Annotated in this window: 56 protein-coding genes, 1 pseudogene and 1 riboswitch (2 of these 58 only partly in view); of the genes and pseudogenes, 30 read left to right on the plus strand and 27 right to left on the minus strand. The window is 71.9% G+C overall.

Annotation, left to right across the window (positions count from 1 at the left end):
• Positions 1-1,081, minus strand: the 5' end (the start) of a protein-coding gene (locus OGH68_RS07845) for an FHA domain-containing protein (protein WP_264242604.1). It extends 1,487 nt beyond the left edge of the window; 1,081 of the gene's 2,568 nt are visible here — the first part of the coding sequence; its start codon is at positions 1,079-1,081; its stop codon lies beyond the left edge, outside the window.
• Between the two features lie 336 nt (positions 1,082-1,417).
• Here OGH68_RS07845 and serB point away from each other — a divergent pair, with 336 nt between their 5' ends.
• The gene (serB, locus tag OGH68_RS07850) at positions 1,418-2,644 is read left to right on the plus strand and encodes a phosphoserine phosphatase SerB (protein WP_264242605.1); all 1,227 of its coding nucleotides are present in this window, start codon (positions 1,418-1,420) and stop codon (positions 2,642-2,644) included.
• A 67-nt stretch (positions 2,645-2,711) separates the two neighbouring features.
• Here serB and OGH68_RS07855 read toward each other — a convergent pair whose 3' ends face one another.
• The 4 genes from OGH68_RS07855 to OGH68_RS07870 all read right to left on the minus strand — a co-directional run bounded on the left by OGH68_RS07855 (position 2,712) and on the right by OGH68_RS07870 (position 5,362).
• On the minus strand, positions 2,712-3,263 hold the full coding sequence (locus OGH68_RS07855) for a SixA phosphatase family protein (RefSeq protein ID WP_264242606.1): 552 nt from the start codon (positions 3,261-3,263) through the stop codon (positions 2,712-2,714).
• 73 nt (positions 3,264-3,336) lie between these two features.
• Positions 3,337-3,546 (minus strand): hypothetical protein, encoded by a 210-nt coding sequence (locus OGH68_RS07860; protein WP_264242607.1) that lies wholly within the window; start codon positions 3,544-3,546, stop codon positions 3,337-3,339.
• Positions 3,547-3,957: 411 nt separating this feature from the next.
• The gene (locus tag OGH68_RS07865) at positions 3,958-4,074 is read right to left on the minus strand and encodes an SGM_5486 family transporter-associated protein (protein ID WP_264242608.1); all 117 of its coding nucleotides are present in this window, start codon (positions 4,072-4,074) and stop codon (positions 3,958-3,960) included.
• A 4-nt stretch (positions 4,075-4,078) separates the two neighbouring features.
• The gene (locus OGH68_RS07870) at positions 4,079-5,362 is read right to left on the minus strand and encodes a CynX/NimT family MFS transporter (RefSeq protein WP_264242609.1); all 1,284 of its coding nucleotides are present in this window, start codon (positions 5,360-5,362) and stop codon (positions 4,079-4,081) included.
• 99 nt (positions 5,363-5,461) lie between these two features.
• On the opposite strand from OGH68_RS07870, the gene OGH68_RS07875 reads away from it, so the two are divergent.
• On the plus strand, positions 5,462-6,148 hold the full coding sequence (locus OGH68_RS07875) for a FadR/GntR family transcriptional regulator (protein ID WP_264242610.1): 687 nt from the start codon (positions 5,462-5,464) through the stop codon (positions 6,146-6,148).
• Here OGH68_RS07875 and OGH68_RS07880 read toward each other — a convergent pair.
• The 3 genes from OGH68_RS07880 to fabG all read right to left on the minus strand — a co-directional run bounded on the left by OGH68_RS07880 (position 6,111) and on the right by fabG (position 8,468).
• Positions 6,111-6,482: a hypothetical protein gene (locus tag OGH68_RS07880; RefSeq protein ID WP_413471091.1), complete on the minus strand. Its 372-nt coding sequence runs from the start codon at positions 6,480-6,482 to the stop codon at positions 6,111-6,113. The genes OGH68_RS07875 and OGH68_RS07880 overlap by 38 nt on opposite strands.
• Positions 6,483-6,975: 493 nt before the next feature.
• Entirely contained in the window at positions 6,976-7,743 is a 768-nt protein-coding gene (gene fabI, locus OGH68_RS07885; protein ID WP_264242612.1) for an enoyl-ACP reductase FabI, read from the minus strand.
• Between the two features lie 5 nt (positions 7,744-7,748).
• Entirely contained in the window at positions 7,749-8,468 is a 720-nt protein-coding gene (gene fabG, locus OGH68_RS07890; RefSeq protein WP_264242613.1) for a 3-oxoacyl-[acyl-carrier-protein] reductase, read from the minus strand.
• Between the two features lie 344 nt (positions 8,469-8,812).
• Here fabG and OGH68_RS07895 point away from each other — a divergent pair, with 344 nt between their 5' ends.
• From OGH68_RS07895 to tyrS, 3 genes are all read left to right on the plus strand, one after another.
• Positions 8,813-10,336 (plus strand): TldD/PmbA family protein, encoded by a 1,524-nt coding sequence (locus OGH68_RS07895; RefSeq protein ID WP_264242614.1) that lies wholly within the window; start codon positions 8,813-8,815, stop codon positions 10,334-10,336.
• Positions 10,333-11,727: a metallopeptidase TldD-related protein gene (locus OGH68_RS07900; protein ID WP_264242615.1), complete on the plus strand. Its 1,395-nt coding sequence runs from the start codon at positions 10,333-10,335 to the stop codon at positions 11,725-11,727. Before OGH68_RS07895 ends, OGH68_RS07900 begins: the two co-directional genes overlap by 4 nt.
• 74 nt (positions 11,728-11,801) lie before the next feature.
• Positions 11,802-13,070: a tyrosine--tRNA ligase gene (gene tyrS / locus OGH68_RS07905; RefSeq protein ID WP_264242616.1), complete on the plus strand. Its 1,269-nt coding sequence runs from the start codon at positions 11,802-11,804 to the stop codon at positions 13,068-13,070.
• A gap of 94 nt (positions 13,071-13,164) precedes the next feature.
• Here the strand turns inward: tyrS and OGH68_RS07910 are convergent, their stop codons facing one another.
• A complete protein-coding gene (locus OGH68_RS07910) occupies positions 13,165-13,443 on the minus strand; it encodes a GlsB/YeaQ/YmgE family stress response membrane protein (protein WP_264242617.1) in 279 nt (92 codons plus the stop codon).
• A gap of 227 nt (positions 13,444-13,670) precedes the next feature.
• On the opposite strand from OGH68_RS07910, the gene OGH68_RS07915 reads away from it, so the two are divergent.
• Together OGH68_RS07915 and OGH68_RS07920 are read left to right on the plus strand one after the other, a co-directional pair.
• Complete coding sequence (locus OGH68_RS07915; protein ID WP_264242618.1) at positions 13,671-14,045, plus strand: DUF3099 domain-containing protein; 375 nt, start codon at positions 13,671-13,673, stop codon at positions 14,043-14,045.
• Between the two features lie 202 nt (positions 14,046-14,247).
• Positions 14,248-14,490, plus strand: a complete 243-nt coding sequence (locus tag OGH68_RS07920) for a hypothetical protein (protein WP_264249967.1) — start codon at positions 14,248-14,250, stop codon at positions 14,488-14,490.
• Here OGH68_RS07920 and moaA read toward each other — a convergent pair.
• The 3 genes from moaA to OGH68_RS07935 form a co-directional block, all read right to left on the minus strand.
• Positions 14,473-15,462 (minus strand): GTP 3',8-cyclase MoaA, encoded by a 990-nt coding sequence (gene moaA / locus OGH68_RS07925; RefSeq protein WP_264242619.1) that lies wholly within the window; start codon positions 15,460-15,462, stop codon positions 14,473-14,475. The genes OGH68_RS07920 and moaA overlap by 18 nt on opposite strands.
• A gap of 146 nt (positions 15,463-15,608) precedes the next feature.
• Positions 15,609-17,246, minus strand: a complete 1,638-nt coding sequence (locus OGH68_RS07930) for a cation acetate symporter (RefSeq protein ID WP_264242620.1) — start codon at positions 17,244-17,246, stop codon at positions 15,609-15,611.
• Positions 17,243-17,611 (minus strand): DUF485 domain-containing protein, encoded by a 369-nt coding sequence (locus OGH68_RS07935; RefSeq protein ID WP_264242621.1) that lies wholly within the window; start codon positions 17,609-17,611, stop codon positions 17,243-17,245. The genes OGH68_RS07930 and OGH68_RS07935 overlap by 4 nt, the downstream gene beginning before the upstream one ends.
• Before the next feature lie 255 nt (positions 17,612-17,866).
• On the opposite strand from OGH68_RS07935, the gene OGH68_RS07940 reads away from it, so the two are divergent.
• A complete protein-coding gene (locus OGH68_RS07940; RefSeq protein WP_264242622.1) occupies positions 17,867-19,396 on the plus strand; it encodes a S8 family peptidase in 1,530 nt (509 codons plus the stop codon).
• A gap of 124 nt (positions 19,397-19,520) precedes the next feature.
• Positions 19,521-20,960 carry a CoA transferase gene (locus OGH68_RS07945; RefSeq protein ID WP_264242623.1) on the plus strand — a complete coding sequence of 480 codons (1,440 nt, stop codon included), beginning with the start codon at positions 19,521-19,523 and terminating at the stop codon, positions 20,958-20,960.
• Between the two features lie 224 nt (positions 20,961-21,184).
• Here the strand turns inward: OGH68_RS07945 and OGH68_RS07950 are convergent, their stop codons facing one another.
• Positions 21,185-21,907 carry a VIT family protein gene (locus OGH68_RS07950; protein ID WP_264242624.1) on the minus strand — a complete coding sequence of 241 codons (723 nt, stop codon included), beginning with the start codon at positions 21,905-21,907 and terminating at the stop codon, positions 21,185-21,187.
• 109 nt (positions 21,908-22,016) lie between these two features.
• On the opposite strand from OGH68_RS07950, the gene OGH68_RS07955 reads away from it, so the two are divergent.
• The 5 genes from OGH68_RS07955 (at position 22,017) to OGH68_RS07975 (ending at position 26,768) form a co-directional block, all read left to right on the plus strand.
• Complete coding sequence (locus tag OGH68_RS07955; protein ID WP_413470949.1) at positions 22,017-23,018, plus strand: DEDDh family exonuclease; 1,002 nt, start codon at positions 22,017-22,019, stop codon at positions 23,016-23,018.
• 63 nt (positions 23,019-23,081) lie between these two features.
• Positions 23,082-23,315, plus strand: coding sequence for a hypothetical protein (locus OGH68_RS07960; protein ID WP_100106509.1), 234 nt, complete (start codon positions 23,082-23,084; stop codon positions 23,313-23,315).
• Between the two features lie 83 nt (positions 23,316-23,398).
• The gene (locus OGH68_RS07965; protein WP_264242626.1) at positions 23,399-24,184 is read left to right on the plus strand and encodes an SURF1 family protein; all 786 of its coding nucleotides are present in this window, start codon (positions 23,399-23,401) and stop codon (positions 24,182-24,184) included.
• Positions 24,185-24,214: 30 nt separating this feature from the next.
• Positions 24,215-26,008, plus strand: coding sequence for a glycoside hydrolase family 15 protein (locus tag OGH68_RS07970; RefSeq protein WP_264242627.1), 1,794 nt, complete (start codon positions 24,215-24,217; stop codon positions 26,006-26,008).
• Positions 26,009-26,012: 4 nt separating this feature from the next.
• Positions 26,013-26,768: an SDR family oxidoreductase gene (locus OGH68_RS07975; RefSeq protein ID WP_264242629.1), complete on the plus strand. Its 756-nt coding sequence runs from the start codon at positions 26,013-26,015 to the stop codon at positions 26,766-26,768.
• A gap of 305 nt (positions 26,769-27,073) precedes the next feature.
• Here the strand turns inward: OGH68_RS07975 and amaP are convergent, their stop codons facing one another.
• Genes amaP through OGH68_RS08000 form a run of 5 tightly spaced genes read right to left on the minus strand, consistent with a single transcriptional unit; the run spans position 27,074 to position 29,468 of the window.
• Positions 27,074-27,652, minus strand: coding sequence for an alkaline shock response membrane anchor protein AmaP (amaP, locus tag OGH68_RS07980; RefSeq protein WP_264249968.1), 579 nt, complete (start codon positions 27,650-27,652; stop codon positions 27,074-27,076).
• Positions 27,653-27,667: 15 nt separating this feature from the next.
• Positions 27,668-28,375: a DUF6286 domain-containing protein gene (locus OGH68_RS07985; protein WP_264242630.1), complete on the minus strand. Its 708-nt coding sequence runs from the start codon at positions 28,373-28,375 to the stop codon at positions 27,668-27,670.
• Positions 28,372-28,719: an Asp23/Gls24 family envelope stress response protein gene (locus tag OGH68_RS07990; protein WP_264242631.1), complete on the minus strand. Its 348-nt coding sequence runs from the start codon at positions 28,717-28,719 to the stop codon at positions 28,372-28,374. Before OGH68_RS07990 ends, OGH68_RS07985 begins: the two co-directional genes overlap by 4 nt.
• A 48-nt stretch (positions 28,720-28,767) precedes the next feature.
• On the minus strand, positions 28,768-28,959 hold the full coding sequence (locus OGH68_RS07995) for a hypothetical protein (RefSeq protein WP_264242632.1): 192 nt from the start codon (positions 28,957-28,959) through the stop codon (positions 28,768-28,770).
• An 11-nt stretch (positions 28,960-28,970) separates the two neighbouring features.
• Positions 28,971-29,468 (minus strand): Asp23/Gls24 family envelope stress response protein, encoded by a 498-nt coding sequence (locus OGH68_RS08000; protein WP_264242633.1) that lies wholly within the window; start codon positions 29,466-29,468, stop codon positions 28,971-28,973.
• A gap of 92 nt (positions 29,469-29,560) precedes the next feature.
• On the opposite strand from OGH68_RS08000, the gene OGH68_RS08005 reads away from it, so the two are divergent.
• Positions 29,561-30,241, plus strand: coding sequence for a hypothetical protein (locus OGH68_RS08005; RefSeq protein ID WP_264242634.1), 681 nt, complete (start codon positions 29,561-29,563; stop codon positions 30,239-30,241).
• 43 nt (positions 30,242-30,284) lie between these two features.
• Here OGH68_RS08005 and OGH68_RS08010 read toward each other — a convergent pair whose 3' ends face one another.
• From OGH68_RS08010 to abc-f, 3 genes are all read right to left on the minus strand, one after another.
• Positions 30,285-31,076, minus strand: a complete 792-nt coding sequence (locus OGH68_RS08010) for an enoyl-CoA hydratase/isomerase family protein (protein ID WP_264242635.1) — start codon at positions 31,074-31,076, stop codon at positions 30,285-30,287.
• A gap of 153 nt (positions 31,077-31,229) precedes the next feature.
• The gene (locus OGH68_RS08015; RefSeq protein WP_005319113.1) at positions 31,230-31,451 is read right to left on the minus strand and encodes a helix-turn-helix domain-containing protein; all 222 of its coding nucleotides are present in this window, start codon (positions 31,449-31,451) and stop codon (positions 31,230-31,232) included.
• 387 nt (positions 31,452-31,838) lie between these two features.
• Entirely contained in the window at positions 31,839-33,437 is a 1,599-nt protein-coding gene (gene abc-f / locus OGH68_RS08020; RefSeq protein WP_264242636.1) for a ribosomal protection-like ABC-F family protein, read from the minus strand.
• Between the two features lie 267 nt (positions 33,438-33,704).
• On the opposite strand from abc-f, the gene OGH68_RS08025 reads away from it, so the two are divergent.
• The gene (locus OGH68_RS08025) at positions 33,705-34,112 is read left to right on the plus strand and encodes a VOC family protein (RefSeq protein WP_264242637.1); all 408 of its coding nucleotides are present in this window, start codon (positions 33,705-33,707) and stop codon (positions 34,110-34,112) included.
• Positions 34,113-34,143: 31 nt separating this feature from the next.
• On the opposite strand, the gene OGH68_RS08030 is transcribed toward OGH68_RS08025, so the two are convergent.
• The 3 genes from OGH68_RS08030 to OGH68_RS08040 all read right to left on the minus strand — a co-directional run bounded on the left by OGH68_RS08030 (position 34,144) and on the right by OGH68_RS08040 (position 37,596).
• Positions 34,144-35,532 (minus strand): hypothetical protein, encoded by a 1,389-nt coding sequence (locus OGH68_RS08030; protein WP_413470950.1) that lies wholly within the window; start codon positions 35,530-35,532, stop codon positions 34,144-34,146.
• 89 nt (positions 35,533-35,621) lie between these two features.
• Positions 35,622-36,746: an alpha/beta hydrolase gene (locus OGH68_RS08035; RefSeq protein ID WP_264242639.1), complete on the minus strand. Its 1,125-nt coding sequence runs from the start codon at positions 36,744-36,746 to the stop codon at positions 35,622-35,624.
• A 160-nt stretch (positions 36,747-36,906) separates the two neighbouring features.
• On the minus strand, positions 36,907-37,596 hold the full coding sequence (locus OGH68_RS08040) for a class II aldolase/adducin family protein (RefSeq protein WP_264242640.1): 690 nt from the start codon (positions 37,594-37,596) through the stop codon (positions 36,907-36,909).
• Between the two features lie 208 nt (positions 37,597-37,804).
• On the opposite strand from OGH68_RS08040, the gene OGH68_RS08045 reads away from it, so the two are divergent.
• The 7 genes from OGH68_RS08045 (at position 37,805) to OGH68_RS08075 (ending at position 46,259) form a co-directional block, all read left to right on the plus strand.
• Positions 37,805-39,037 (plus strand): inorganic phosphate transporter, encoded by a 1,233-nt coding sequence (locus tag OGH68_RS08045; RefSeq protein WP_264242641.1) that lies wholly within the window; start codon positions 37,805-37,807, stop codon positions 39,035-39,037.
• Between the two features lie 11 nt (positions 39,038-39,048).
• Positions 39,049-39,270, plus strand: coding sequence for a hypothetical protein (locus tag OGH68_RS08050; RefSeq protein WP_264242642.1), 222 nt, complete (start codon positions 39,049-39,051; stop codon positions 39,268-39,270).
• A 133-nt stretch (positions 39,271-39,403) separates the two neighbouring features.
• Positions 39,404-39,542, plus strand: a riboswitch (cobalamin riboswitch).
• A gap of 92 nt (positions 39,543-39,634) precedes the next feature.
• Complete coding sequence (locus tag OGH68_RS08055; protein ID WP_264242643.1) at positions 39,635-40,585, plus strand: cobalamin biosynthesis protein; 951 nt, start codon at positions 39,635-39,637, stop codon at positions 40,583-40,585.
• Positions 40,582-42,087, plus strand: a complete 1,506-nt coding sequence (locus OGH68_RS08060; protein WP_264242644.1) for a cobyric acid synthase — start codon at positions 40,582-40,584, stop codon at positions 42,085-42,087. Before OGH68_RS08055 ends, OGH68_RS08060 begins: the two co-directional genes overlap by 4 nt.
• A 136-nt stretch (positions 42,088-42,223) precedes the next feature.
• Positions 42,224-44,263 (plus strand): putative cobaltochelatase, encoded by a 2,040-nt coding sequence (locus tag OGH68_RS08065; RefSeq protein WP_264242645.1) that lies wholly within the window; start codon positions 42,224-42,226, stop codon positions 44,261-44,263.
• Positions 44,263-44,871: a cob(I)yrinic acid a,c-diamide adenosyltransferase gene (gene cobO, locus OGH68_RS08070; RefSeq protein ID WP_264242646.1), complete on the plus strand. Its 609-nt coding sequence runs from the start codon at positions 44,263-44,265 to the stop codon at positions 44,869-44,871. Before OGH68_RS08065 ends, cobO begins: the two co-directional genes overlap by 1 nt.
• On the plus strand, positions 44,865-46,259 hold the full coding sequence (locus tag OGH68_RS08075) for a cobyrinate a,c-diamide synthase (RefSeq protein ID WP_264242647.1): 1,395 nt from the start codon (positions 44,865-44,867) through the stop codon (positions 46,257-46,259). The genes cobO and OGH68_RS08075 overlap by 7 nt, the downstream gene beginning before the upstream one ends.
• 11 nt (positions 46,260-46,270) lie before the next feature.
• On the opposite strand, the gene OGH68_RS08080 is transcribed toward OGH68_RS08075, so the two are convergent.
• Entirely contained in the window at positions 46,271-46,990 is a 720-nt protein-coding gene (locus OGH68_RS08080; RefSeq protein WP_264242648.1) for a ZIP family metal transporter, read from the minus strand.
• A gap of 100 nt (positions 46,991-47,090) precedes the next feature.
• Here OGH68_RS08080 and OGH68_RS08085 point away from each other — a divergent pair.
• Positions 47,091-47,480: pseudogene (locus OGH68_RS08085) on the plus strand (cobalamin biosynthesis protein); the annotation flags it as partial.
• Positions 47,481-47,752: 272 nt separating this feature from the next.
• Complete coding sequence (cobC, locus tag OGH68_RS08090; RefSeq protein ID WP_264242649.1) at positions 47,753-48,853, plus strand: Rv2231c family pyridoxal phosphate-dependent protein CobC; 1,101 nt, start codon at positions 47,753-47,755, stop codon at positions 48,851-48,853.
• Positions 48,854-48,920: 67 nt separating this feature from the next.
• On the opposite strand, the gene OGH68_RS08095 is transcribed toward cobC, so the two are convergent.
• Positions 48,921-49,883, minus strand: a complete 963-nt coding sequence (locus tag OGH68_RS08095; protein ID WP_264242650.1) for an SCO1860 family LAETG-anchored protein — start codon at positions 49,881-49,883, stop codon at positions 48,921-48,923.
• Between the two features lie 352 nt (positions 49,884-50,235).
• Entirely contained in the window at positions 50,236-51,321 is a 1,086-nt protein-coding gene (locus OGH68_RS08100) for an amidohydrolase family protein (protein ID WP_264242651.1), read from the minus strand.
• 93 nt (positions 51,322-51,414) lie between these two features.
• Between OGH68_RS08100 and OGH68_RS08105 the strand changes: the two genes are divergently transcribed.
• The 5 genes from OGH68_RS08105 to thpD all read left to right on the plus strand — a co-directional run.
• Positions 51,415-52,515, plus strand: coding sequence for a pyridoxal-phosphate-dependent aminotransferase family protein (locus OGH68_RS08105; protein ID WP_264242652.1), 1,101 nt, complete (start codon positions 51,415-51,417; stop codon positions 52,513-52,515).
• A 354-nt stretch (positions 52,516-52,869) separates the two neighbouring features.
• Positions 52,870-53,400, plus strand: coding sequence for a diaminobutyrate acetyltransferase (gene ectA, locus OGH68_RS08110; RefSeq protein ID WP_264242653.1), 531 nt, complete (start codon positions 52,870-52,872; stop codon positions 53,398-53,400).
• Positions 53,401-53,491: 91 nt separating this feature from the next.
• Positions 53,492-54,760 (plus strand): diaminobutyrate--2-oxoglutarate transaminase, encoded by a 1,269-nt coding sequence (ectB, locus tag OGH68_RS08115; protein WP_264242654.1) that lies wholly within the window; start codon positions 53,492-53,494, stop codon positions 54,758-54,760.
• Positions 54,761-54,790: 30 nt separating this feature from the next.
• Positions 54,791-55,189, plus strand: coding sequence for an ectoine synthase (locus OGH68_RS08120; RefSeq protein ID WP_005319062.1), 399 nt, complete (start codon positions 54,791-54,793; stop codon positions 55,187-55,189).
• A gap of 3 nt (positions 55,190-55,192) precedes the next feature.
• Positions 55,193-55,574: the 5' end (the start) of an ectoine hydroxylase gene (gene thpD, locus OGH68_RS08125; protein ID WP_264242655.1), read on the plus strand. Its footprint extends 515 nt past the window's final position; only the first 382 of its 897 coding nucleotides appear in the window; its start codon is at positions 55,193-55,195; its stop codon lies beyond the right edge, outside the window.

Raw genomic sequence — 55,574 nt, forward strand, 5'->3', positions numbered from 1 at the left:
GCTGACGCAGTTCGGCGAACTGCTTGTACAGGCTGCGGTTGTCGTAGAGCACGTCGCCCTGGTTGGCGGGCCGGTAGCCGGTGAGCGCCTTCAGCAGGGTGGACTTTCCGGAGCCGGACGGGCCGATGACACCGATCAGCGACTTCTCCGGGACTCCGAAGGAGACGTCCCGCAGGATCTGCTTGCCGCCGTCGACGGTGACCGTGAGGTGACGGGCGGAGAAGGAGACCTCACCGGTGTCGACGAACTCCTCGAGCTGCCCGCCGACGATACGGAAGGTGGAGTGACCGACGCCGACGATGTCGCTCGGGCCGATGAGGACCGTGCCGGACTTGGCGATCGGCTGGCCGTTGACATAGGTGCCGTTGTGGGAGCCCAGGTCACGGATCTCGAAGCGGCCGTCGGGGTGCGCGGTGAACTCGGCGTGGTGGCGCGAGACCTGCAGGTCGGAGACGACCAGCTCGTTCTCCAGCGCACGGCCGATGCGCATGACGCGGCCGAGGGCCACCTGGTGGAAGGTCGTCGGGCTGCGGTCGCCGTGGACCGGCCCGGCCCCCTGGGCCGGCTGCATGCCCTGCTGGTGCGGGATCTGCGGCTGCGGCGGCTGCTGCGGCTGCTGCCAGCCCTGCTGGGCGGCGGCCTGCGGCGGCTGCTGGGCGGGCGTCTGCGGCCAGCCCTGCTGCTGCGGCTGCTGGACCGGAGCCTGCGCGGCCTGCGCGGCGGCCTGCTGCGGGGCGCCCTGGGCGTAGGCGCCGGCCGCGGCGCCCGCGGGGGCGCCGGCGCCGGTCAGACCGAGGCGGGGACCGTCGGTGGCGTTCCCCAGGTGCACCGCCGTACCGGCACCGATCTCCATCTGATGGATCCGCTGGCCCTGCACATACGTGCCGTTGGTGCTGCCGTGATCCTCGATGACCCAACTGCGCCCGCCCCAGCTGATCGTGGCGTGCCGCCACGAGACCCTGGCGTCGTCGATCACCACATCTCCCTGGGGATCACGCCCCAGGGTGTACGACCTGGACGGATCGAGCGTCCAGGTCCTTCCGTTCAATTCCAGTACGAGTTCCGGCACTCCATGCCCCACTAGTTGTCCCCCGAGCTTCCCCCGTCGCCGGGAGTCTAGGGAAGGCGAACATCGTGGGGAACTATTTCAGGCCCGGCCTCGTATCCGAAAGTCGGGCCGTGTGAAGACCTCGTTCGGTACCGAGTTGGGACGTTCGCCGACGGACGCGGACATGGCGCGGCGCCGACGGGCATCCACGAACGGCGGACGGATCATGCGTGACCCGAATGACCACGCCATTCCGGTCGCAGCCGCCCCGGGCGCGGGTGCCGCCGGGCCAGACCGGTGCCGCGCCGGTGTCCGCCAGGCGGGACAGGACCTCTCGTCCCGCCCGTCGCCCGATACGGTGGTAACACCATGAGCGCATCGCAGCCCCCTCCCAACGCCGACGTCCCCACCCTTCTCGTCAAGATCTTCGGGAAGGACCGCCCGGGCATCACCGCCGGTCTCTTCGACACCCTCGCCGCGTACGCCGTCGACGTCGTCGACATCGAGCAGGTCGTCTCCCGGGGCCGGCTCGTGCTGTGCGCGCTCGTCACCGCGCCGACCGCCGGCGGGGCCACCGAGGGTGAACTGCGCGCCACCGTGCACAGCTGGGCCGAGTCCCTCAAACTGCAGGCCGAGATCATCTCCGGCACGGGTGACAACCGGCCGCGCGGCAGCGGACGTTCCCACGTCACGGTGCTCGGGCACCCACTCACCGCGGAGTCCACGGCGGCCATAGCGGCCACCATCGCCGGCACCGGGGGCAACATCGACCGCATCTTCCGGCTCGCGAAGTACCCCGTCACCGCCGTGGAGTTCGCCGTGTCGGGCGTCGAGACCGAGCCGCTGCGGACCGCACTGGCCCTGGAGGCCTCCGAGATCGGCGTCGATGTCGCCGTCGTCTCCGCCGGACTGCACCGGCGGGCGCAGCGCCTCGTCGTCATGGACGTGGACTCCACCCTCATCCAGGACGAGGTCATCGAGCTCTTCGCGGCACACGCCGGCTGCGAGGACCGGGTCGCGGAGGTCACCGCCGCGGCCATGCGCGGCGAGCTGGACTTCGAGCAGTCGCTGCACGCACGCGTGGCGCTGCTCGAGGGCCTCGACGCCTCCGTCGTGGACAAGGTCCGCACGGAAGTACGGCTCACTCCGGGCGCCCGCACCCTGATCCGCACGCTGAAGCGGCTCGGCTACCAAGTGGGCGTCGTGTCCGGCGGCTTCACCCAGGTCACCGACGACCTGAAGGACCGGCTCGGGCTCGATTTCGCGTCGGCGAACACCCTCGAGATCAAGGACGGGAAGCTCACCGGCCGGGTCGTCGGCGAAATCGTGGACCGCGCGGGCAAGGCCCGGCTGCTGCGCCGGTTCGCCGACGAGGCGGGGGTTCCGCTCGCCCAGACGGTCGCGATCGGCGACGGGGCGAACGACCTCGACATGCTGAACGCCGCGGGCCTCGGCGTCGCGTTCAACGCCAAGCCCGTCGTACGCAAGGCGGCGCACACCGCGGTGAACGTGCCCTTCCTCGACACGGTGCTGTACCTGCTGGGCATCACCCGCGAAGAGGTCGAGGCGGCCGACGACGGCACCGGCGAGCACTGACACCGCCTCGCACGTGAGCGGCCCCCGGCCCCCGGCTGTGCCGGGGGCCGCTCACGTGTCGTGACCGTCACTCGTGAGGGGTCCAGTAGTCCAGCAGCCTCCCCACTCCGTGCTCCACGGACTTCCACGGCCCGCTGAAGGACACCACGGCGAACGCCGAGGTCGGGAAGCCGTCGCGGGTCATACGGGCCAGCGCGTCACCCTCGGTGCTGCCCGCGAGGGCGTCCGCCAGTGCGTGCACACCGGGGTTGTGGCCGATGACCAGCAGATCGTTCACGTCGTCGGGGGTCTCCGCCAGCAGGGCGAGCAGATCACCGAGAGTGGCCTCGTACAGCCGGTCCTCGTAGACCGTCTTCGGGCGGTGCGGCAGCTCGTGCACCGCGAGCTTCCATGTCTCGCGGGTCCTGGCCGCGGTCGAGCACAGGGCCAGGTCGAAGTCGATACCGGTCTCGGCCAGACGGCGTCCGGCCACCGGAGCGTCCTTGCGGCCGCGCTCCGCGAGCGGGCGCTCGTGGTCGGACACCTGGGGCCAGTCGGCCTTCGCGTGCCGGAGGAGAACAATCCTGCGGGTTTCGGGAGATCCGGGGGGTGTCCCCCCGGAAGACACAGCGGCGCTCATGCAACCCAGCTTCGCATGAAATGAGCCAGCGGGCGCAGGGTGTTGACGTGCTCCGCCATGACGAGTGACCCCGTCAACGGACCAGCGCCCGATGGACGAGCCGGAAGAACTCGGCGACGCCCGGATCGTCACCGGCCGCCGCGTGCGCCTGGCCGGGACCGGCGATCAGCATGAGCAGCGCGCAGAAGGCGATCACCGGGAGCGCCAGCGCCCACCAGGGCAGCCGGACCACGCCGACGCCCGGGACGGGGGCCGAGGAGCGGGGGTGCGTGTGGGCCGGCATGGCCGTCTCCGTAGGTCTGAGGTCGAGTACCTCAAACGTACGGATCATGAACGGGGCGGCCCATCCGGCGAGCCACCCACTTCACCCTGACCCTGACCCCCTAGGGGTGGTGGTGCTGGCACCACCTTTTTGGGGGCTCGGTTCACCTCCGGGGCGCTTTGTGCGGGTGTCGACGGTCGATCATGCTCGGTCCCTCGTTCCTCGGGACCTCCGCGTGTTCTCCCTTTCGGCACCCGCGCGCCCCTTCGGCTCACTCGCCGCACGGTGACGGCCCGACCGTGTGCACAACCCGTGGGGCGAAGCCCGGTCGCCCATGCGAAACCACGGGCAGGCCGGTCCTGGGGCGCCGCCGGGCAGGTCCGGTCCGGGTCGGCGGGGCGGCGTCACAGTGCCGCCCGGTCGCGGTCGTTGTTACGGCGCGGCGATGGTGGCGATGACGGAGATGACCACGCCGATGAGGAGAATCAGGCCGAAGATCCCGAGGAGCTTCTTCTGACCGTTCTGGGGGTTCGGGTCGAGCACAGGCATGGGTTCAGTCTCGCATCCCGGTCTCGTCCTCGATCGTCCGGTCCCTGCCCGCGAGGAGGCCCACGCCGATCTGCGGCAGGAGCAGGGCCGCCATCAGCGCGAGCGGCAGGTCCCAGCCGCCGCTGTGCTGGTACAGCACGCCCACCAGCAGCGGCCCGGGGATGGAGATCAGGTAGCCGGTCGACTGGGCGAACGCGGAGAGCCTCACGACGCCTGCTCCCGTCCTCGACCGCATGCCGATCATGGTGAGGGCCAGCGGGAACGAGCAGTTGGAGACGCCCAGCAGCAATGCCCACGCCCAGGCCCCGGCCGCCGGTGCCAGCTGGAGGCCCAGGTAGCCGGTGAGTCCGCACAGTCCGAGTGCGACGACGATCGGCCCCTGCTGCTTCATACGGGTCGCGAGCCTGGGGATCACGAAGGCCAGCGGCACGCCCATCACCATGGTGACGGCCAGCAGCACGCCCGCCGTCCCGGCGGAGACGCCCGCGTCGCGGAAGATCTGCGGCATCCAGCCCATGGTGATGTACGCGCCGGTCGCCTGGAGTCCGAAGAAGCAGGCCAGGGCCCAGGCGGTCGGGCTACGGGTGATGCGCGGCGCGGCGGTCGGCTCCCCCGCACCGGCCGCCTTGTCCGGCGTCGGCGCCGCGTCCTTGCGGTCGCGTACCAGCCCGAGCCAGGGCAGTACGGCGACGGCGGCGAGCACGGCCCACACCGCGAGGCCGGCCCGCCAGCTGCCGCCCAGCGCGCTGGTGAGCGGGACGGTCGCCGCGGCGGCCAGCGACGTGCCGAGGGCCAGGGCCATGGAGTAGAGGCCGGTCATGGAGCCGACCCGGTCGGGGAAGTACCGCTTGACGATCACGGGGATCAGCACGTTGCTGACGGCGATGCCCATGAGGGCGAGGGCACTCGCGGCAAGGAAGCCGGCCGTGCCGCCGGCGAAGGGCCGTACGGCCAGGCCGGTCGCGATGGCCGCCATTCCGGCGCAGACGACGGCGCCGGGCCCGAAACGGCGGGCGAGCCGGGGCGCGGCGATGCCGAAGACGGCGAAGCACAGCGGCGGCACGGAGGTGAGCAGCCCGGCCACGCTGCCGCTCATGTGCAGCCCGGTGCGGGCCTCTTCTAGCAGCGCTCCGAGGCTGGTGATGGCGGGGCGCAGGTTGAGCGCGGCCAGCACGAGGCCCACGACGACGAACCGGGTGGCCCAGACCGAGGTCCGGCGGGCGGCAGAATCCTGGGCGGCAGGGGCCGTTTCTGCGGGGCTCAGCGGGGTGCGGGTCTCGTCGGGCATTGGCCCATCATAGAATCATGGGATGATTGGTTGTCCAATCCCGTACGACTCCGGCGGCCTGCCGGGCGTCGGGGCGGACGCCCCACGACAAGGAGCACCATGGCGCTGTCCTCTCCCCGGCGTTCCGCGCTCTCCGACCAGGTGATCGCGCAGCTGCGGAATCAGATCACCTCGGGCGAGTGGCCGGTCGGATCACGGATCCCGACGGAACCGGAGCTGGTCGAGCAGCTCGGTGTCGCCCGCAACACCGTCCGCGAGGCGGTGCGCGCCCTCGCCCACAACGGGCTCCTCGACATCCGGCAGGGCTCGGGCACATATGTCCTGGCCACCAGCGAGCTGGCGGGTGTCATGCACCGCCGGTTCGCCGACGCGGATCCCCGGCACATCGCCGAACTGCGCTCCACACTCGAGTCGTCGGCGGCCCGGCTGGCCGCGGAGCGGCGCACGGAGCGCGACCTCAGGCAGCTGGACACGCTGCTGGCCAGGCGCGAGAAGGCATGGGAGTCGGGCGTCACGGAGGAGTTCGTCGCGGCCGACGCGACGTTTCACCTCGCCGTGGTCGCCGCCTCGCACAACGAGGTGCTGACCGGGCTGTACGCCGACCTGGGCGATCTGCTGCGGGACTGGCTGCGCGAGGACATCGGCGAGGAGCTGCGCCCGGAGAACCACATGGACCACGGGCGGATGGTGGAGGCGATCCGCGCGGGCGACGGCGACGCCGCGGCCTCGGAGGCGGCCGGCTATCCGTTCATGTGCCTGCGTCGGCCCGCTGCGGCTGGTGACTGACCCAGGCCGAACGGATCTCCTTCCAGCAACGGCCGGTCAACTCCCCGTACTCGGCGGGGCGGAGAAGGACGGGCGCGGTGTCCGCGTCCACGTCCCACCAGCGGTCGCATTCGACGTGCAGACGGACCCGGTCGGCGGCGGGATACGGGTTGTGGCAGTAGGCGGTGACACGGGAGCCCTCGACGACGGTGCTGCACTGCGCCCGGTAGTCCGGCGCCGGTGCCGGCCGGGGATCCTGCGTCTCCTGACGAAGCTGGAGGGTGGCGAGGGGGATGGCCCCCAGGAGGACCGTCGCGGCGGCCAGTACGGAGGCGTTGCGCCATGTCGTACGCACGAGCAGGACCTCCTCGGCCGGGCTGCGGCGCGCGCGCCGCAACAGCACCACAAGGAAGATTTGCTCCTCCAGCATCGCCGTCCCGGGGTCCGGCCGCCCACGCACTGGGCCGAACGGGGGACGCCCCGCCCACCGCCGGCGGCGGTCGACGGGGCGTCCCCGGCGTGCATTCGTGCTGGTCAGGCACCCATGATGTGGACGCCGCCGTGGGACGGGCGGCCCACCCGGGACTGCGCAGACGACAGGGCTCGCCCAGTGGGCGAGTGAGCCCAAGGGGCGCGCGGGTGCCGAAAGGGAGAACACGCCAAGATCCCGAGGAACGAGGGACCGAACGGACATCCGGGCTCGCCCAGTGGGCGAGTGAGCCGAAGGGGCGCGCGGGTGCCGAAAGGGAGAACACGCGGAGGTCCTGAGGAACGAGGGACCGAGCATGATCGACCGTCGACACCCGCACAAAGCGCCCCGGAGGCGAACCGAGCCCCAAAAGGACGGATCAGGCACCCATGATGTGGACGCCGCCGTCGACGTGGACGATCTCGCCGGTGGTCTTCGGGAAGAAGTCCGAGAGCAGCGCGACGACACCGCGGCCGGCCGGCTCCGGGTCGGTCATGTCCCACTGGAGCGGGGAGCGCTCGTCCCACACCTTCGCCAGGTCGGTGAAGCCGGGGATGGACTTGGCGGCCATCGAGCTGAGGGGACCGGCCGAGATCAGGTTGCAGCGCACGTTCTGCTTGCCCAGGTCACGGGCCAGGTAGCGGCTCGTGGCCTCGAGCGCGGCCTTGGCGGGGCCCATCCAGTCGTACTGCGGCCAGGCGAACTGCGCGTCGAAGGTCAGACCCACGACCGAGCCGCCGTTCTGCATCAGCGGCAGGCACGCCATGGTCAGCGACTTCAGCGAGAACGCCGAGACGTGCATCGCGGTCGCCACCGACTCGAAGGGCGTGTGGAGGAAGTTGCCGCCGAGGGCGTCCTGCGGGGCGAAGCCGATGGAGTGGACGACGCCGTCGAGACCGCCGAGCTCCTCGCGTACGACGTCCTCGACGCGTGCCAGGTGCTCGTCGTTGGTGACGTCGAGTTCGATGACCTTCGCGGGCCTGGGCAGCTTCTTGGCGATGCGCTCGGTCAGGGTGGGCCGCGGGAAGGCGGTCAGGATGACCTCCGCGCCCTGCTCCTGGGCCACCTTCGCGGTGTGGAAGGCGATGGAGGACTCCATCAGCACACCGGTGATCAGGACGCGCTTGCCTTCGAGGATTCCGCTCATGTCGTTCAGTGACCCATGCCCAATCCGCCGTCAACGGGGATGACGGCTCCAGTGATGTACGAGGCGTCGTCGGAGGCGAGGAAGCGCACGGCGGCGGCGATCTCCTCCGGCTTCGCGTACCGGCCGAGCGGCACCTGCGAGACGATGCCCGCGCGCTGCTCGTCGGTGAGCACCTGGGTCATGTCGGTGTCGACAAAACCGGGTGCGACGACGTTGAAGGTGATGTTCCGCGAGCCCAGCTCACGTGCCAGGGAGCGGGCGAAGCCCACGAGGCCGGCCTTGGAGGCGGCGTAGTTGGCCTGCCCGGCCGAGCCCAGCAGCCCGACGACGGAGGAGATCAGCACGACGCGGCCCTTCTTGGCGCGCAGCATGCCGCGGTTGGCTCGCTTGACGACCCGGAAGGTGCCGGTGAGGTTGGTGTCGAGGACGGAGGTGAAGTCGTCCTCCGACATGCGCATCAGGAGCTGGTCCTTGGTGATGCCGGCGTTGGCGACCAGCACCTCCACGTTGCCGTGCTTCTCCTCGATCTCCTTGTAGGCCTGCTCCACCTGCTCGGCGTCGGTGATGTCGCACCGGACGGGCAGGCAGCCGGCCTCGAGGAGCTCGGCGGGCGGCTCGCCGGAGCGGTAGGTGATGGCGACCTTGTCACCGTTGGCGGCGAAAACCCGGGCGATGGCGAGGCCGATGCCCCGGTTTCCTCCGGTGACGAGAACCGAGCGGCTCAACGGATCACCCTTTCACTAGCTGTCCGAAGCGCCTGAAGGCCAGGCGACCACACCGAAAACCTATCGGTCCGCCCGGCCCCACGAGGAATCGGTCCCTGACAGCGCCGCGAACCCGACCCTGTCGGGTCCCTACAGAAACCCCCGGTCCAGCCGGCCGGAACGCTCGCGGTCGACGGGCGGTCGGCACGGACGTCGCGGCGGTCTTCGGCCGGATGCTCCCCTGCGGCGGTTGACGGTTCGGATATCGGGAGATCCCGGCCGGTGCGACATGATTCACTGCCGCAGAACCCCGTACAGGGCGAGTGACAGTGCGAGTGACAGTGAAGTGAAGGGAAGGGCCGTCCGTGCCCCACGACATCGATCAGACGTTCACGGCGCTGCCGCTGCGGGCGCTCGCCGACGCGGCGCTCGCGCGGGCCCGTGCGCTCGGTGCGGAGCATGCCGACTTCCGGCTGGAGCGGGTGCGCAGTGCGGCCTGGCGCCTGCGGGACGCCAAGCCCGCCGGTTCCTCCGACACCACGGACCTCGGGTACGCGGTGCGGGTGGTGCACAGCGGGGCGTGGGGTTTCGCGTCCGGGGTGGATCTGTCCATGGACGCCGCGGCCCGGGTCGCGGGTCAGGCGGTCGCCATGGCGAAGCTGTCGGCGAAGGTGATCGCGGCGGCGGGCAGCGACGAGAGGGTGGAGCTGGCGGACGAGCCGGTGCACGCGGAGCGGACGTGGGTCTCGTCGTACGAGATCGACCCGTTCCAGGTGCCCGACGGGGACAAGACCGCGCTGCTCGCCGACTTCAGCGACCGGCTGCTGCGGGCGGACGGCGTGGCGCATGTCGACGCTTCACTGCTCACCGTCCACGAGAACAAGTTCTACGCGGACACGGCGGGGACGGTCACCACGCAGCAGCGGGTACGGCTGCATCCGCAGCTCACCGCTGTCGCCGTGGACGACACCAGCGGCGAGTTCGACTCGATGCGCACGATCGCGCCGCCGGTCGGCCGCGGCTGGGAGTATCTGACCGGCACGGGCTGGGACTGGGACTCGGAGCTGGAGCAGATCCCGGCGCTGCTCGCGGAGAAGATGCGCGCGCCGAGCGTCGAGTCCGGGCGTTACGACCTGGTGGTCGACCCGTCGAACCTGTGGCTGACGATCCACGAGTCGATCGGCCACGCCACCGAGCTCGACCGGGCCCTCGGCTACGAGGCGGCGTACGCGGGGACGTCGTTCGCGACCTTCGACCAGCTGGGGAAGCTGGCGTACGGCTCGTCGGTGATGAACGTGACCGGTGACCGCACCGCCGAGCACGGGCTGGCGACGATCGGCTACGACGACGAGGGTGTCGAGGCGCAGAGCTGGGACCTGGTGAAGGACGGCACGCTGGTCGGCTACCAGCTGGACCGGCGGATCGCGAAGCTGACGGGCCTCGGCCGTTCCAACGGCTGCGCCTACGCCGACTCCCCCGCGCATGTGCCGGTGCAGCGGATGGCGAACGTGTCGCTGCGGCCGGACCCGGGCGGGCTGTCGACGGAGGACCTGATCGGCGGGGTCGAGCGCGGGATCTATGTGGTCGGTGACCGCTCCTGGTCGATCGACATGCAGCGGTACAACTTCCAGTTCACGGGCCAGCGGTTCTTCCGTATCGAGAACGGCCGGCTGGCCGGGCAGCTGCGGGACGTCGCGTACCAGGCGACGACGACCGAGTTCTGGGGCTCGATGGAGCAGGTCGGCGGCCCGCAGACATATGTCCTCGGCGGCGCCTTCAACTGCGGCAAGGCGCAGCCGGGCCAGGTCGCCTCGGTCTCGCACGGCTGCCCCTCCGCCCTCTTCAGGGGCGTCAACATTCTGAACACGACTCAGGAGGCCGGTCGATGAGCCCCCGGACCAGCAAGCCCCACGAGATCGTCGAGCGGGCGCTCGAGCTGTCCACCGCCGACGGCTGTGTCGTCATCGCCGACGAGCAGTCCTCCGCCAATCTGCGCTGGGCCGGCAACGCGCTGACCACCAACGGCGTCACCCGGGGCCGTACCCTCACCGTGATCGCGACCGTCGACGGCTCCCAGGGCACCGCGTCGGGTGTGGTGTCCCGTTCCGCGGTGACCGCCGACGACATCGAGCCGCTGGTGCGGGCCGCAGAAGCGGCGGCGCGCGGCGCCGGGCCGGCGGAGGACGCCCAGCCGCTGGTGGAGGGCACCCCGGCGTCCCCCGGCTTCGCGGACGCCCCGGCGGAGACGACCTCCGCCGTGTTCGCGGACTTCGCCCCGGCGCTCGGCGAGGCGTTCGCCCGGGCCCGGGCGGGCGGCCGCGAGCTGTACGGCTTCGCCAACCACGAGATGACCTCCACCTACATCGGCACCTCCACGGGCCTGCGGCTGCGGCACGACCAGCCGAACGGCACCCTCGAGCTGAACGCCAAGTCCCCGGACCGTACGCGCTCGGCCTGGGCGGGCATCTCGACCCGGGACTTCAACGACGTCGACCCGGCCGCGATGGACGCCGACCTGGCGCGGCGCCTGGGCTGGGCGGGGCGCCGAATCGAGCTGCCCGCCGGCCGGTACGAGACGCTGCTGCCGCCGACCGCGGTGGCCGACCTGCTGGTGTACCAGATGTGGTCGTCCGCGGCCCGGGACGCGGCGGAGGGCCGTACCGTCTTCTCCAAGCCCGGTGGCGGCACCCGCGTCGGCGAGACACTGTCCCCGCTGCCGCTGACGCTGCGCAGCGACCCGCACGAGCCGGGTCTCGAGTCGGCCCCGTTCGTGATCGCGCACTCCTCCGGCGACGACGCGTCCGTCTTCGACAACGGCCTGCCGATCACGCCGACGGACTGGGTGCGCGACGGGAAGCTGGAGCATCTGGTCACCACCCGGCACTCCGCCGGTCTGACCGGCCTGCCGGTGGCACCGGGCGCGGGGAACCTGATCCTGGACGGCGGCGGTGAGCGCTCGCTGGAGGAGATGGTGGCCGGCACCGCACGGGGTCTGCTGCTGACGTGCCTCTGGTACATCCGTGAGGTGGATCCGGCGACGCTGCTGCTGACCGGCCTGACCAGGGACGGCGTCTATCTCGTGGAGAACGGGGAGGTCGTCGGCGAGGTGAACAACTTCCGTTTCAACGAGTCGCCCGTCGACCTGCTCACGAGGGCCTCCGAGGCCGGGCGGACCGAGAGGACGCTGCCGCGCGAATGGGGCGACTGGTTCACCCGGGCCGCGATGCCCGCGCTGCGGGTGCCGCATTTCAATATGAGTTCGGTCAGCCAGGGCGTATAACCTCGTACACGTTCCATGGCACTTTCACATGAAGCTTTCGAGCACGTGAAGCATTCGAAGGAGACGCGAGACCCGTGACGGACATCGTCGACGAGCTGAAGTGGCGTGGGCTGATCGCCCAGTCCACTGACGAGGACGCATTGCGCAAGGCGCTCGCGGACGGTCCCGTCACGTTCTATTGCGGCTTCGACCCGACGGCGGCCAGCCTGCACGTCGGGCACCTGGTGCAGGTGCTGACCGTCCGCCGCCTCCAGCTGGCCGGGCACCGGCCGCTGGCGCTGGTGGGCGGGGCGACGGGCCAGATCGGTGACCCGCGGCCCACGGCGGAGCGCACGCTGAACGACCCGGAGACGGTCGCGCAGTGGGTGGCCCGGCTGCGTTCGCAGATCGAGCCTTACCTGTCCTTCGAGGGCGACAACGCCGCGGTCATGGTGAACAACCTGGACTGGACCGCCGGTATGTCCGCGATCGAGTTCCTGCGGGACATCGGCAAGCACTTCCGTGTCAACAAGATGCTCACCAAGGACTCCGTCGCCCGGCGGCTGGAGTCCGAGCAGGGCATCAGCTACACGGAGTTCAGCTACCAGTTGCTCCAGGGCATGGACTTCCTGGAGCTGTACCGGCGGTACGGCTGCACCCTGCAGCAGGGCGGCAGCGACCAGTGGGGCAACCTGACGGCGGGCCTGGACCTGATCCACCGCCTCGAGCCCGACGCCGAGGTGCACGCGGTGGCGACGCCGCTGATGACGAAGGCGGACGGCACCAAGTTCGGCAAGTCGGAGACGGGCACGCTCTGGCTGGACCCGGAGATGACCACGCCGTACGCGTTCTACCAGTTCTGGCTGAACACGGACGACAGGGACGTCTCCCGGTACCTGCGCATCCTCAGCTTCAAGAGCCGTGAGGAGCTCGAGGAGCTGGAGAAGCAGACCGCGGAGCGTCCGCAGGCGCGTGCCGCCCAGCGGGCGCTGGCCGAGGAGCTGACGACGCTGGTGCACGGCGCCGACCAGTGCGCCGCGGTGATCAACGCGTCGAAGGCGCTGTTCGGTCAGGGCGAGCTGGACGACCTGGACGAGGCGACGCTGCGCGCCGCGCTGTCAGAGCTGCCGCACGCCCGCGTCGGTGAGCTGCTGCCGGTGGTCGACCTGCTGGCCGAGGTCGGTCTGGTGCCGAGCAAGTCCGCCGCTCGTCGCACGGTGAAGGAGGGCGGCTGTTACGTGAACAACGTGAAGGTGACCGCCGAGGACGCCGTGGTGACGGGTGACGAGTTGCTGCACGGCCGCTGGCTGGTGCTGCGCCGGGGCAAGAAGAACCTGGCGGCGATCGAGGTCACGGCGGACTGATCGGTCGATCGGTCGTGGCCGATCGCCGGTCCGCCGGTCGAGAACGTGCCGAGGCCGGGTGGGGCGGGATCGCCCCACCCGGCCTCGGCACGTGTCAGGTGCGTTGGCGTTTCCCGCCGCGTACCGCGGTGTACGCCATGTCGCCCAGGAAGACGATGACGATGGCCGCCGCCAGCTGCAACGCGTGCCGGCCCCAGTCGATACCGGGTGTCGCCGCGATGCCGAATCCACGCGCCACGGCGTTGCCGATGATGGCGCCGATGATGCCGAAGATGGTGGTCAGCCAGAGGGGACTGTGCTGTTTGCCAGGAATGATCGCTTTCGCGAGCAGGCCCAGCACGAATCCCACGATGATCGCCCACAACCAGCCCATGGCTGCCTCCTTGTACGGCCTCTGCGTGAGCAGTTACGTCGCCAGTCTCGGGCCGGCGGCCGTACTGCGCATGTCGGGGAGGGCCGTACGCGTCATGGCGCATACGGGGCACGCAGACCTCGGTCCGCCCCGCTCTCGAACCCGGCGCAGGGCGGGCGTACCGTGGAAGCCGTCGGAACAGGATTGCCCGGGTACGGCCCGCGCGGGAATCGGGTGGTGGAGACGCGATGCGGAAGCACGGCGGAGCTGAGGTCTTCCGGATCACGGGGGCGCGGCAGAGTCTGGCCGACGACGTCCGCGGCAGGCAGCGCCGCTACGTGATCTCGATGTCGGTGCGGACCGTTTCCGTGGTCCTCGCGGCGGTCCTGTGGAACGTGGAGCGCCATGTGGCCGTTGTGGCGCTCGTGCTCGGCATACTGCTCCCCTACATCTCCGTCGTCATCGCCAACGCGGGGCGGGAGAACGCCCCTTCGCTGCCGTCGACGTTCGTTCCCCCGCCGGTCCGGCCCGAGATCGAGGCGGCCCCGGGGCCGGACGCGGCGGAATCCGGACCGGAGGCAGGGGCCTCTCCGGGGGGCCGTCCGGAGGCCGGACCGAGCTGACGACGGCACTGCCGGCGGGCCGCCCGAAGCTCAGGAAAACCTCAGATCAATCATGAAGTTCCGGTGCACCGCACCCTGTTACCCATGACATACTGCCTACGCGCTCCGCATCCCCCGTCGGAGCGACGGACCGACGCCGGGCAGCTCCCCCCGTGGCTGCTCGGCGTCGCCATGCTGGGACAATGATCCCGTGAATCATCCGGTGAGTGACGAGACCCCGATCTGCTCGGCCAAGGGCTGCCGTACCGACGCCGTATGGGTCCTCGCCTGGAACAACCCGAAGCTGCACACCCCGGACCGCCGCAAGACATGGCTGGCGTGCGAGGAGCATCGCGAGCACCTCTCGCAGTTCCTCGGCGTGCGCGGGTTCCTGAAGGACGTCATGACGCTGGAGCAGTGGGAGCGCGGTACGGGGACCGGGGCCGGGTCAGCCGCCGATGGCTGACATGGGCCGCTCCGGCTGAAGGAACGACGGGTCGTCGAGACCGGATCCTGCCTTCTTGCCCCACATCGCCAGCCGCCAGATGCGCGCGATCTCCTCGTCGGGCGCCTCGGAGCGCAGCGCGGCCCGCAGGTCGGTCTCCTCGGTGGCGAAGAGGCACGTGCGCACCTGGCCGTCGGCGGTGAGCCGGGTGCGGTCGCAGGCGCGGCAGAACGGGCGGGTGACGGAGGCGATCACGCCGACCCGCTGCGGCCCGCCGTCGACGAGCCACCGCTCCGCGGGCGCCGAGCCGCGCGCGGCGTCACCCTCGGGCGTGAGGCCGAAGCGGGTACGCAGCGATGCGAGGATGTCACCGGCGGTGATCATGCCGTCACGCTTCCAGCCGTGCTGGGCGTCGAGCGGCATCTGCTCGATGAAGCGCAGTTCGTAGTCGTGCTCCACGGCCCAGGCGAGGAGGTCGGGGGCCTCGTCGTCGTTCAGTCCGGGCATCAGGACCGCGTTGACCTTGACAGGGGTGAGGCCGGCGGCGCGGGCGGCTTCGAGACCGTCGAGCACGTCGTGGTGGCGGTCGCGGCGGGTGAGGGTCTTGAAGACGTCCGGCCGCAGGGTGTCCAGCGAGACATTGACCCGGTCGAGACCGGCGGCCTTCAGGGCGGCGGCGGTGCGCCTCAGGCCGATGCCGTTGGTGGTGAGGGACATCTTCGGGCGCGGCTCGAGGGCCGCGCAGCGCTCGACGATGCCGACGAGGCCGGGACGCAGCAGAGGCTCGCCGCCGGTGAAGCGGACCTCCTCGATCCCGAGGTCGGTGACGGCGATGCGGATCAGGCGGACGATTTCGTCGTCGGTGAGCAGATCGGGCTTGGCCAGCCACTGCAGGCCCTCTTCCGGCATGCAGTACGTGCACCGCAGATTGCACCGGTCGGTCAGGGAAACGCGCAGGTCAGTGGCGACTCGGCCGTAGGTGTCGATGAGCACTGCGGGCCCCTCCCTCTTCGCGGATCCGACGTGTTCGAGCCTACGCGAGAGCGCCGACAACACCAGGGCCGTTTGCCACGAGGTACGTCGCGGCCGCGGCGGAGGACCCTACGACGCGGCCGCGACGTGCGTATGTCGGTTTCCTCTCAGTGGGCGCCGATGCCGGTGAGGGACTTGACCTCGAGCTCGGCGTACTTGCCCTCGTCGGGCTTCTCCTTGGTGAGGATCGAGCCGAGCCAGCCGAGCAGGAAGCCCAGCGGGATGGAGATGAGGCCGGGGTTGGACAGCGGGAACCATGAGAAGTCGACGCCGGGGAACATCGACGACGGGCTGCCGGAGACCACCGGGGAGAACAGCACCAGGAACACCGAGGAGGCGAGGCCTCCGTAGATGGACCACAGGGCGCCCTGGGTGGTGAACCTCTTCCAGAACAGGCTGTAGAGGATCGTGGGCAGGTTGGCGGAGGCGGCGACCGCGAAGGCGAGGGCGACGAGGCCGGCCACATTGAGGTCGCGGGCGAGCGCGCCGAGGGCGATGGACACGATGCCGATGAAGACGGTCGCCCAGCGAGCGGCGCGGACCTCCTCCTTCTCCGTGGCCTGTCCCCTGCGGATGACGTTGGCGTAGATGTCGTGCGCGAACGACGACGAGGAGGCCAGTGTCAGTCCGGCGACGACGGCGAGGATCGTGGCGAAGGCGACCGCCGAGATCACGGCGAGCAGGATCGCGCCCCAGGTGGAGTCGACGCCGCCGACGTGCAGGGCGAGCAGCGGTGCGGCGGTGTTGCCGGCCGGGTTGGAGGCCTTGATCTCCGCGGGTCCGACGATGGCGGCGGCGCCGAAGCCGAGCGCGATCGTCATGAGGTAGAACGCGCCGATGATGCCGATGGCCCAGTTGACGGACTTACGGGCGGCCTGGGCCGTGGGGACGGTGTAGAAGCGGATCAGGATGTGCGGGAGTCCGGCGGTGCCCAGGACGAGGGCGATGCCGAGCGAGATGAAGTCCAGCTTGGTCATGCCGTCGACGCCGTACTTGAGGCCGGGCTCCAGGAAGGCGTCGGCGTTGCCCTTCTGAGCCGCCTCGCTCTTCGCCGCGGCCTCGCCGAGCAGGTCGGAGATGTTGAAGTTGAACTTCCACAGCACGAGGAAGGTGATCAGGAGCGTGCCCGCGATGAGCAGCACGGCCTTGACCATCTGCACCCAGGTGGTGCCCTTCATGCCGCCGATGGTCACATAGACGATCATCAGCAGACCGACGAGCGCGACGATCGCGATCTTCCCGCCGTCGCTGGTGATGCCGAGCAGCAGCGAGACGAGGATGCCCGCGCCCGCCATCTGCGCGAGCAGGTAGAAGATCGAGACGACGATGGTCGAGGCGCCTGCGGCGGTCCGGACGGGCCGCTGCCGCATCCGGTAGGCCAGGACGTCGCCCATCGTGTACCGGCCCGAGTTGCGCAGCGGCTCCGCGACGAGCAGCAGGGCGACGAGCCAGGCGACCAGGAAGCCGATCGAGTAGAGGAAGCCGTCGTAGCCGTAGAGGGCGATGGCGCCGGCGATGCCGAGGAACGAGGCGGCCGACATGTAGTCGCCGGAGATGGCGAGGCCGTTCTGGAAGCCGGTGAACTGCCGTCCGCCGGCGTAGAAGTCGGCGGCGTCCTTGGTCTGCCGGCCCGCCCAGACGGTGATGAACAGGGTCCCGATGACGAAGGCCGCGAAGAGCGAGATGATCAGCGGCCGGTGCTCGGTGGTGGCGTTCGACGCCGCGAGGTGCAGGACGGGGCTCATACGTCGGCCTCCATACGGGACTTGATCGCCTCGGCCTTGGGGTCGAGCTTCGCCGCGGCGTGCCGTGAGTAGAACCAGGCGATGAGGAAGGTGGTGGCGAACTGGGCGAGCCCGAAGACGAGGGCCACGTTGATGTTGCCGAAGAGCTTCGCGCCCATGAAGCCGCCGGCGTAGTTGGAGAGCAGTACGTAGAGCAGGTACCAGGCGCTGAACGCGATGGTCAGCGGGAAGGCGAAGGAACGGTAAGTGCGGCGCAGTTCGCCGAATTCCGTACTCTGCTGCACCCGCGTGAACGACTGCGTGGTGGGCTGGGCGGGACCGGCGGCCTTGGCGGGCTCGGGCGGCGGCGGTGCATCGGTGGTCACGGAATCTCCTCGCGACGCGGGTGCGGTGGTGATGGACTCGGGGATGTCGCTGGCAGGGGCGGTTCGACGTTGCTCCACTCCCTGACAACGTCACGGCGCGCGCCGCGAACCGGTTCACCTTCGGCCTTTTTCTTCCGCACTTCCTTCGCGAACTCATTGAAGTGGGGCCTTGATCAGCGATAGTTTCGCTCGTCATGTACCCGCCCATTCGCACAGGGGTGTCTGGGCGGTTGTCACGGATGATGTGGAGAACCCATGGCTCATCTGGGATCCAGACGGCGTCGCGCACTCGCGCTGCCCGCCGGTCTGGCGCTCACGGCCTCGCTCGGCTTCCTGCCCGCGGGGGCCGCTACGGCGGCGCCGGTCGACGACGTACCCGCGGTGGTCCAGGCGGACGGACCGAAGCTCAGTTACGTCGTGAACGTGAAGGGCGGACACGGCACCGCCAAGTCGGTCAAGAAGGCCATAGCCAAGGCCGGCGGAACGGTGGTGATCGCCTACGACCAGATAGGTGTCATCGTCGTCCACTCGCAGAACCCGGACTTCGCCACCACGATCCGTGGTGTGCGGGGTGTGCAGTCCGCCGGTGCGACCCGTACCGCGCCGCTGGCGCCCTCGGCCGACATGGCCATCGAGTCGGAGCGGCCGCTCAGCGCCGCGGAGGCCAAGGCGTCCGCAGCCGTGGCGGACACGGGCCAGGACCCGCTGGAGCCCCTGCAGTTGGACCTGCCGGCCATCAAGGCCGACCAGGCCCACAAGAAGACGCTCGGCAGCGACAAGGTCACCGTCGCCGTCATCGACACGGGTGTCGACGACACCCACCCGGACCTCGCGCCGAACTTCGACCGTGACGCGTCCGTCAGCTGCGTGGGCGGCGTGCCGAACACGGCCGACGGTGCCTGGCGTCCGGGCCCGACCGAGTCCGACCACGGCACCCACGTCGCGGGCACGATCGCCGCGGCCAAGAACGGTGTCGGCGTCACCGGTGTCGCGCCGGGTGTGAAGGTCTCCGGCATCAAGGTCTCGCAGCCGGACGGCTTCTTCTACACCGAGGCCGTCGTCTGCGGCTTCGTCTGGGCCGCCGAGCACGGTGTCGACGTGACCAACAACAGCTACTACACGGACCCGTGGCTGTTCAACTGCAAGAACGACGCGGACCAGAAGGCGCTCGTCGAGGCCGTCTCCCGCGCCACCCGCTACGCCGAGGGCAAGGGCGCGGTCAACGTCGCCGCGGCCGGCAACTCCCGTATGGACCTGGCGGCGGACGAGCTCACCGACACCTCGAGCCCCAACGACACCACCCCGGGCGAGCGGGTCATCAACCCGCGCGAGTGCCTCGACATCCCGACGCAGATCTCGGGCGTCGTCACGGTGTCCGCGCTGGGTGCGAAGGGCCTGAAGGCCTCGTACTCCAACTACGGTCACGGTGTGGTCGACATCTCCGCGCCCGGCGGAGACGCGACGCGCTACCAGATGCCGGACGCCCCGGCCGTGGACGGCCGGATCCTGTCGACGGTCCCCGGCGGCTACGGCTACAAGGCCGGTACGTCGATGGCCTCCCCGCACGTCGCCGGTGTGGCCGCGCTGATCAAGTCGACCCACCCGTACGCGTCGCCGGCTCTGGTCAAGGGCCTGCTGTACGCGCAGGCGGACGACACCGCATGCACCAATCCGTACGACATCAACGGTGACGGCACCGTCGACGCGGTCTGCGAGGGCGGCGAGAGCAAGAACGGCTTCTACGGCCAGGGTGTCACGGACGCCCTGGACGCGGTCCGCTGGTAACAGCCTCCCGCTGGTAGCTGCTTCAGGCCGCTGACGGCCTCCCGGCAGCCCTTCACGAACGGGCCCGGTGCGCGATCCGCACCGGGCCCGTCTTCGTCGTGGCAGCCAGTGCGATAGTGCCTGTATGACCCACCCGTCCTCGAAGCCCCCCGCGAACGCCCGCGCGAAAACCCCCGCGCACTCCCCCGCCGACGGCACCGCCCAGGCATGGGAGGCACTGGGCGGCGACCCCGCGCTGCTCGACCGTGTCACCTACCGGAGCGGCGGCGCACTGCCCGCCCGGCTGCCGGTCATGGAACTGTCGCGTGCCACGGTCGCCGTCTGCTCGCTCGCCGCCGCCGAGCTCGCCGCGCGCCGGGGCGACGGCGCCGTCCCCTCCGTACGGGTCGACGACGGGGCGGTGACGACGGCGTTCCGCAGCGACCGGCTGGTACGGGTGGACGGCGTGGCACCGGCCACGTTCGCACCGCTGTCCCGGTTCTGGCGCACCGCGGACGGCTGGGTGCGTACGCACGCCAACTACCCCCACCACCGGGCACGGTTGCTCACGGCGCTGTCCCTGCCGCCGGACGCCGGGGTGGAGGCCGCCGAGGAGGCGATCGCCGCGCGCCGCGCGCTGGACGTGGAGGAGAGCGTGTACGCGGCGGGCGGCCTGGCCGTCGCCGTGCGCGACCGTGCCGCATGGGCGCGGCACCCGCAGGGCACGGCCGCCGCCGGACACCCGCTGCTGCGCGTGGAGCGGCTCGGCGACGCCTGCCCGCCCCGCAGGACGGACGGTCCGGCGTCGCTGCCCTGTGCGGGACTGCGCGTACTGGACCTGACCCGGGTGCTGGCCGGTCCGGTCGCCACGCGGACGCTCGCGCTGCTGGGCGCCGACGTACTGCGGGTCGACGCACCGCACCTGCCGGAGAGCCAGGACGCCCACAACGACACCGGCTCGGGCAAGCGGTCCACCCTGCTCGACCTGGCTGGCGCCGCCGACCGGGTCACGTTCGGCGAACTGCTGGCCCTGGCGGACGTGGTGGTGACCGGCTACCGCCCGGGCGCCCTCGACCGTTTCGGGCTCTCTCCCGAGGCGCTGGCCGAGCGCCGTCCCGGCCTGGTCGTGGCCCGGCTCTCGGCCTGGGGGCGGTACGGGCCGTGGTCCGGGCGGCGCGGCTTCGACAGCTTGGTCCAGGCGGCGACGGGCATCGCCACGACCGAGGGCGAGGACGGCCGCCCGGGTGCGCTGCCCGTCCAGGCGCTCGACCACGGCACGGGGTACCTGATCGCCGCCGGGGTGCTGCGCGCCCTGACCGGACAGCACGAGTCGGGGGGAACCCGGCTGGTGGAGGCGGCCCTCACACAGACGGCGGCCTGGCTGACCGGGCGCCTGGCGCAGGAACCGGAAACGGTGGCGGCGGCGTACGACGCCGAGCGGTGGCTCACCGAGCGCGACAGCCCCGTGGGCCGGCTGCGCCACGCCCTGCCGGCGGTGGGCTACGAGGGAGGGCCGGCCGACTGGGCGCACCCGGCGGGGCTGTGGGGGACGGACGCGCCGCAGTGGGCGGACGGACCGGCCTGACGTGGATCCGGGAGTGCGAACTGCCGCACGGTGACGCCGTGCGGCAGTTCGCCCCCTCCCTGGAGCTCTCGTAGTGCTCACCGTCCGGGGCGCCGTTCGGCATCGTCCGCTCGCCGCGATGCCCGGCCTGAAGGTCGCGTTCACCGACGACGCCTCGGTCATCGGCACGGACCGCTTCCCGCCGGACCGCATCGAGGTGAAGCACGTCAGGACCTGACTCGGCCTCACACTCCCGCCGCGCCCAGCGCCGACCCGGCCGCGTACGTCACCGCCATGGCGAGCGCCCCGCCGGACACGTTGCGCAGGACGGCGGGTTTCACCGGGGCCGCGCCCAGCCGGGCGCTCCACCAGCCGGTCAGCGCGAGCGCGACGAGGACGGAGACGACGGTGACGTACAGACGGGCCGGCGCCGGCGGCAGCACGATCGCCAGCAGCGGCAGCAGCGCGCCGGCCGTGAACGCGAGGAAGCTTGCGCCCGCCGCCTGCCACGGGCGGGTCGGCTCGTCGGGATCGATGCCGAGTTCCACGCGCGCGTGCGCGCGCAGCGCGTCCCGTTCCGTGAGCTGGACGGCGGCCTCCCTGGCCACCTCCTCCGACAGACCGCGGCCCGCCAGCATCCGGGTCAGCTCGTCCAGTTCGGCCTCCGGCTGTTCGCTCAGCTCACGCTTCTCCACCGCCAGAGCGGCCTTCTCGGAGTCGCGCTGGGTGGAGACGGAGACGTACTCACCGGCCGCCATCGACATCGAACCGGCGAGCAGTCCGGCCAGCCCGGCGGTGAGCAGCGCGCCCCGGGAGTCCGTCGCACCGGCCACGCCGACGACGATGCCCGCGGTGGAGACGATTCCGTCGTTCGCTCCGAGGACGGCGGCGCGCAGCCAGTTGAGACGGGTGCCGAGACCCTCGGCGTGAGGTTCGTCGGGCATCTGGCCGCCCGTTGTTTCACTCATCCGGGGAGCCTTTCACGCAGGGAAGTTGGGCGCGGCGTGCCACGCCCCGTGCGCCGGCGGGCCGGGGGCGGGCGGGGGCTGTCGGTGCCGGGCCGTATTCTCTGTGACCATGCTCGACGACCGTACGACCGCAGCACCGACGTGGCCGGCCGCGTACCCGCAGAGGTACGCGGTCGTCGACGTGGAGACCACCGGACTCGCCCGGGACGACCGGATAGTGTCGGCTGCCGTCTACCACCTCGACATGCACGGCAACGTCGAGGACCACTGGTACACGCTCGTCAACCCGGAGCGCGACCCGGGACCCGTGCGGATCCACGGACTGACGAGCGATGTGCTGGAGGGCGCGCCGCTGTTCGGCGACATCGCCGCCAAGCTGTCCGAGCGGCTCGACGGCCGGGTACTGGTCGCGCACAACGCCGCGTTCGACTGGTCAATGATCGCCAGGGAGTACGCGCGGACGCGCGGCGCGGCACCGACCCGGCAGCGGCTGTGCACCATCGCGCTCGCCAAGGAACTGCGGCTGCCGCTGCCCAACCACAAGCTCGAGTCGCTCGCCGCGCACTACGGCGTGGTGCAGCAGCGGGCGCACCACGCGCTGGACGACGCCCGCGTGCTCGCGGAGGCGTTCCGGCCCAGCCTGCACACCGCGGCCCGCGACGGAGTGCGGCTGCCGCTGCTGGAGTGCCGGCCGCTGACGGAGTGGTCGGACGCCCCCGCCACCCCGCGCGTCGGCTACCAGCCGTCGTACGGCCACAGCAGCTGGCGCCCGTCGCGCAAGCGCCCGCCGTGCCCGTTCCCCAACCCGGGGCGGTACGAGCCGGGTGGGCAGCTCCTGCAGGGGATGCGGGTCGCCTTCTCCGGGGACACGTCGGTGGAGCGCGAGTTGCTCGAGGACCGGGCGATCGAAGCGGGGCTGCACGTCGCGACGAGCGTGTCCCGGCTGACGAGCCTGCTGGTGACCAACGACCCCGGAGCGTCGACGTCCAAGACAGTGAAGGCGGCGTCGTACGACACGCCCGTCGTCGACGAGGGCGCCTTCACCCAGCTGCTGCGGGACGTGGCCCCCGCAGCCGGCCCGTCGTCCGGAGGGGCACCCGCATCGGAGTGAACCCGGCGCGACTCGCCCGCCCTCCGCTCGCCCGGGGCGCCGAAGCGTTTCACCCTGTGGCGCATGGCACGTTGTGAGGTTTGCGGAAACGACTACGGCATGTCGTTCGAGGTGCACGCGCAGGGCGCGGTGCACGTCTTCGACTGCTTCTCCTGCGCCATCCACCGCATGGCGCCCATCTGTGAGCACTGCCGGGTGCAGATCATCGGCCAGGGCGTCGAGGTCGAGGGCCACTGGTACTGCGGCGCCCACTGCGCCCGCGCCGAAGGGAGGGCCGGGATCGTCGACCGGGTGTGACCTGCGCCCGGACCGGGCGACGGGCTGTCCCGGGCGGGGACCCACCGTCCGGGGTCCGGCGCGGAGCAGGTACCTTCGAAGCCGTGTACCGCTTCCTGTTGTCCCGGCAGTGGGTGATTCTCACCCTCATCGGCCTCGTTCTCATTCCCACGATGATCGAGCTGGGCTTCTGGCAGCTGCACCGGCACGAGCGCAGGGTCGCGCAGAACGCGGTCATCGCGCGGAACCTCGAGGCGAAGCCGGTGCCGGTGGGTGAACTCACCTCCCCGGGGCACACCGTCCCACGCTCCGACTACTGGCGGCAGATCACCGCGACCGGCACCTTCGACACCGCCCACGAAGTGGTCGTACGCCGCCGTACCAACGCCGACGACCGCGTCGGCTTCCACGTACTGACACCGCTGGTCCTGGCCGACGGCCGCGCCGTCCTCGTCAACCGCGGCTGGGTCCCCGCGGCGGCCGACCAGAAGGCGTTCCCCGAGGTGCCGCCCGCGCCCGAGGGCACCGTCACCGTCACCGGCAGGCTCAAGGCCGACGAGACGACCGGCACCAGCGGCATCAAGGACCTGAAGGGTCTGCCGCCCCGCCAGGTGATGCTGATCAACAGCGAACAGCAGGCCCGGCTGCTGGACCGGCAGGTGCTCGGCGGCTACCTCGAGCTGTCGGCGCCGGAGCCCGCGGACGGCAGCCCGGAGATGATCCCGGAACCGGACCACGACTCCATCGGCGCGCACATGGCGTACGCCGTCCAGTGGTGGCTGTTCGCCGCGGGGGTGCCCGTCGGGTGGGTGATTCTGGTACGCCGGGAGAGGCGCGACCGCGCGGCGGCACACGAGAGCACCCCCGAGCCGTCCCCGGCGGCTGCTTAGCCCTCTCTCCGGGCGGGAACACGCCAGAGCGTGACCCAACGCACGCAACGCATCGAGGACTACGCCCTCATCGGCGACCTGCAGGCCGCCGCTCTCGTCGGCAGGGACGGCTCCGTCGACTGGCTGTGCCTGCCCAGGTTCGACTCCGCGGCCTGTTTCGCCTCTCTCCTCGGCAACGAGGAGAACGGCCACTGGCGGATCGCGCCCGAGGGCGCGGGCGCCTGCACCCGCCGGCGCTACGTCGGCGCGTCGCTGGTGCTCGAATCGGTGTGGGAGACACACACCGGGACGGTCCGGGTCCTCGACTTCATGCCGCAACGGGACGAGGCGCCGGACGTCGTCCGCATCGTCGAGGGCCTCAGCGGCACCGTCGACATGCGCGGCACCCTGCGGCTGCGCTTCGACTACGGCTCCGTGGTGCCCTGGGTGCGGCGCGCCGACGGGCACCGGATCGCGATCGCGGGACCCGACTCCGTGTGGCTGCGCAGCGAACCCCCGGTCAAGACATGGGGGCAGCAATACAGCACCTGCTCGTCGTTCACCGTCGGCGAGGGCGACCAAGTGGCGTTCGTCCTCACCTGGCATCCCTCGCACAAGCCGCGGCCCGATCTCGTCGACCCGTACGAGGCGCTGAAGCACTGCCTGCAGGACTGGGAGACATGGTCGTCGAAGTGCCGGTACCAAGGCCCCTACCGCGACGCCGTCCTGCGGTCCCTGATCACCCTCAAGGCGCTGACGTACGCCCCCACCGGCGGCATCGTCGCCGCGCCCACCACCTCGCTGCCCGAAGACATCGGCGGCGTGCGGAACTGGGACTACCGCTTCTGCTGGCTGCGTGACTCCACCCTCACGCTCAGCGCCCTGGTGTCCGCCGGCTACCTCGACGAGGCCGCGGCCTGGCGGGACTGGCTGCTGCGCGCCGTCGCCGGCAACCCGGCCGACCTGCAGATCATGTACGGACTCGCGGGCGAACGGCGCCTGGCCGAAATGGAACTGAGCTGGCTCGGCGGCTACGCCGACTCGGTCCCGGTCCGCGTCGGCAACGGCGCCGCGGAGCAGCTCCAGCTCGACGTGTACGGCGAGGTCATCGACTCCCTCTTCCTCGCCCGGCAGGCGGGGCTCGCGCCCGAACGGCACGCCTGGAACATCCAGCTCAGCCTGCTGGGCTTCCTCGAGGCCAAGTGGCGCGAACCGGACGAGGGCCTGTGGGAGGTCCGCGGCCCCCGCCGCCACTTCGTGCACTCCAAGGTCATGGCCTGGGTCGCGGCGGACCGGGCCGTACGCACCCTGGAGTCCGACCCGACGCTGCGCGGCGACGTGGGACGCTGGCGGGCGATGCGGGAAGCCGTGCACCGCGACGTGTGCGAGAAGGGCTTCGATCCGGTGCGGGGCACCTTCACCCAGTCGTACGGCTCCGCGGAGCTCGACGCCGCCGTCCTGCTCATCCCCCGCGTCGGATTCCTGCCGCCCGACGACCCGCGAGTGGTCGGCACCGTCGACGCGATCCGGCGGGAACTCGGCAGCGGACCGCTCGTGCGCCGCTACACCCCGGACGCCAACCATGTCGACGGGCTGCCGGGCCGCGAGGGCACGTTCCTCGTCTGCTCCTTCTGGCTGGCCGACGCACTGCGGATGACCGGCCGGGAGACCGAGGCGCGCGATCTGTTCGAGCGGCTGCTGGCCATCCGCAACGACGTGGGCCTCCTCGCCGAGGAGTACGACCCCTCGACCGGCCGGCACCTCGGGAACTTCCCCCAGGCGTTCAGCCACATCGGCCTGGTCACCACGGCCCTCGCGCTCACCGGGCAGGAAACGGCAGGATAGCGCCATGGATCTTGGACTGAAGGACCGTGTCTACATCGTCACCGGCGCCTCGCGGGGCCTCGGCAACGCCTCGGCGCGGGCGCTCGTCGCGGACGGCGCCAAGGTGGTCATCACCGGACGGGACGAGCAGACCGTCAAGGAGGCGGCAGCCGAGCTCGGCTCCGGCGCGGTCGGCGTGGCCTGCGACAACGCCGACCCGTCGGGTGCGCAGCGCCTCGTCTCCGCCGCCCGCGCCCACTTCGGGCGCTTCGACGGCATCCTCATCAGCGTCGGCGGCCCGGCGCCCGGCTTCGTCGCGGACAACTCGGACGAGCAGTGGGCCGCCGCCTTCGAGTCGGTCTTCCTCGGCGCGGTGCGCCTCGCCCGCACGGCGGCGGCGGAACTCGGCGAGGGCGGCGTCATCGGTTTCGTCCTGTCCGGCTCGGTGCACGAGCCCATCCCCGGCCTGACCATCTCCAACGGCCTGCGCCCCGGCCTCGCCGGCTTCGCCAAGTCCCTCGCGGCCGAGCTGGGCCCGCGCGGCATCCGGGTCGTCGGCCTGCTGCCCTCCCGCATCGACACGGACCGCGTGCGCGAACTCGACGCCCTCTCGGGCGACGCGGAAGCCGCGCGCACCGCGAACGAGGCGGGTATCCCGCTGCGGCGCTACGGCACGCCGGACGAGTTCGGCCGGGCGGCGGCGTTTCTGCTGTCGCCGGCGGCGTCCTACCTGACCGGCATCATGCTGCCGGTCGACGGCGGCGCGCGGCACGGCTTCTGACCCGACGGCGGCTTGTTCCCCACCCCGCCCGTTCCCGAAACCGGGGCAAGCCCGGACCCCGTGCGGCCTTCGGCCGTGCCCTCAATCGCCGGGTGGGCCGCACAGCAGCCCCGCTGGGGGTACGCCCCCTACGGCCTGGCGACGTGGGAGGCGCCCCCACCCACGGCCGCCAGGCCGTAGGGAGAGTTTGAGGCGCGGGGGTCCGGTGGGCCCCAAGCCGCCAGGCCCAGGGGGAGGAGCCCCCCGGTTTCGGGAAGAGGCGGGGTGGGGAATCGGCCCCGCGCAGCGGCCCCGCCCCACCGGCGTCACGACACCCGCCGTGCCCGATGCCTCGCCACGCCCAACCGCACCTCCGCCGGCAGCGCCTCCAGCCCGGCCGAGTCCCGCGCATGCGCCACCGCTTCGTCGGCGAGACGCTCCAGCGTCCCGCCCGGCGCCGCGTCCGGCTCGAGCTGCAGCACCACCCTCGCCCGTGGCGCGTTGCGCCGCCCCGTCAGCGTGACGGAGGCGCGGGAAACGCCCTCCAAGGAGGCCACCTCGTCCTCCAGTACGCCTTCCAGAGCCCGTCCCCGGAGGAGCGCGCCTTCGCCGTCGCCGCTCTCCACCAGTACCTCCCCTAGCCGCGCGCGCCGGAGTTGGGCGAGGAACCACCACAGACCGAGGACGAGCAGCAGGGCGAGCACCGCGATGACGACCGGCCACCACCAGCCCTCGTCGCGCCAGCGCGCCCGGTCGGCGTCGCTCAGCAGCACGTCGTGCGGGCCGTCGTAGGGCCACCACGAGGGGACGGAGAGACCCGCGCCCGCCGCGAGGACCACACCTCCGGCGCACACCAGCACCAGCCCGGCGAGGCCGAGGAGCACACGGTTGACGGCTCGAAGCATCTCGTGCACGGGTCATCACCTCTTTCTCGCCGGCGGTCTGCCCACATGCACGGACAGGGCCGGAGGCCGGGCGAGCCCGAGTTCCTTCAGGCCCACGCCGAGCGCCGCGTCCAGGTCGGCGCGTACGTCGTCGAGGTCACGGAAGTGGGCCCGTGCCTGTACCGAAGCCCTGGAGCGCCCCATCCGCACCCGCACCGTCTGCACCCCGGAGACCTCCATGGCCCGGTCGCGCAGTACGAGGGCCGCCGCGTCACGGTGGAGACCGGCCCGCAGGTGCGCCCGGTCCCGCCGCATCGGCAGCAGCGGCCGCAGGCCCGGCGTCACCGCCAGGACGATGAGCCAGACACCGACGAGCACCCCGGCGCCGGCCGCGGCCAGGACCGCGATCTCGTCGAGGCGCCATTCGGCGAGGTGTTCTGCCGCGGCACGCCGCCAGCGCATCGCGGGCCGGTCGGCCCGCACGGCGGCGACGTCGTACAACAGCAGTCCGGCGCCGCCGAGGATCACCAGGGCCAGCAGCGCGGCGGGCACGCGGCGCACGGACCAGAAGCGCCCGGCCCGGCCGCCGTGCCCGTCCTCCTCGGCCACCGGGTCGTACGCGGACGCCGAGGCGGACTGGTCCAGTTCGAGAACGGGTCGTCCGCCGTCCGCGGGGCGTGCGGACGGTTCGGACCCGGCCGGCCGGTCGGGGCCCGGGCCGGTGGGCTCTTGCGGTTCGGTCATCGGATCCTCCCCTGCGCCGCACCGCGCGAGTGGGCGGAGTGCAGCCGCTCGACGTGCACCGCGACCTCGGGGACCTCCATCCCCGCCAACGCCTTTACCCGCTGGACGACGTGCCGACGCACCGCGCCGCACTGGGCGCCGATGTCGGAGGGGTACTCCAATTCGAGGCTGACCCGCACCCGGGCCGTGTCGTGGTGCACGACGACCATGGCGTGCGGCGGCGCGCCGCCCTCCGGTACGCCGTGCAGTGCTTCGCGCGCCGCCTGCGCGGCGATTTTCGCGATGACGCGGTCGGCGATGGTGGTCGCTCCCCTGGCGGCCGGCGCCGGCCCGCCCACGGGCATGCCTCCGGACGTGCCTGCCGCCCCCACCCGGTCCACGGCCACCGTCCGTCACCGCCGCCCGTCGCCGCGCTCGCGGCCCCGGAAGAAGTCGCCGACCTCAAGATCGCCCTCGAGGAACCGGCCGACCACGAAGCCGACCGCTCCCAGGGCGGCCACCAGCAGGAACGCACCGAATCCGCCGAAGTACCCGGCGAATCCGAGCGCCATGCCGGCCATCAGTCCGACCACCGCCATGCTCATGTTGGGCTCCTCTACTGGAGTCGCGGCTCCGGCTCTTCTTCTTCCTCATCGGGCAGTTTCACGTCGCCGACGGCGATGTTGACCTCGACGACTTCGAGGCCGGTCATCCGCTCGACGGCGGAGACGACGTTCTCGCGGACCGCGCGGGCGACATCGGCGATGGAGACGCCGTAGTCGATGACGATCTCCAGGTCGAGTGCCGTCTGCACCTCACCGACCTCGGCCTTCACTCCGCGCGTGGCACTGGACTTGCTGCTGCCGGAGCCGACCCGGTCGCGCACCGCGCCGAATGTACGGGACAGGCCTCCGCCCATCGCGTGGACGCCGACCACGTCCCTGGCGGCGAGTCCGGCGATCTTCTCCACCACGCCGTCGGCGATGGTCGTACGCCCCCGTGCCCCTGGCTCGGGAAGCCGTTTGCCGCCGACGGGCCTCCGGGGCGCATCGGTGGAACCCGACTGCTCGTTTCCGGATGACGTGGGCAGACTGCGCCCAGGTGTTTCGGTCATCGCCGTGGTCCTTTCCGGGCGGTTGGTTACCCCGTTGCCCACATTAAGTGCCCTTGCCCCCATCCGCGCCGGGGATGCGGCAGGCTGGTGGAATGACTACTCCCGATGCGGTGCGGCGGCGGGTGCGCCGGGCGATGGGGCTCGGCGGACTCCTCGCTCTGGGCGGTCCGGCGGACGGCGCCTGGCTGGCCGAATCGGCGGCCGCGGCGGTGCTGCGCGATGCGGCGGCATCCGTGCCGGGCGCCGCCCTGGACGATGTCCGGCTCCGTCTGGCGGACCCCGCCGCGGCCGAGGACCCGACGGCGCCGGCCCCGCCGGCCGCCCTGCCGCCGGGGCCGCTGCGCGTCGAGGCGGACGTGGCGGTATGGGACCTCGACCAGCCGCTGCCGGCGCTCACGGCGGCACTGCGGAGCGCCCTGTTCGATGCGGCGGCGGAGAGATTGGGGCTCGCGGTCACGGTCGTCGATCTGCGCGTGACCCGGCTGCTGGACGCGGCCCCGGAGCAGCCCCCCGCCCCTGAGACCCCCGAGACCCCGGAGGCCGTGCCCCCGTCGGACCAGGCGGGCACGGCCGCGGCGGCGACCGCGGGCGTGGCGCGGCTGACGGCGACGCTGGGAACGGCGGTGCATTCGGCGCCGGATCATGTCCGCGTCGAAGTGGCGACGGCGGAGGGGTTCCGGGCACTGGACGTGGCCCGGGCGGTGCGGGTCGCGGTGGGGGCGGCGCTGGGGGACGGGCGTGCGGTGACGGTCGTGGTCACCGCTACGACGTGACCGCTGCGCGGAGCCTGCCCCGTACCCGCCCCTTCGCGCGGCGTCAGTCCGCGAGGCCCGCCAGGTCCCGCAGGCGTCGGCCCTGCGCCGCCCGCTCCGCAGCGCGCTGGTCGTCGTACGAGCGGTCCGCCACGCCCCTCAGCAGCGCCTTCGTCTCGATCACCGCGTCACGGGGCGCGGCGAGCAGTGCCGCGGCCAGGTCCCGTACCGCGGCGTCCAGTTCCTCGCCGGGCACGACGAGGTTGGCGAGACCGGTGCGCTCGGCCTCCTCCGCGTGCACGAAGCGGCCGGTCGCGCAGATCTCGAGGGCGCGGGCGTAGCCGACGAGGGACACCAGCGGATGTGTGCCGGTGAGGTCGGGGACGAGACCGAGGGCGGTCTCGCGCATGGCGAACTGCACGTCCTGCGCGACGACCCGCAGGTCGCAGGCGAGGGCGAGCTGGAAGCCGGCTCCGATCGCATGCCCTTGGACGGCCGCGATCGTGATGATGTCGTTGCGGCGCCACCAGGTGAACGCCTCCTGGAACTCGGCGATCGACGCGTCGATCTCCGCGTCGGTGCCGCGTGCCAGGTCGATGAAGGACGGCTCGCCGTCGAAGCCTTCGGGCGTGAAAGCCTGCCGGTCGAGGCCGGCGGAGAAGGACTTGCCCTCGCCACGCAGCACCACGACCCGCACGTCGCCCGGCAGTGACCGCCCGGCCTGCGCCAACGCCCGCCACAGCGCGAAGTTCTGGGCGTTGCGCTTGTCCGGGTTCGTCAAGGTCACCGTGGCGACCGTGTCTTCGACGGTGAGCCGTACGCCGTCCTTGTCGAGTACGGGGTCGAGCGAAGTCATGAGGCGCCTCCGGTTGGGTGCAGTCTGGCTTACCCTTCGTGTCACGAAGGGTAAGCTACTGCACGGTAACCGCCTGATCGGCCCGGGGGACCGGTCAGCTGCCCACCGTGGAAACCGACGGGCCGGAGAAGCAGCCTCGTACGACGGGGGCCGTCAGGCCGAAGCAGCCTTCTTGCCTCGCGTCGCTCCGCCACGTCCTCGCAGGACGACTCCGGACTCACTGAGCATCCGGTGGACGAATCCGTAGGAGCGGCCGGTTTCCTCGGCCAGCGCCCGGATGCTCGCACCGGAGTCGTATTTCTTCTTCAGGTCTGCCGCGAGCTTGTCGCGCGCGGCGCCGGTAACCCGGCTGCCCTTCTTCAGAGTCTCGGCCACCCGTGCCTCCTCATGGGAAGTGCGCTCTGGACTTCTCATGATCACCCCTCCCGGGCGTCCTGGCCACCCATTCGACAAGGTCAGTACGGAACGCTTTGGCCTGTGACAGGAGGCCACCACGAACGGAATGTCACCTTCCGCTCGGCCGTGGGCCCTGGCCGGGACCGGCCGGCGCCGGAAAGGCCAGGTCAGAGCAGCTGAAGAAGAAGCACCTCCGCGACGGACCGGACGGTCGCGGACCACCACTCACCACGCCGCGATACGAGACGCTCTCACACAGATGATGGATCACTTGTAGGCCGAATGATCCATACGGAGATCCATACCAAGGTCGCCAAGGGGCTCCCGACGGACCCCGCGCCGGTGCGGGACCCGTCAGGAGGGCCGTCAGGCCAGCGCCACCAGGTCCGCGTAGTCCGCTCCCCACAGGTCCTCGACACCGTCGGGGAGCAGGATGATCCGCTCGGGCTCGAGCGCCTCGACCGCACCCTCGTCGTGCGTGACGAGAATGACCGCGCCCTTGTAGGTGCGCAGCGCCCCGAGGATCTCCTCGCGGCTGGCGGGGTCGAGGTTGTTGGTGGGCTCGTCGAGCAGCAGGACGTTGGCGGAGGAGACCACGAGAGTGGCCAGGGCGAGCCGGGTCTTCTCGCCGCCGGAGAGCACCCCGGCGGGCTTGTCGACGTCGTCGCCGGAGAAGAGGAACGAGCCCAGCGTCTTGCGGACCTCGACGAGGTCGAGGTCCGGCGCGGAGGAGCGCATGTTCTCCAGGACCGTACGGTCGGGGTCCAGGGTCTCGTGCTCCTGGGCGTAGTAGCCGAGCTTGAGGCCGTGCCCCGGGGTGACCCGGCCGGTGTCCGGCTGCTCCACGCCCGCGAGGAGGCGCAGCAGGGTGGTCTTGCCGGCGCCGTTGAGGCCGAGGATGACGACGCGGGAGCCCTTGTCGATCGCGAGGTCCACGTCGGTGAAGATCTCGAGCGAGCCGTACGACTTGGACAGGCTCTCCGCGCTGAGCGGCGTCTTGCCGCAGGGCGCGGGCTCCGGGAAGCGGAGCTTGGCGACCTTGTCGGCGACCCGGACCTCGTCGAGACCGGCCAGCAGGCGTTCGGCGCGGCGGGCCATGTTCTGCGCGGCCACGGTCTTGGTGGCCTTGGCGCGCATCTTGTCGGCCTGCGAGTTGAGGGCGGCGGCCTTCTTCTCGGCGTTCTGCCGTTCGCGCTTGCGGCGCTTCTCGTCCGCCTCGCGCTGCGCCTGGTAGAGCTTCCAGCCCATGTTGTAGACGTCGATCTGGGCCCGGTTGGCGTCGAGGTAGAAGACCTTGTTGACGACGGTCTCCACGAGATCGACGTCGTGGGAGATCACGATGAAGCCGCCGCGATAGGTCTTCAGATAGTCGCGCAGCCAGACGATCGAGTCGGCGTCCAGATGGTTGGTGGGCTCGTCGAGCAGCAGGGTGTCGGCGTCCGAGAAGAGGATGCGCGCGAGCTCGACGCGGCGGCGCTGACCGCCGGAGAGCGTATGGAGCGGCTGGCCGAGCACCCGGTCGGGCAGGCCGAGCGCGGCGGCGATGGTGGCGGCCTCCGCCTCAGCGGCGTACCCGCCCTTGGTGAGGAACTCGGTCTCCTGGCGCTCGTACTGGCGCAGCGCCTTCTCACGGGTGGTGCCCTGGCCGGTGGCGATGCGCTCCTCGTTCTGCCGCATCTTGCGGATCAGGGTGTCGAGGCCGCGGGCGGAGAGGATGCGGTCGCGGGCGAGAACGTCGAGGTCGCCGGTGCGCGGGTCCTGCGGAAGGTAGCCGACCTCGCCGGACCGGGTGATGGCGCCGCCGGCGGGGACACCCTCACCCGCGAGGCACTTGGTGAGCGTGGTCTTGCCCGCTCCGTTGCGGCCGACGAGGCCGATGCGGTCGCCCTTGGCGATGCGGAAGGAAGCGGATTCGATGAGAACGCGCGCGCCGGCGCGCAGCTCGATACCGGATGCGGTGATCACGGGGAAGACTCCAGGGCGGTATGGACGGCGGAAGGGACGGGCGGCAGACGCTTCTACGCCGTCTAATGCACAAGGAGAATTGCCATACGGCCCAGTCTAACGGGACGGTGCAAGTGTTTTTCCCCGCCCGAAGGCCCCCTGTGAGGCACCTCCCCGGGCGACGACGCGGGCCGTCGGCACGTGCGGCTGAGCCTCGTTGTCAGTGGCGGATGCCAGACTGAGACGCAGATCACACCCTGTCGCCGAGCAAGTTGAGGAGTGATCGGAATGACTCAGTCGCCGAGCATCTGTCCGACGCTGGTGTACGCGGACGCCAAGGCCGCGATCCGGCAGCTCACCGAAGCCTTCGGCTTCTCCGAACACGCGGTGTACGAGAACGAGGACGGCGGCGTGGTCCACGCCGAGCTGACGTACGGCAACGGCATGGTGATGCTGGGCAGCAAGGGCACCGGGAGCGAGTTCGACAAGCTCATGGAGGGTGGCGGGCCGACAGGTGTGTTCGTCCACGTCGACGACGTCGACGCGCACCACGGCAGAGCGGTGGAGCACGGCGCGGAGATCGTGATGCCCCCGACCGACCAGGAGTACGGATCGCGGGACTACATGGCCCGCGACCTCGAGGGCAACGTCTGGAGCTTCGGTACGTACGCGCCGGGGGCGGCGGGGGCCGCGTAGCCTCCGCCGCCCCCGCCGTCGTCCTACGGGATCAAACGCCGCCGGTGTGCACCTGGAATGCGGCCCTGCGCACCGCCTTGGCCAGGGCCGGGTCCGGGTGCGCGGCCGCGAGTGCGACCAGGACCTGGACCGTACGGGGATGACCGCCGGCGCGGACCTCGTCGAGCAGGGCCGGGACCGTGCCCTGCACCGCCGAGTCGAGGTGCCGCAGCAGGAGCTGCGGCTCGCCGTGGTCGGCGACGGCGGCCGCGGTGTCCACCCACAGCCAGGTCGCTTCCTCACGGGTGAGGACATCGGCCGCGTCGTCCGGGTCCGCACCCTCGTACTCGGCGAGCCACAGCAAGGCGTAGGGGCGCAGGGATGGTTCAGCAGCGGCCGCGCGGACCTCGGTCTCCGCGGGCGCGCCCACCACGCGCAGCGCCTCGAAGGCCAGACCGCGCAGCAGGGCGTCCTCACCACGGGCGACGGCCAGCAGTTCGGCGACGGCACTGGAGACGGTGCGCGCCGCCAGCCAGGCGCGGTACTCGGCGCGGGCCGGGCCGGGGGTGAGGCGTGCGCAGCCGCGGAGCATGTCCTCCGCGGACTGCTCGATGTTTCCGGCGGGGCTCTGCGCGGCGACGCAGATCTGCTCCAGCTTGACCCACACCGCCCAGTTGCCGAGCGGCGTGAGGGTGGCCTGGCCGCACTCGAGGGTCAGGGCGCCGACGGCCGACAGGCCTTCGAGCGCCCAGTCGAGGAGCGCGGCGGCGGGCGCCTCGTCGGCGCCCGGCCCGGTGCCCGGTTCGGGGCGGGTCTCGAAGGGGACCTCGCAGCGCTCCTCACGGAGTTCGGCGACGCGCTGCTCGAGCAGGTCCGCCAGGGCCGGCTTGAGCACGGGCCCGGCCGACAGCTGGAGGAGGGACAGCACCTGCGGCACGGCCTCCACCACCTCGGCGACCGCCGCGGGAGCGACGTCCCCGGGCGCCGGGTGGACCAGTGACCAGGCGTCGAAGAGGGCGACCCAGCCGCGCAGCACGGCCATGTCGTCCCGGTCCCAGGCGCGCAGCCGCCAGCCGGGGCGTGCCGTTTCGCCGTGCAGCTCGATGAGACCGGCGAGGCGGGCGCGGTCCCAGCCGGCCCGTACCTGGTCCGCGGACATGTCCAGCGCGACCGCGGCCCGCTCCCGGGCCTCCGCGATGGAACTGGCCGCGCCGGGACCGCGCTCCACGGCCGCCCAGCGGGCTACCCGCACGGCGTCGGCGAGCACCGACCGCGCCTGCCGCGCGAGCTCGGCCGGTGCGGGCGTGCCCTCCGGCGGCCGGGGCGACGGGCGCGTGCGCCGGGTCGTCACGGCCGTTCGTGCGGTGGCCAGGGACCGCGGGCGGACAAGACGGAGTCTGGAGTTGCGCGCCAATTGCTCATCAGGCTTTCGGGACGTCACGGGGTGCAGTCTTCCCGCTGACGGCCCGAAAGCCCAAACGGAACCCCATGGGCCGGGCCGCGCAGCCGCCCGACCTGCTCTTGCACGCCTTACATGAGGGGAGTGAGGAAGCGGCGGAGGACTTCCTGGTACCTCGTCGGGTCGGCGTTCCACATGGCGGCGTGCGGCGCCTGCACGACCGTGTGGAGGGTGACCAGATCGGGTCGGCGGTCGGCGAGTTGGCGTGAGCGGTGCCAGGGCGCCAGGGAGTCGTCGGGGCCGTGGAAGATCAGCGTCGGCACACCCAGCGTCTGGGGGTCGACGGCTTCGGCGAGCCGGTCGTGGTGCAGTCCGGTGCGGCCCTGCGCGGCCCGCACCGCCAGAGGCAGCAGCGGGGCGGGCGTTCTGCGGGCAGCGGCCAGACGGCGCACGGTCGCCTCCCAGTCGAGCACGGGCGAGTCCAGCACCACGCCGCTGATCCGGTCCCGCAGACCGGAGTTGGCGGCGGTGCGCAGGGCCATCGAGGCGCCGACGGACCAGCCGTGGACGATGACGCGCTCGGCGCCGTGGCGGACCGCGTGCCGGACGGCCGCGTCGAGGTCGCGCCACTCGGAGTCGCCGAGATGGCCCAGACCGTCCGGCGGCCGGGGAGCACCGGCATCGCCCCGGTAGGCGAGGGACAGAACCGGGAAGTGCTGGTCGAGCAGGAAGTCGAACACGTTCATGGTGTGTTCCCGGGTGGTGCCGAGGCCGTGCACGGCGATGACCCAGGTGGCGCGCGCCCCGGGTACGAACCAGGCGGGGAGCGCGCCGAGCTCACCGGGGACGAGGACCTCGGAGTGCTCGATGCCGAGCGCGGCGTAGGGGTCGCCCTTGTGCACCTGCGGGGTGAGCCGGACCCGGGTGCCGGGCTGCAGGACACCCTCCGTGACGCGCACGAGCCGGCGTACGACCGTGTCCGCGTCGTGCGGGACGCCGTCGAGCACCGGTCCCACGACCGCGTGGACGCCCGTCCCCTCGAGTCCGTACGTGCCGGGGCGCAGCGATGCCAGGCTGCGGGTCAGCACGATCCGGCCGGGGGCCGTGGCGTGGACGGTGAGCCGGGGGTCGCCCGGCAGGGGCCGTCGGGTACCGCGCAGCGCGGCGTGGCTCGCGTAGCGGCCTGCCGCGACTGCGGCGGCGCCGACGCCGATCAGTGTGGTGACGGCCGCTGCCGTCGCTGTAGCCGGGCGCACGGGTCCAGTGTCGGGGCGGGCGGGGGCGGGGGCCAGTGGGAGGGGCCGCGCGTGTGGCTGCGCGGGCGGGTTGCGGGCGGGGCCGTTCCCCCCTTCCCGAACCGGGGACTGCGCCCCCGGTTCGGGAAGCGGCGGGTAGGGGACAAGCCCGCCGCAGGCGTCAGGGGGTCGGTTGGCCGTACGTGGCGAGGCAGGTGGACGCGGCCGCGAGCTGGGCCGGGGTCAGCAGGCTCGGCGTGCGGCCCGGGACGGACGACGCCGTCAGCCAGACGCTGCACATCCACTCCAGTTGCGCCGTGCGGTCGTACGCCTGGGGCAGGGTGTCGCCGTAGGTCACGGTCCCGTGGTTCTGCAGCAGGCAGGCCGTACGGTCCCGCAGGGCGTGGAGCATGTTCCGGGCCAGCTCCTGTGTGCCGTAGAGGGCGTAGGGGGCGACGCGGACCGGGCCGCCGAGCGCGGCGGTCATGTAGTGGATCGGCGGGAGCTCCGGGACGAGCGTGGAGACCGCGGTGGCATGCACGGCGTGGGTGTGCACGACGGCGCGGGCGCCGGTCTCGCGGTGGACCGCCAGGTGCAGCGGGAGCTCGCTGGTGGGTTCCAGGTCACCGAGGACCTGTCTGCCGTCGAGGTCGACGGCGACGGTGTCCCGCGCCGTGAGCCGCTCGTACGGCACTCCGCTAGGGGTGACGAGGACGAGCTCGCCGACCCGTACGGAGACGTTGCCCGATGTGCCGACGACGAGTCCTTCAGCCGCCGTCCTGCGGGCGGTGTCCACGAGGTCCCGCCACGCCTGTTCGATCTCGTCCCGCCGTGCCTCACCGGTCGCTTCACCGGTCGCCTCATCAGTCATGCCGGCGATCCTGTCACCGGGTCCGCGGCCGCGGGAACACGCACAGTGTTCGAGTGGCTGCCGTGAGCGCCGGGAAGGTTCGAAATCGGACAAGCGGAATCGGTCGACCGCACTTGGGGACACCGCAGCGCCCAACCCAGTTCACCTTCCGTTCATCCAGGTTGCCTACGGTCCTCGCGTCAATGACGTCAAACGATTGCCTGGGTAAATGGAACACATCACACTGCTGCTCGCGATTGTGATCGTGACAGCGCTCGTGTTCGATTTCACGAACGGTTTCCACGACACCGCCAACGCGATGGCGACGACCATCTCGACCGGCGCACTGAAGCCCAAGACCGCGGTGGCCATGTCCGCCGTTCTGAACCTCGTCGGCGCTTTCCTCTCCGTGGAGGTCGCCAAGACCATCTCCAGCGGACTTGTCGACGAATCAGGCATCACACCTGAAGTCATCTTCGCGGCGCTCGTCGGCGCCATCCTATGGAACCTGCTCACCTGGCTGGTGGGCCTGCCGTCCAGTTCCTCGCACGCCCTCATGGGCGGTCTGATCGGCGCCACGGTCGCCTCGGTCGGCTTCGCCGGGGTCAACGGCGGCGTCGTCGTCACCAAGGTGCTCATCCCGGCCGTCGCGGCCCCGGTCGTGGCCGGCCTCGCCGCCATGCTGGCCGCCCGGCTGACGTACCGGGTCGACAGGAACACCGACGCGAAGGCCACCGCCAAGGGGTACCGCGCCGGGCAGATCGCCTCCGCCGGCCTCGTCTCCCTGGCCCACGGCACCAACGACGCCCAGAAGACGATGGGCATCATCACGCTGGCCCTTGTCGCCGGCAACGTCCTCGCCCCCGGGTCCAACCCTCCGATGTGGGTCATCGTCTCGGCCGGTGTGGCGATCGCGCTCGGCACCTACCTCGGCGGCTGGCGCATCATCCGCACCATGGGCAAGGGCCTCACGGACCTCCAGCCGCAGCAGGGCTTCGCCGCCCAGACCAGCGCGGCCAGCGTGATCCTCGCCTCCTCGAACCTCGGCTTCTCCCTGTCGACCACGCACTCCTGCTCCGGCGCCGTCATGGGCGCGGGCCTCGGCCGCAAGGGCGGCGTGGTCCGCTGGTCGACCGCCACCCGGATGTTCGTGGCCTGGGGCCTGACCCTGCCGGCCGCGGGCCTCGTCGCGGCGGGCTCCGAGTTCGTCACCAAGCAGGGTGACTGGGGTGTCGCGGCCGTCGCCGTCTTCCTCGTCGCCTCGTGCATCGCGATCTGGTTCATCTCGCGCCGCCAGGTCGTCGACCACACCAACGTCAACGACGTCGACACGGCGGCCGACGAGCCGGCGGGAGTCGTCACGACCGCCATCGCGGCCGTCACCCCGCCGCCCGCCGGCGACTTCAAGACCACGATCCCCGCCCCGGCCGAGCCCGAGTCGGCTCGTACGGCCACGGTGTAAGGAACAGCAGCATGAAGATCGACTGGGTAGCCCTCGGCTCCGTGTTCGGCGTGAGCCTCGTCGCCACCGTCGCCCTGGTGGGCCTGTTCACCGTGGGCATCGTGGGCCTGACCAAGCAGGAGGCCGCGCAGCAGGCCGGAGGCTCCGGCCTGCTGGCCCGCAGCGGCGCGTACGCCTGCTTCGCGCTCTGCGCGGCGGCCGTGTCCTACGGGATCTATCTGATCGTCGCCTGACGTCCCGACAGTCCGCCCGCAGGCCGGGCCGGAGCCACCCGCGGGTGGGTCCGGCCCGGCCTGCGCGTGTCCGCCGGTGTGGGACTCGGCACACTGTCCCGCCGCAGGTCAAGGGTGAGTTGACGGGCGTTCGCGCACGTGGTGGACTGCCGTGGCCATCAACGGCGGCAGAAGAGGAAGTCCGGTGCGAATCCGGCGCGGTCCCGCCACTGTCACCCGGGGGAGCAACCACCCGGGGAGCCAGGAACTCTCGCCGCCCGTCACGTCGAACCAGGGCGCGGACCCTGAGTGAGGACTCCTGCCATGCCCGGCCGCGGTACCGCCCTGTCCGTCGGACTCCAGCACTTCCCGGCCCACTGATCCCGTGCGTGCCGACCGGATCTTCCTGTACGGCGCCGCAGCCGGCCTCATCGGCGACCGACTCCTCGGCGATCCCCGCCGGGGACATCCGGTCGCCGCGTTCGGGCGGGTCGCGGGCGCCGTCGAGCGTGCCCTGTGGCGTGACCACCGCGGCCGGGGCGTCCTGCACGCCGCCGTGTGCGCGGGCGGCGCCGTGGCCGCGGCGGCCCTGGCTGCCCACGCCGTACGCCGCTCCCCCACGGCCTCCGTCGCCCTGACCGCCGCGGCCACCTGGGCCGTCGTCGGAGGCACGACACTCGGGCGCGAGGCCGCGGCGATCGGTGACGCGCTGGCCGCCGGGGACGTCGAGGCGGCGCGGGAGCGGCTTCCGCATCTTTGCGGTCGGGACCCGCAGGCCCTGAACGAGCAGCAGATCGCGCGCGCCGTCGTCGAGTCCGTCGCCGAGAACACCTCCGACGCGGTCGTCGGTGCCCTCGTGTGGGGCGCCGTGGCGGGCGTGCCCGGGCTGGTGGGTTTCCGCGCGGTGAACACCCTGGACGCCATGGTCGGACACAAGTCGCCCCGACACCGGCGCTACGGCTGGGCGTCGGCCCGCCTGGACGATGTGGCCGGCTGGCCGGGCGCACGGCTGACCGCCGTGCTGGCGGCCGTCTGCGGGCCGGACCCGCGGGGCGCCGTACGGGCCTGGCGGGCCGACGCCGGCAAGCATCCGAGCCCCAACGCGGGCCCCGTGGAGGCGTCCTTCGCGGGCGCGCTCGGCGTGCGGCTGGGCGGGACCCTCTCGTACGGCGGGCGGGTCGAGCACCGGCCGGTGCTGGGCGGGACGGGACGGGCCGTGCAGTTCGGCGACATCGAGCGGGCCGTGCGGCTGTCGCGCCGGGTCGGGGCGGCGGCCCTGGTTGTCTGTACGGGCGCGCGGCTCGCGGCGGGAGCACTGAAGCGGAGGCGGACATGAGCGGTGGGCTGCTGGTCGCCGGGACCACCTCGGACGCGGGCAAGAGCGTCGTCACGGCCGGGATCTGCCGGTGGCTGGTGCGGCAGGGGGTGAAGGTCGCGCCCTTCAAGGGGCAGAACATGTCCCTCAATTCGTTCGTGACGCGTGAGGGCGCGGAGATCGGGCGGGCTCAGGCGATGCAGGCGCAGGCCGCGCGTGTGGAGCCGACGGCGCTGATGAATCCGGTGCTGCTCAAGCCCGGCAGCGACCGCTCCAGCCAGGTGGTGCTGATGGGCAGGCCCGTCGGTGAGATGAGCGCCAAGGGCTACCACGGGAACCGGCAACGAGAGCTGTTCGAGCCCGTCATGGCATGCCTGGAGGAGCTGCGGGGCACGTACGACGCCGTGATCTGTGAAGGGGCGGGCAGTCCGGCCGAGATCAATCTGCGGCGCACGGACATCGTGAACATGGGCATCGCGCGGGCGGCCCGGCTGCCGGTGCTGGTGGTCGGCGACATCGACCGGGGCGGGGTGTTCGCGCAGTTCTTCGGTACGACGGCGCTGCTGGGCCCCGAGGACCAGTCGCTCGTGGCGGGCTATCTGGTCAACAAGTTCCGCGGTGACGTGTCGCTGCTCGAGCCGGGGCTCGACATGCTGCACGGCCTCACCGGGCGGCGCACCTACGGTGTTCTGCCGTACGCGCACGGGCTCGGCATCGACGAGGAGGACGGTCTGCGGGTGTCCCTGCGGGGCGCGGTACGCGAGTCGGCCGTGACGGCACCCGTCGGTGAGGACGTGCTGCGGGTCGCGGTCTGCGCGGTGCCGCTGATGTCGAACTTCACCGATGTCGACGCGCTGGCGGCCGAACCGGGCGTGGTGGTGCGGTTCGTGGACCGTGCGGAGGAGCTCGTGGACGCCGATCTGGTCGTGGTCCCGGGCACCCGGGGGACGGTGCGGGCACTGGCGTGGCTGCGGGAGCGGGGTCTCGCGGACGCCCTGGCGCGGCGGGCGGCGGAGGGGCGCCCGGTGCTGGGCATCTGCGGCGGCTTCCAGGTGCTCGGCGAACGCATCGAGGACGACGTCGAGTCCAGGGCCGGTGAGGTCGAAGGGCTCGGGCTGCTGCCGGTTCGGGTGCGGTTCGCGCGGGAGAAGACGCTTGAGCGGCCCGTCGGCGAGGCACTCGGCGAGCACGTCGAGGGCTACGAGATCCATCACGGCGTCGCCGAGGTGACGGGCGGGGAACCCTTCCTGGACGGCTGCCGCGTCGGCACCGTGTGGGGGACGCACTGGCACGGGTCGCTGGAGAGCGACGCCTTCCGGCGCGCGTTCCTCCGGGAGGTGGCCGCGCAGGCGGGCCGGCGTTTCGTGCCCGCCCCCGACACGAGTTTCGGGGCGCTGCGGGAGGAACAGCTGGACCGGCTGGGCGACCTGATCGAAGAACACGCCGACACGGAGGCGCTGTTGCGGCTCATCGAGGGCGGGGCGCCGGCAGGGCTGCCGTTCGTGCCGCCGGGGGCGCCGTGAGGGGCGGCGGCGGGCCGCTGCCCCGCCCCGCCCTTCCCGCGGGCCCGGCGGCCCGTGGGAACTTGCACCGGACGCCCGCGCCCCAGAAGCCGGCGGGGCTGCGCCCGCCCGGCTCAAACGAAGGAGTGATCAAAGGATGAGCACCCCCTATCCGTTCACCGCGGTCGTCGGGATGGACGACCTGCGGCTGGCGCTGCTGCTCAACGCGGTCAGTCCGGCGGTCGGTGGCGTGCTCGTGCGGGGTGAGAAGGGCACCGCGAAGTCGACCGCGGTGCGTGCGCTCGCCTCGCTGATGCCCGGCCTCGACGTCGTCGCGGGGTGCCGTTTCTCCTGCGCGCCCGCCGCGCCGGACCCGTCGTGCCCGGACGGTCCGCACGAGGCGGCGGCAGCCGCGGAGGCGCGGCCCACACGCTTGGTCGAGCTGCCCGTCGGCGCCTCGGAGGACCGGCTGGTCGGCGCGCTGGACATCGAGCGGGCGCTCTCGGAGGGCGTGAAGGCGTTCGAGCCGGGGCTGCTCGCCGACGCGCATCGCGGGATCCTCTACGTGGACGAGGTCAACCTTCTTCACGATCACCTCGTGGACCTCATGCTCGACGCCGCCGCGATGGGCGCCTCGTACGTCGAACGCGAAGGCGTGTCCGTACGGCATGCCTCCCGCTTCCTGCTCGTCGGGACCATGAATCCCGAAGAGGGCGAGCTGCGCCCCCAGTTGCTGGACCGGTTCGGGCTCACCGTGGAGGTCGCGGCGTCCCGCGACCCGGATCTGCGGGTGGAGGTCGTGCGGCGCAGGCTCGCCTACGACGACGACCCCGCGGGCTTCGCGGCGCGCTGGGCGGGCGAGGAGGAGGCGCTGCGCGAGCGGATCACGGCGGCGCGGGAGCTGTTGCCGCACGTGGTTCTCGGTGATGTCGCGCTGCGTCAGATCGCCGCGACGTGCGCGGCGTTCGAGGTCGACGGCATGCGTGCCGACATCGTGATGGCCCGGACGGCGACCGCGCTCGCGGCGTGGGCGGGCAGGGGCGAGGTCACGGAGGAGGACGTGCGGCAGGCGGCGCTGCTGGCGCTGCCGCACCGCAGGCGGCGCAATCCCTTCGACGCGCCGGGTCTGGACGAGTCGAAGCTCGACGAGACGCTGGACGAGTTCGGCGGGGACGACCAGCCCGACCCGGACCCGGACCCCGACCCCGGGCCGGACGGCGGGCCCGACGGTGGTGGCGGTGGCGGGGTGCCGCCGCAGGGCGGCGGGCCGGACGCGTCCGAGGCACCCGAGGCCGCCGGGTCCGAGCCGGCGCCCGCTCCCGCGCCCGGCACCGGGCGCGGCGCCGAGCAGCAGCCCGTACGGGCCGCGGAGCCGTTCCGGACCAAGATGCTCAGCGTGCCCGGTCTCGGTGAGGGCGCGGCGGGGCGCAGGTCCCGGGCGCGCACCGACCACGGGCGTACGACCGGCGCACGACGGCCTCAGGGGGCGCTCACCAAGCTGCATCTGGCGGCGACCGTCCAGGCCGCCGCTCCCCACCAGCGTGCCCGCGGGCGCATGGGACAGGGGCTGGTGGTCCGCCGGGACGATCTGCGGCAGGCGGTCCGTGAGGGGCGCGAGGGGAACCTCGTGCTGTTCGTGGTGGACGCCTCGGGGTCGATGGCGGCCAGGAAGCGGATGGGCGCGGTCAAGGGCGCGGTGCTGTCGCTGCTGCTGGACGCCTACCAGCGGCGCGACAAGGTGGGGCTGATCACCTTCCGCGGCAGGGCCGCGGAGCTGGCGCTGCCGCCCACCTCGTCGGTCGACGCGGCGGCGGCCCGGCTGGAGTCGCTGCCGACCGGCGGCCGTACACCGCTCGCCGAGGGGCTGCTGAAGGCCCATGACGTGCTGCGCGTCGAGCGGCTGCGCGATCCGTCGCGCCGTCCGCTGCTGGTGGTCGTGACCGACGGCCGGGCCACCGCCGCCGGAGCCGGTGACGCCTTCCCGACGGCACTGCGCGCGGCGCGGCTGCACGCCGCAGAGGGGACCGCGGCCGTCGTCGTGGACTGCGAGGCCGGGCCGGTACGGCTCGGGCTGGCCGGCACGCTCGCCGGATCGCTCGGCGGCAGTGCCGTCACGCTCGACGAGCTGCGGGCCGAATCGATCGCCGGGCTCGTCAAGGACGTCCGGGACACATCCACCACCAGGAGGGCCGCGTAATGCCGCAGGGACAGCCGTCCGTCGTACCGAACGACGGGCTCACCACCCGTCAGCGCCGCAACCGTCCGCTGGTGTTCGTACACACGGGCATCGGCAAGGGCAAGTCCACGGCCGCGTTCGGGCTCGCGCTGCGGGCGTGGAACCAGGGCTGGCCGGTCGGAGTGTTCCAGTTCGTGAAGTCGGCGAAGTGGAAGGTCGGCGAGGAGAACGCGCTCAAGGTGCTGGGCGCCAGCGGCGAGGGCGGCACGGTCGCCTGGCACAAGATGGGTGAGGGCTGGTCGTGGATCCAGCGCGAGCCCGCCGAGGGTGAGCAGTCCAACGAGGACAAGGCCCGTGAGGGCTGGGAGCAGGTCAAGCGGGACCTGGCCGCCGAGACGCACAGGCTGTACGTGCTCGACGAGTTCGCGTACCCGCTGCACTGGGGCTGGATCGACACCGACGAGGTGATCGAGGTGCTGCGCGAGCGGCCCGGCACCCAGCATGTGGTGATCACCGGCCGCAACGCGCCGCAGCAGCTGATCGACTTCGCCGATCTGGTCACCGACATGTCGAAGGTCAAGCACCCCATGGACGCGGGGCAGAAGGGCCAGCGAGGCATCGAGTGGTAGCACGTCTCGTCATCGCGGCGCCGTCTTCGGGGGCGGGCAAGACCACGGTCGCGACGGGTCTGATGGCCGCGTTCGCCGGGCGCGGTCTCGCCGTGTCGCCGCACAAGGTCGGCCCCGACTACATCGACCCGGGTTACCACGCGCTGGCCACGGGGCGGCCCGGCCGCAACCTCGACGCCTACCTGTGCGGCACGGACCTGATCGCCCCGTTGTTCCTGCACGGGTCGCGCGGCTGCGAACTGGCCGTTGTCGAGGGCGTCATGGGCTTGTACGACGGCGCCGCAGACCAGGGCGAGCTGGCGTCGACGGCGCAGGTCGCCAAGTTGCTGCGGGCGCCGGTGGTGCTGGTCGTGGACGCGTCGTCGCAGTCCCGTTCGGTGGCGGCGCTGGTGCACGGCTTCGCGTCGTGGGACCCGGAGGTGCGGATCGGCGGGGTGATCCTCAACAAGGTCGCCACGGACCGGCACGAGCATCTGCTGCGGGAGGCGCTCGGCGAGTCGGGCGTGCCGGTGCTGGGCGTGCTGCGGCGGGCGGCCGAGGTGGCGACGCCGTCACGGCATCTGGGTCTCGTGCCGGTGGCCGAGCGCCACGCCGACGCGGTGGACGCGGTGGCGTCGATGGCGGAGCAGGTCCGGCTGGGGTGCGACCTGGACGCGCTGCTGGCGTTGGCGCGCTCCGCGCCGGAGCTGCCCGAGCAGCCGTGGGTGCCCGAGGAGCCGTGGGCGCCCGGCGTGGGCGAGCACGCCGGCGGCCCGGCCCATGCCCTCGGTGTGCCGGACGACGGCCCGCGGCCGGTGGTCGCGGTCGCCGGCGGGGCGGCGTTCACGTTCTCGTACGCCGAGCATGTGGAGTTGCTGCGCGCCGCCGGGGCGGAGGTCGTGGGATTTGATCCGCTGCGGGACGAGCGGCTGCCCGAGGGGACCCGTGGCGTGGTCATCGGCGGTGGTTTCCCCGAGGTGTACGCGCCCGAGCTGTCCGCGAACGAGCCGCTGCGCAAGGAGGTCGCCGAACTGGCGCGCTCCGGGGCTCCGGTCGCCGCCGAGTGCGCCGGGCTGCTGTATCTGGCCAGGTCCCTGGACGGGAGGCCGATGTGCGGCGTCCTGGACGCCGAGGCACGGATGTCGGGCAGGCTGACGCTCGGCTACCGCGAGGCCGTCGCGGTGGCCGAAAGCCCGCTCGCCGCCGCCGGAACGCGGCTGCGGGGCCACGAGTTCCACCGCACGGTGCTCGATCCGGGCGCCGGGCCGACGCCCGCGTGGGGCATGGTGCGGCCGGAGCGCCGGGTCGAGGGGTTCGTGCAACAGGGCGTGCACGCCAGCTACCTGCACACCCACTGGGCGTCACGGCCGGGGGTGGCGGCCCGGTTCACGGCGGCGTGCCGCGCATGAGAGGGCCGTGCTCATTCGGCGACGCCGACGACCAGCCAGATGAAGCCCACTCCCCCGACGGTGCACAGCAGGGTGGAGCGGGCGGGGTGTTCGTGGTGCGCCTCCGGCAGGATCTCGGCGGCGGCCAGGTAGAGGAGCGCGCCGCCGAAGAAGCCGAGGTAACTGCCGAGAAGATCCTCAGGAAGAGTGAACAGCACGGTCGACGCCGCGCCGACGACCGGTGCCGCCGCGTCGGCCAGCAGCATCATGTTCGCCTTGCGCCGGGTGTTCCCGTACAGGCTGGTGATCGTGTACGTGTTGAACCCGTCCGCGAAGTCGTGCGTGACGACGGCGAGCGCCACGGCGGCGCCCATCCCGCCGCCGACCTGGAAGGCGGCGCCGAGCGCGATGCCGTCCATCAGGCTGTGGGTGACCATGGCCGCGGCCGCGGTCAGGCCCACCTGCGGGACCCGGTGGTCCGCGCCGTGTGCCGCCTGCCGTACGGCCAGCAGCCGTTCCACCATGTGCGCCACCAGGAAGCCGCCGACGAACAGCAGCAGCGCCTGCGGTACGCCCAGCACCGACGCGTCCGCGGCCTCCAGCGCCTCCGGCAGGAGTTCCAGGCCGACGACGCCGAGCATCAGCCCGCCGGCCAGGCCCAGTACGAGGTGCCGGCGGTCGGTGACGCGAGCGGCCGTCCAGCCTCCGAAGAGCGTCATCAGGAACGCGCCGAGCGCGACGATCACCGCCATGCGCCCTTGCTAGCCGATCCCGGGAGCTTCCCGCACATCCGGATGCCCGTCGATTCACCCGGTTGACCCGCCGCCGACCGTCACCCGAAGGAGCCTGTCCATGACCGGGACGATGAATCTGGTCGTCGGCGTCGGCGCGTCGCGGGGTGTGGCCGCCGACGAGGTGCACGCGCTGGTCGTCGGGACGCTGCGCGACGCGGGGCTGTCACCGGCCGACGTGGTGGCGCTGGCGACCGTCGACGCGAAGGCGGCGGAGCCCGGAGTGTTGGGCGCCGCCGAGCGGCTCGGTGTTCCCCTGCTGACGTACGCCGCCGGGCGGCTGGCGCGCGTACCGGTGGGGAATCCGTCCCCGGCGGCCCTGCGCGCGGTCGGTACGCCGTCGGTCGCGGAGGCCGCGGCGCTGGCGGAGGGCGGCGAACTGCTGGTACCCAAACGGCGGTCGGCCCCGGTGGGACGGCCACCGGGTGCGACATGTGCGATCGCCCGCCGGGGGTGATGCGGACGCCTCCCGGAGCCGGGGCGGGCCGGTCGAGCCGCATACGCAGTGTTCGGCGACCGCCCGCCACGGGTGACCGGTACGACATCGTCCGCGGTGTCGCGCAGGTCACCGACCACTGCCGCGATGCGGCCGCAGCCGCCATGATGACCATCGTGCGTTTGTTCACCCTCTGTTCGAAGCCTTCCACCGTCAGAGCCCTCATCCCCCCACACACACCGAGGAGACTTCCGTGACCAGCTCTCCCCCGCCACGGCACGGCAGCCATGTACGCGCGCGCTGAGCACCCCGAGCGCCCCGAGGAGCCGGGGCGGAGACCCGGCGGGCACGATCTGCGGCACCACGGCGACGCGGAAGTGCGGGACGGGGCCACGGGGCTGATCGATCTCGCCGTGAACGTCCGTACCGGGACGCCGCCGAGCTGGCTGCGCGAGCGCATCACCGCCTCGCTCGGCTCTCTCGCCGCGTACCCGGACGGCCGGGCGGCGCGGGCCGCCGTCGCCCGCCGGCACGGACTGCCGCAGGAGCGGGTGCTGCTGACGGCGGGCGCGGCGGAGGCGTTCGTCCTGCTGGCGCGGGCCCTTCCGGTGCGGCGGCCGCTCGTCGTGCACCCGCAGTTCACGGAGCCGGAGGCGGCGCTGCGGGATGCCGGCCACTGTGTGGAGCGGCTCCTGCTGCGCGAGGAGGAGGGCTTCCGGCTCGACCCGAAGGCCGTACCGGACGCGGCGGACATGGTCGTGATCGGCAATCCGACCAATCCCACGTCGGTGCTGCACCCCGCGCGGGACATCGCCGCTCTCGCCCGGCCGGGACGGCTGCTGGTCGTGGACGAGGCGTTCATGGACGCGGTGCCGGGCGAGAGCGAGGCGCTGGCCGGGCGCACGGACATACCCGGCCTGGTGGTGCTGCGCAGCCTCACCAAGACCTGGGGGCTCGCAGGCCTGCGCATCGGCTACGTGCTCGCGGAGCCGGAGACCACAGCCGCGCTGGAGCGGGCGCAGCCGCTGTGGCCGGTGTCCACGCCCGCCCTGGTCGCGGCCGAGGCGTGCATGGGCACGGCCGCTCTGGCGGAGGCGGAGGCGGCCGCGTGCCGGATCGCGGCCGACCGGGCTCATCTGCTGGCCGGGCTGGCCGAGTTCGAGGAGGTGCGGGCGGTGGAGGCGGCCGAGGGCCCGTTCGTCCTGGTACGGGTGCGGCGTGCGGCGCAGGTGCGGGAGCGGCTGCGGCTGCTGGGGTTCGCGGCCCGGCGCGGGGACACATTCCCCGGGCTCGACGACGACTGGCTGCGGCTGGCTGTACGCGACCGGGTCACGACCAACCGGTTCCTGCAGGCCCTGGACCAGGCACTGGCGATGGTCGGTCACTGAAAGCGCGCACCGGGTGCACGACCGGGCCCCTCCCCCTCCTGAGGGGCCCGGTCGCCGTGACCGGTTGTCAGCCCTTGGACCTGCGGCGGGCGAGGAGCGTCGCCGCGGCGCCGGCGGCGAGCAGGACGGCGGCGCCGCCCGCGAGGTAGGGAGTCGTCGAACTGCCGCCGGTCTCCGCGAGGTTCTCCTCGGTGGGCTCGGCGCCGGACTGGGCGGAGACGTCCCGGGCCGGCTTGTCGTCCGCGGGCTCGTGGGCCGGCCCGTCCTCGGCCGGCGGTGCCGGCTCCGCGGGCTTCTCGGGTGTCCTGGGCGCGTCGGGCGACTCGCAGGTCGCCTCGACGAGGGTGATCCCGCCGTTCACCTCCGCCACATTCAGTTTCAGCGGGTCGACGGCGATGTCGAGCCGCAGGGCCGTCGCGGCGGCCGTACGGGACGTGGTGTGCGTCTTCGACAGTTCGAGGCTCACCTCGCCCACGCCCGGCACCTGGACGCGGGTCGGCCCGCCCGCGCGGAGCGTGACCTTCTTGCCCAGGACCTTCACCGTGCCGAGGACGTTCGACTCGGCGACGGGCTGCTTCCCGGCCTCGCAGACGGCCTTGGAGGTGGCCTCCTGGACCTGGATCAGCGACAGCAGCGGCAGGCCGGGCACATGCACCCTGGCGTCGGCCAGGTTGCTGTACGCCTCGGCCCTGCCGCCCTCCACCGTGGCCCGGGACGTGGCCACGTCGGCCCGCAGCAGCCGGACGGGCCTGCCCTTCTCGACGCCGTCCAACTCGACGCTCAGCGCGGTCTTCTCGGCGCTGTCGGGCGCCTGGACCGCGTTGAGCGTGGTCTCCAGGGGCACCTGCACGGTCTTGTCGAGCAGGGAGACGTCCAGGCCGGCGCGGAGCACGACCGCGGTGGCGCGGCCCTCGCCGCCGCCGGTGGCGTGGGCCGGGGCGGCGGCCGCCACGGGCAGTGCGGCCAGCGCGGCGGCGGCCAGCGCGGCGGCCGTCCTGCCTGCGGGCATGCGGAAGGTGTTGCTGTTCAAGGTGGTGGAACCCCCACAGAGACATGGCGTCGCCCGCCGTCCCACGGGGACACGTGGACGGCGGCGACCAGACACCGGAATCCTTACGCACGGAGAGTGAACCGACAGACGCCTGAGGTGAGTTCACTCCAAAGTGGGGTTTCCGAGACCGTTTTCGAATCCGGAGGCACGTGCGTTCCCTCTGCGGTCCGCGCTGCACGGCTCAAGGTTGGTGCGCCGGTTCACCGGCGGGGGCGTGCGCGAAGTGTTCCAACGATGCCGACGGGCGTGGGGTCACGCTCGGTCAACACAGCACCGCCGCCTGCCCGCCCGCCGGCGAGACGCACCGGCCGGCGGGAGGCGAGCGGGCCGGTCAGCCGATGAGACGCCCGTTCAGGACCACTTGGCGCGGGGCGGCGAGCACCCGGACATCGGCCCGCGGGTCCTCGTCGTAGACCACCAGGTCCGCCGGGGCACCCTCTTCGAGCGACGGGCGTCCCAGCCAGCTCCTGGCCCCCCAGGTGGTCGCGGACAGGGCCTGCAGCGGCGGGATGCCGGCCTTCACCAGCTCGGCGACCTCCGCCGCCACCAGGCCGTGCGCCAGGGAGCCGCCCGCGTCCGTGCCGACGAAGACGGGGATGCCGGCGTCGTAGGCCGCGCGCACCGTGTCGTAGCGGCGCTCGTGGAGCCGGCGCATATGGGCGGACCATGCGGGGTACTTGGACTCCCCGCCCGCCGCGAGAGAGGGGAAGGTGGCGATGTTCACCAGGGTCGGGACGATGGCGACGCCACGCTCCGCGAAGAGCGGGATCGTGTCCTCGGTGAGCCCGGTCGCGTGCTCGATGCAGTCGATGCCCGCCTCCACGAGGTCGCGCAGCGAGTCCTCGGCGAAGCAGTGCGCCGTCACCCGGGCGCCCAGACGGTGTGCCTCCGCGATGGCCGCCTCGACCGCGGCGCGCGGCCAGCAGGCGGTCAGGTCGCCGGCGTCCCGGTCGATCCAGTCGCCGACGAGCTTGACCCAGCCGTCGCCCCGGCGGGCCTCCCGCGCCACGTACGCCACCAGGTCCTCGGGCTCGATCTCGTGCGCGTAGTTGCGGATGTAGCGGCGGGTGCGGGCGATGTGCCGGCCGGCCCGGACGATCTTCGGCAGGTCCTCACGGTCGTCGATCCAGCGGGTGTCGGACGGGGAGCCCGCGTCGCGGATCAGCAGCGTGCCCGCCTCACGGTCGGTGAGGGCCTGCTTCTCGCTGGTCACGGCATCGACCGGGCCGTGCTGGTCGAGTCCGACGTGGCAGTGGGCGTCGACCAGTCCCGGCAGTGCCCAGCCGTGCACGGTGACCGCCTCGGCGCGGGGACGCTCGAAGGTGATCCGGCCGTCCACCGCCCACACTTCGTCGCGCACCTCCTCGGGCCCGACGAGCACCCGCCCCTTCACATGCAGCACCGTGTGATCGCTCATGTCAGGAACTCTACGAGGCCCTCGGTAGTCTCGGGCCAGAGCCCGAACACTGTCCGAACAACACCTTGACTCCGAGAGAAACAGAGCACCGCCGTGACACACGCCCTGCTGGACCTGGCCCCGCTGACCGCCGCGCACTTCGCGTCCATCGAGCGCAGGGTCGCCGCCCTGCTGGGCACCGAGCAGGACGTGATCATCATGCAGGGCGAGGCGCTGCTGCCCCTGGAGGGCTGCATCCGCGGCGGCGCGCACCCCGGCTCGACGGCGCTGAACGTGGTCACCGGCCCTTACGGGCAGACCTTCGGCAACTGGCTGCGCGACTGCGGGGCGCACGTCGTGGACCTCGAGGTGCCCTTCCACACGGCGGTGACCGCCGAGCAGGTGGAGGCGGCGCTCGCCGCCCACCCGGAGATCGACTTCGTCTCGCTGGTGCACGCGGAGGCCGCGACCGGGAACACCAATCCGGTCGCCGCGATCGGCGAGGTCGTACGGGCGCACGGCGCCGTGTTCATGCTCGACGCGGTCGCCTCCGTGGCGGCGGAGCCGCTGCTGCCCGACGCCTGGGGAGTGGACCTGTGCGTGATCGGCGCGCAGAAGGCGATGGGCGGCCCTGCGGGCGTCTCGGCGGTGTCCGTGAGCGAGCGGGCGTGGGAGCGCATCGCCGCCAATCCGGCCGCGCCCCGCGGCTCCTACCTGTCCCTGCTCGACTGGAAGCAGCGGTGGATCGACGGCGGGCGCAAGGCCCTGCTGCACGCGCCCGCGCAGCTGGAGATGCTGGCGCTCGAGGCGTGCGTCGAGCGCATCGAGTCGGAGGGCCTGGACACGGTGATCTCCCGCCATGCCCGTGCCGCCGCGGCCACCCGGGCGGGAGCGCTCGCGCTGGGCGGAGGTCTCACCCCGTACGTGCACGAGGTGCCGGACGCCGCCCCGGTGGCGACGACCCTGCGTGCCCCGGCCGGCGTGGACGCCCGCGATCTGGTGGCGAAGGCGCTGGCCACCGACGCGTCGCTGCCGCTGGTCGCCGGTGGTGGGGCGCTGGCCGCGGAGATGATCCGGGTCAACCACTACGGTGTGGACGCGAGCCGTCACGTCGTGCGGTCCTCGCTCGCGGCACTGGGCGACGCACTGGCCGGGCACGGCAGGGCGGTGGACCCGGAGGCCGCGCTCCGGGCGGCCGACGAAAGCTGGAAGTAACCGGTCCGGGCCGCTTTTCGTATATTTGCTTTCATGGTGACCCGCAGCATCAAACATAAATGCGGGAAGCGAATTCAAGTAAACAGCTCCCCGCATTCTGCTGCCCCCGATCCGGACGCTTAAACGTACAGATTCATATCGGTTCAGGGGGCGATTCAATCACGTGTCAACGGGGTTACCAACATGTGACCGACCCCACATCGGCAGCGGTATGCCCCGAAATATCCGCAAAAAGGCCCGCGATCGCTCGAAGATCAGCGTCGAGCGCGCGCCCGCGCGATAACACAACGACTCTCGCCACCCAACCCCCTGGGCCGATGCAATCTCGGAATTTGCTCGGTAAATTGAATCGACATGACCGCCGCACAAGAAGACCTTGTACGAGCCCGAAACGAATTCCTGGAGATCGACACCCCACGAGTGGAGGACGGAGCCGCGATCTGGCGCATCGCCCGCGACTCCGAGGTCCTGGACCTCAACTCCTCGTACAGCTATCTGCTGTGGTGTCGCGACTTCGCGGCCACCTCTGTCGTGGCCCGCGGCCGTGACGGCGCGCCCATCGCCTTCGTCACCGGATACGTACGCCCCGACCGCCCCGAGGCGCTCGTCGTCTGGCAGGTGGCCGTCGACCGGGCCCACCGGGGCCGGGGACTGGCCGGCGTCCTGCTGGATGCACTGACCGCCAAGGTCGCCGGCGGCCACGGGGTGCGCGAGATCGAGACCACCATCACCCCGGACAACACCGCCTCCGACGCCCTGTTCACCTCCTACGCCAAGCGCCACGGAGCAACCCTCAGCCGCGAGGTCCTCTTCGACGGCGGGCTGTTCCCCGAGGGGACGCATCAGCCGGAAGTGCTGTACCGCATCGGTCCCGTCGCCGCCTGACGCGTACCGAAAGCCGCGCGCCGGCACGGAATGCCGCGCGCCGTGTGATCCCAGAACTCTCGCGCCCGACCCCCACCCCCTGGAGTCCGCTGTGACCATCACCCCGCCCGCCCTGAGCGTCTTCGAGACCCTCGAGTCCGAGGTGCGCAGCTACTGCCGCGGCTGGCCCGCCGTCTTCGACCGCGCGCAGGGCAGCCACCTCCACGACGAGGACGGCCACACCTACCTCGACTTCTTCGCCGGCGCCGGATCGCTGAACTACGGGCACAACAACCCGGTGCTGAAACGCGCTCTGATCGACTACATCGAGCGTGACGGCATCACCCACGGCCTGGACATGGCCACCACCGCGAAGCGCGCGTTCCTGGAGTCGTTCCAGAACGTGATCCTGCGGCCGCGCGACCTGCCCTACAAGGTCATGTTCCCCGGCCCGACGGGCACCAACGCCGTCGAGGCCGCGCTGAAGCTGGCCCGCAAGGTCAAGGGACGCGAGGCGATCGTCTCGTTCACCAACGCCTTCCACGGCATGTCGCTCGGCTCGCTCGCCGTCACCGGCAACGCCTTCAAGCGGGCCGGCGCAGGTATCCCGCTGGTACACGGCACGCCGATGCCGTTCGACAACTACTTCGACGGCCAGGTCCCCGACTTCCTGTGGTTCGAGCGGCTGCTCGAGGACCAGGGTTCCGGCCTCAACAAGCCGGCCGCCGTGATCGTCGAGACGGTCCAGGGCGAGGGCGGGATCAACGTCGCCCGCGCCGAGTGGCTGCGCGCGCTGCAGGACCTGTGCCACCGCCAGGACATGCTGCTGATCGTCGACGACATCCAGATGGGTTGCGGCCGCACCGGCGGCTTCTTCTCCTTCGAGGAGGCCGGCATCGTGCCGGACATCGTCACCGTCTCCAAGTCCATCAGCGGTTACGGGCTGCCCCTGGCGCTCACGCTGTTCAAGCCGGAGCTGGACGTCTGGGAGCCGGGCGAGCACAACGGCACGTTCCGCGGCAACAACCCGGCTTTCGTGACGGCCGCCGCCGCGCTCAACACCTACTGGGCCGACGGCCAGATGGAGAAGCAGACCGTCGCCCGCGGCGAGCAGGTCGAGCGCGCGCTGCTGGCCATCGTCGACGAGATGGGCGGCGAGGGCGTGAGCTTCCGCGGCCGCGGTCTGGTCTGGGGCATGGAGTTCGAGGACAAGCCGCGTGCGTCCGCCGTCTGCGCCCGCGCCTTCGAGCTCGGACTGCTGCTGGAGACCTCGGGACCGGAGAGCGAGGTCGTGAAGCTGCTGCCGCCGCTGACCATCTCCGCCGACGAGCTGGACGAGGGGCTGCGCATCCTGGCGCGCTGCGTCCGAGAGACCGCCTGACCACCTGCGACCGAGAGGTAAAGAACCACCGTGATCGTCCGATCGTTCAAGGACATCGAGAACACCGAGCGCCATGTGAAGTCCGCTTCCGGCACCTGGGAGAGCAAGCGCATCGTGCTCGCCAAGGAGAAGGTCGGCTTCTCGCTCCACGAGACCGTGCTGTACGCGGGTACGGAGACGTCGATGTGGTACGCGAACCACATCGAGGCCGTGCTCTGCGTCGAGGGCGAGGCCGAACTTACCAACGACGAGACGGGCGAGACCCACTGGATCGAACCCGGCACGATGTATCTGCTGGACGGGCACGAGAAGCACACAATGCGCCCCAAGACCGACTTCCGTTGCGTCTGCGTCTTCAATCCGCCCGTCACAGGACGGGAGGACCATGACGAAAACGGCGTCTACCCGCTGCTGACCGAGGAGGGCTGAGGAATGACCACCGCACCTGCACGCACCGACCTGTACCCGACGCGTGGCGCCAGTGAGGTGCTGACCCCGCGCAAGGACCCGGTCGTCTGGTCGGCACCGGGAGCCCCCGGTCCGATCGCCACCTCCGACCTCATGGGCTTCGAGCGGGACGGCTTCCTCACCGTCGACCAGCTGATCGGGGACGACGAGGTCGCTCTCTACCGCTCCGAGCTGGAGCGGCTGATCAGCGACCCGAAGGTGCGCGCCGACGAGCGCTCGATCATCGAGCCGAAGTCCCAGGACGTGCGGTCGGTCTTCGAGGTCCACAGGATCAGCGAGGTCTTCGCCTCGCTGGTGCGCGACGAGCGTGTGGTGGGCAGGGCCCGGCAGATCCTCGGTTCCGACG

Origin of the sequence: Streptomyces peucetius (assembly GCF_025854275.1) — a bacterium.
Lineage (GTDB): Bacteria > Actinomycetota > Actinomycetes > Streptomycetales > Streptomycetaceae > Streptomyces > Streptomyces peucetius_A.

Excerpts from the sequence above, each read along its gene's own strand:
- serB (WP_264242605.1), top strand. The coding sequence starts at position 1,418 with ATGAGCGCATCGCAGCCCCCTCCCAACGCCGACGTCCCCACCCTTCTC.
- OGH68_RS08050 (WP_264242642.1), top strand. The coding sequence starts at position 39,049 with ATGAAGATCGACTGGGTAGCCCTCGGCTCCGTGTTCGGCGTGAGCCTC.
- cobO (WP_264242646.1), top strand. The coding sequence starts at position 44,263 with ATGCCGCAGGGACAGCCGTCCGTCGTACCGAACGACGGGCTCACCACC.
- OGH68_RS07875 (WP_264242610.1), top strand. The coding sequence starts at position 5,462 with ATGGCGCTGTCCTCTCCCCGGCGTTCCGCGCTCTCCGACCAGGTGATC.
- OGH68_RS07940 (WP_264242622.1), top strand. The coding sequence starts at position 17,867 with ATGGCTCATCTGGGATCCAGACGGCGTCGCGCACTCGCGCTGCCCGCC.
- OGH68_RS07990 (WP_264242631.1), bottom strand. The coding sequence starts at position 28,719 with ATGCCCGTGGGCGGGCCGGCGCCGGCCGCCAGGGGAGCGACCACCATC.
- OGH68_RS07865 (WP_264242608.1), bottom strand. The coding sequence starts at position 4,074 with ATGCCTGTGCTCGACCCGAACCCCCAGAACGGTCAGAAGAAGCTCCTC.
- OGH68_RS08005 (WP_264242634.1), top strand. The coding sequence starts at position 29,561 with ATGACTACTCCCGATGCGGTGCGGCGGCGGGTGCGCCGGGCGATGGGG.
- OGH68_RS08065 (WP_264242645.1), top strand. The coding sequence starts at position 42,224 with ATGAGCACCCCCTATCCGTTCACCGCGGTCGTCGGGATGGACGACCTG.
- amaP (WP_264249968.1), bottom strand. The coding sequence starts at position 27,652 with ATGCTTCGAGCCGTCAACCGTGTGCTCCTCGGCCTCGCCGGGCTGGTG.
- OGH68_RS07870 (WP_264242609.1), bottom strand. The coding sequence starts at position 5,362 with ATGCCCGACGAGACCCGCACCCCGCTGAGCCCCGCAGAAACGGCCCCT.
- OGH68_RS08000 (WP_264242633.1), bottom strand. The coding sequence starts at position 29,468 with ATGACCGAAACACCTGGGCGCAGTCTGCCCACGTCATCCGGAAACGAG.
- OGH68_RS07975 (WP_264242629.1), top strand. The coding sequence starts at position 26,013 with ATGGATCTTGGACTGAAGGACCGTGTCTACATCGTCACCGGCGCCTCG.
- OGH68_RS08060 (WP_264242644.1), top strand. The coding sequence starts at position 40,582 with ATGAGCGGTGGGCTGCTGGTCGCCGGGACCACCTCGGACGCGGGCAAG.
- OGH68_RS07950 (WP_264242624.1), bottom strand. The coding sequence starts at position 21,907 with ATGAGTGAAACAACGGGCGGCCAGATGCCCGACGAACCTCACGCCGAG.
- OGH68_RS07960 (WP_100106509.1), top strand. The coding sequence starts at position 23,082 with ATGGCACGTTGTGAGGTTTGCGGAAACGACTACGGCATGTCGTTCGAG.
- OGH68_RS07915 (WP_264242618.1), top strand. The coding sequence starts at position 13,671 with ATGCGGAAGCACGGCGGAGCTGAGGTCTTCCGGATCACGGGGGCGCGG.
- OGH68_RS08010 (WP_264242635.1), bottom strand. The coding sequence starts at position 31,076 with ATGACTTCGCTCGACCCCGTACTCGACAAGGACGGCGTACGGCTCACC.
- OGH68_RS08100 (WP_264242651.1), bottom strand. The coding sequence starts at position 51,321 with ATGAGCGATCACACGGTGCTGCATGTGAAGGGGCGGGTGCTCGTCGGG.
- OGH68_RS07900 (WP_264242615.1), top strand. The coding sequence starts at position 10,333 with ATGAGCCCCCGGACCAGCAAGCCCCACGAGATCGTCGAGCGGGCGCTC.
- cobC (WP_264242649.1), top strand. The coding sequence starts at position 47,753 with ATGTACGCGCGCGCTGAGCACCCCGAGCGCCCCGAGGAGCCGGGGCGG.
- OGH68_RS07955 (WP_413470949.1), top strand. The coding sequence starts at position 22,017 with ATGCTCGACGACCGTACGACCGCAGCACCGACGTGGCCGGCCGCGTAC.
- OGH68_RS08040 (WP_264242640.1), bottom strand. The coding sequence starts at position 37,596 with ATGACTGATGAGGCGACCGGTGAAGCGACCGGTGAGGCACGGCGGGAC.
- OGH68_RS07945 (WP_264242623.1), top strand. The coding sequence starts at position 19,521 with ATGACCCACCCGTCCTCGAAGCCCCCCGCGAACGCCCGCGCGAAAACC.
- OGH68_RS08080 (WP_264242648.1), bottom strand. The coding sequence starts at position 46,990 with ATGGCGGTGATCGTCGCGCTCGGCGCGTTCCTGATGACGCTCTTCGGA.
- OGH68_RS08025 (WP_264242637.1), top strand. The coding sequence starts at position 33,705 with ATGACTCAGTCGCCGAGCATCTGTCCGACGCTGGTGTACGCGGACGCC.
- fabI (WP_264242612.1), bottom strand. The coding sequence starts at position 7,743 with ATGAGCGGAATCCTCGAAGGCAAGCGCGTCCTGATCACCGGTGTGCTG.
- OGH68_RS07985 (WP_264242630.1), bottom strand. The coding sequence starts at position 28,375 with ATGACCGAACCGCAAGAGCCCACCGGCCCGGGCCCCGACCGGCCGGCC.
- OGH68_RS07995 (WP_264242632.1), bottom strand. The coding sequence starts at position 28,959 with ATGAGCATGGCGGTGGTCGGACTGATGGCCGGCATGGCGCTCGGATTC.
- ectA (WP_264242653.1), top strand. The coding sequence starts at position 52,870 with ATGACCGCCGCACAAGAAGACCTTGTACGAGCCCGAAACGAATTCCTG.
- OGH68_RS07855 (WP_264242606.1), bottom strand. The coding sequence starts at position 3,263 with ATGAGCGCCGCTGTGTCTTCCGGGGGGACACCCCCCGGATCTCCCGAA.
- OGH68_RS07860 (WP_264242607.1), bottom strand. The coding sequence starts at position 3,546 with ATGCCGGCCCACACGCACCCCCGCTCCTCGGCCCCCGTCCCGGGCGTC.
- OGH68_RS07930 (WP_264242620.1), bottom strand. The coding sequence starts at position 17,246 with ATGAGCCCCGTCCTGCACCTCGCGGCGTCGAACGCCACCACCGAGCAC.
- OGH68_RS08045 (WP_264242641.1), top strand. The coding sequence starts at position 37,805 with ATGGAACACATCACACTGCTGCTCGCGATTGTGATCGTGACAGCGCTC.
- OGH68_RS07910 (WP_264242617.1), bottom strand. The coding sequence starts at position 13,443 with ATGGGCTGGTTGTGGGCGATCATCGTGGGATTCGTGCTGGGCCTGCTC.